At 59.9% G+C, this 57671-nt stretch carries 50 protein-coding genes and 1 tRNA gene (2 of these 51 running past the window's edge); 14 read left to right on the top strand and 37 right to left on the bottom strand.

Annotation, left to right across the window (positions count from 1 at the left end; genetic code table 11):
• Together AMK00_RS10165 and AMK00_RS10160 are read left to right on the top strand one after the other, a co-directional pair.
• Window positions 1–57, top strand: partial view of a hypothetical protein gene (locus AMK00_RS10165; RefSeq protein ID WP_064810298.1) — the 3' portion only. The gene continues 291 nt to the left of window position 1, outside the view; 57 of the gene's 348 nt are visible here — the last part of the coding sequence; the start codon falls outside the window, past its left edge; the stop codon is at window positions 55–57.
• Window positions 58–407: 350 nt separating this feature from the next.
• Complete coding sequence (locus tag AMK00_RS10160) at window positions 408–1280, top strand: ornithine carbamoyltransferase (RefSeq protein WP_064810297.1); 873 nt, start codon at window positions 408–410, stop codon at window positions 1278–1280.
• A 31-nt stretch (window positions 1281–1311) separates the two neighbouring features.
• On the opposite strand, the gene AMK00_RS10155 is transcribed toward AMK00_RS10160, so the two are convergent.
• Window positions 1312–2151, bottom strand: coding sequence for a thermonuclease family protein (locus tag AMK00_RS10155; protein ID WP_082930875.1), 840 nt, complete (start codon window positions 2149–2151; stop codon window positions 1312–1314).
• Window positions 2152–3088: 937 nt separating this feature from the next.
• Between AMK00_RS10155 and AMK00_RS10145 the strand changes: the two genes are divergently transcribed.
• Window positions 3089–3394 (top strand): DUF982 domain-containing protein, encoded by a 306-nt coding sequence (locus tag AMK00_RS10145; protein WP_064810295.1) that lies wholly within the window; start codon window positions 3089–3091, stop codon window positions 3392–3394.
• Between the two features lie 352 nt (window positions 3395–3746).
• The gene (locus AMK00_RS10140) at window positions 3747–4652 is read left to right on the top strand and encodes a hypothetical protein (protein ID WP_064810294.1); all 906 of its coding nucleotides are present in this window, start codon (window positions 3747–3749) and stop codon (window positions 4650–4652) included.
• Between the two features lie 71 nt (window positions 4653–4723).
• Here AMK00_RS10140 and AMK00_RS10135 read toward each other — a convergent pair whose 3' ends face one another.
• Window positions 4724–5482, bottom strand: coding sequence for an SOS response-associated peptidase (locus AMK00_RS10135; RefSeq protein ID WP_064810293.1), 759 nt, complete (start codon window positions 5480–5482; stop codon window positions 4724–4726).
• A gap of 118 nt (window positions 5483–5600) precedes the next feature.
• Window positions 5601–6662: a non-homologous end-joining DNA ligase gene (gene ligD, locus AMK00_RS10130; protein ID WP_064810292.1), complete on the bottom strand. Its 1062-nt coding sequence runs from the start codon at window positions 6660–6662 to the stop codon at window positions 5601–5603.
• Window positions 6663–6872: 210 nt separating this feature from the next.
• On the opposite strand from ligD, the gene AMK00_RS10125 reads away from it, so the two are divergent.
• Window positions 6873–7052: a DUF3606 domain-containing protein gene (locus AMK00_RS10125; protein WP_064810291.1), complete on the top strand. Its 180-nt coding sequence runs from the start codon at window positions 6873–6875 to the stop codon at window positions 7050–7052.
• 611 nt (window positions 7053–7663) lie between these two features.
• A complete protein-coding gene (locus AMK00_RS31880) occupies window positions 7664–8206 on the top strand; it encodes a hypothetical protein (RefSeq protein ID WP_145924200.1) in 543 nt (180 codons plus the stop codon).
• A 176-nt stretch (window positions 8207–8382) separates the two neighbouring features.
• Here the strand turns inward: AMK00_RS31880 and AMK00_RS10115 are convergent, their stop codons facing one another.
• From AMK00_RS10115 to AMK00_RS30680, 3 genes are read right to left on the bottom strand one after another with little or no spacing between them, the layout of a single operon-like run.
• Window positions 8383–11646, bottom strand: coding sequence for an error-prone DNA polymerase (locus AMK00_RS10115; protein WP_064810289.1), 3264 nt, complete (start codon window positions 11644–11646; stop codon window positions 8383–8385).
• Window positions 11643–13157: a Y-family DNA polymerase gene (locus tag AMK00_RS10110; protein ID WP_064810288.1), complete on the bottom strand. Its 1515-nt coding sequence runs from the start codon at window positions 13155–13157 to the stop codon at window positions 11643–11645. The genes AMK00_RS10115 and AMK00_RS10110 overlap by 4 nt, the downstream gene beginning before the upstream one ends.
• Entirely contained in the window at window positions 13078–13833 is a 756-nt protein-coding gene (locus tag AMK00_RS30680; RefSeq protein WP_082930878.1) for an ImuA family protein, read from the bottom strand. Before AMK00_RS30680 ends, AMK00_RS10110 begins: the two co-directional genes overlap by 80 nt.
• A 437-nt stretch (window positions 13834–14270) precedes the next feature.
• On the opposite strand from AMK00_RS30680, the gene AMK00_RS32960 reads away from it, so the two are divergent.
• The 3 genes from AMK00_RS32960 to AMK00_RS10090 all read left to right on the top strand — a co-directional run bounded on the left by AMK00_RS32960 (window position 14271) and on the right by AMK00_RS10090 (window position 17558).
• Window positions 14271–14510: a hypothetical protein gene (locus AMK00_RS32960; RefSeq protein ID WP_237352971.1), complete on the top strand. Its 240-nt coding sequence runs from the start codon at window positions 14271–14273 to the stop codon at window positions 14508–14510.
• A 121-nt stretch (window positions 14511–14631) separates the two neighbouring features.
• The gene (locus tag AMK00_RS10095; protein WP_064810286.1) at window positions 14632–16380 is read left to right on the top strand and encodes an ATP-dependent nuclease; all 1749 of its coding nucleotides are present in this window, start codon (window positions 14632–14634) and stop codon (window positions 16378–16380) included.
• Window positions 16381–16439: 59 nt separating this feature from the next.
• The gene (locus tag AMK00_RS10090; RefSeq protein ID WP_145924199.1) at window positions 16440–17558 is read left to right on the top strand and encodes an HNH endonuclease; all 1119 of its coding nucleotides are present in this window, start codon (window positions 16440–16442) and stop codon (window positions 17556–17558) included.
• 39 nt (window positions 17559–17597) lie between these two features.
• Here the strand turns inward: AMK00_RS10090 and AMK00_RS10085 are convergent, their stop codons facing one another.
• Both AMK00_RS10085 and AMK00_RS10075 read right to left on the bottom strand, forming a co-directional pair.
• The gene (locus AMK00_RS10085; protein ID WP_064810284.1) at window positions 17598–18740 is read right to left on the bottom strand and encodes a PAN domain-containing protein; all 1143 of its coding nucleotides are present in this window, start codon (window positions 18738–18740) and stop codon (window positions 17598–17600) included.
• A 999-nt stretch (window positions 18741–19739) separates the two neighbouring features.
• Window positions 19740–19815: transfer RNA gene (locus AMK00_RS10075), tRNA-Lys, on the bottom strand.
• Window positions 19816–20025: 210 nt separating this feature from the next.
• Between AMK00_RS10075 and AMK00_RS10070 the strand changes: the two genes are divergently transcribed.
• Together AMK00_RS10070 and AMK00_RS10065 are read left to right on the top strand one after the other, a co-directional pair.
• Window positions 20026–20775 (top strand): cytochrome c biogenesis CcdA family protein, encoded by a 750-nt coding sequence (locus AMK00_RS10070; RefSeq protein WP_064810282.1) that lies wholly within the window; start codon window positions 20026–20028, stop codon window positions 20773–20775.
• 46 nt (window positions 20776–20821) lie between these two features.
• Window positions 20822–21784, top strand: a complete 963-nt coding sequence (locus AMK00_RS10065; protein WP_064810281.1) for an AEC family transporter — start codon at window positions 20822–20824, stop codon at window positions 21782–21784.
• Here AMK00_RS10065 and AMK00_RS10060 read toward each other — a convergent pair.
• The 5 genes from AMK00_RS10060 to cysG are packed head-to-tail and all read right to left on the bottom strand — an operon-like array spanning window position 21752 to window position 26956.
• A complete protein-coding gene (locus AMK00_RS10060) occupies window positions 21752–22963 on the bottom strand; it encodes a UbiH/UbiF family hydroxylase (RefSeq protein WP_064810280.1) in 1212 nt (403 codons plus the stop codon). The genes AMK00_RS10065 and AMK00_RS10060 overlap by 33 nt on opposite strands.
• 37 nt (window positions 22964–23000) lie before the next feature.
• A complete protein-coding gene (locus tag AMK00_RS10055; RefSeq protein ID WP_011425236.1) occupies window positions 23001–23513 on the bottom strand; it encodes a DUF934 domain-containing protein in 513 nt (170 codons plus the stop codon).
• 10 nt (window positions 23514–23523) lie between these two features.
• Window positions 23524–25194 (bottom strand): nitrite/sulfite reductase, encoded by a 1671-nt coding sequence (locus tag AMK00_RS10050; protein ID WP_064810279.1) that lies wholly within the window; start codon window positions 25192–25194, stop codon window positions 23524–23526.
• 8 nt (window positions 25195–25202) lie between these two features.
• On the bottom strand, window positions 25203–25517 hold the full coding sequence (locus tag AMK00_RS10045; protein WP_010014500.1) for a DUF2849 domain-containing protein: 315 nt from the start codon (window positions 25515–25517) through the stop codon (window positions 25203–25205).
• Between the two features lie 2 nt (window positions 25518–25519).
• Window positions 25520–26956, bottom strand: coding sequence for a siroheme synthase CysG (gene cysG, locus AMK00_RS10040; RefSeq protein ID WP_064802398.1), 1437 nt, complete (start codon window positions 26954–26956; stop codon window positions 25520–25522).
• A gap of 268 nt (window positions 26957–27224) precedes the next feature.
• On the opposite strand from cysG, the gene AMK00_RS10035 reads away from it, so the two are divergent.
• Both AMK00_RS10035 and mazG read left to right on the top strand, forming a co-directional pair.
• Window positions 27225–27812 (top strand): deaminase, encoded by a 588-nt coding sequence (locus AMK00_RS10035; RefSeq protein ID WP_064810278.1) that lies wholly within the window; start codon window positions 27225–27227, stop codon window positions 27810–27812.
• A gap of 6 nt (window positions 27813–27818) precedes the next feature.
• Entirely contained in the window at window positions 27819–28658 is an 840-nt protein-coding gene (gene mazG, locus AMK00_RS10030) for a nucleoside triphosphate pyrophosphohydrolase (protein WP_064810277.1), read from the top strand.
• Between the two features lie 284 nt (window positions 28659–28942).
• On the opposite strand, the gene hflX is transcribed toward mazG, so the two are convergent.
• The 23 genes from hflX to AMK00_RS09915 form a co-directional block, all read right to left on the bottom strand.
• On the bottom strand, window positions 28943–30331 hold the full coding sequence (gene hflX, locus AMK00_RS10025; RefSeq protein WP_406869903.1) for a GTPase HflX: 1389 nt from the start codon (window positions 30329–30331) through the stop codon (window positions 28943–28945).
• Between the two features lie 14 nt (window positions 30332–30345).
• On the bottom strand, window positions 30346–30588 hold the full coding sequence (gene hfq / locus AMK00_RS10020; RefSeq protein WP_003539403.1) for an RNA chaperone Hfq: 243 nt from the start codon (window positions 30586–30588) through the stop codon (window positions 30346–30348).
• Between the two features lie 111 nt (window positions 30589–30699).
• A complete protein-coding gene (locus tag AMK00_RS10015; protein WP_064810276.1) occupies window positions 30700–31563 on the bottom strand; it encodes a D-amino-acid transaminase in 864 nt (287 codons plus the stop codon).
• A 62-nt stretch (window positions 31564–31625) separates the two neighbouring features.
• A complete protein-coding gene (gene ntrX, locus AMK00_RS10010; protein ID WP_011425228.1) occupies window positions 31626–32990 on the bottom strand; it encodes a nitrogen assimilation response regulator NtrX in 1365 nt (454 codons plus the stop codon).
• The gene (locus AMK00_RS10005; RefSeq protein ID WP_064810275.1) at window positions 32980–35250 is read right to left on the bottom strand and encodes a sensor histidine kinase NtrY-like; all 2271 of its coding nucleotides are present in this window, start codon (window positions 35248–35250) and stop codon (window positions 32980–32982) included. The genes ntrX and AMK00_RS10005 overlap by 11 nt, the downstream gene beginning before the upstream one ends.
• A gap of 278 nt (window positions 35251–35528) precedes the next feature.
• Complete coding sequence (locus AMK00_RS10000; RefSeq protein WP_064802387.1) at window positions 35529–36230, bottom strand: HpcH/HpaI aldolase family protein; 702 nt, start codon at window positions 36228–36230, stop codon at window positions 35529–35531.
• 16 nt (window positions 36231–36246) lie between these two features.
• Complete coding sequence (locus AMK00_RS09995) at window positions 36247–37050, bottom strand: SDR family oxidoreductase (protein ID WP_064810274.1); 804 nt, start codon at window positions 37048–37050, stop codon at window positions 36247–36249.
• 11 nt (window positions 37051–37061) lie between these two features.
• Complete coding sequence (locus AMK00_RS09990) at window positions 37062–38738, bottom strand: hydantoinase B/oxoprolinase family protein (RefSeq protein ID WP_064810273.1); 1677 nt, start codon at window positions 38736–38738, stop codon at window positions 37062–37064.
• Between the two features lie 10 nt (window positions 38739–38748).
• On the bottom strand, window positions 38749–40812 hold the full coding sequence (locus tag AMK00_RS09985; protein WP_064810272.1) for a hydantoinase/oxoprolinase family protein: 2064 nt from the start codon (window positions 40810–40812) through the stop codon (window positions 38749–38751).
• 230 nt (window positions 40813–41042) lie between these two features.
• Window positions 41043–41981 carry a nitrogen assimilation transcriptional regulator NAC gene (nac, locus tag AMK00_RS09980; protein WP_064802379.1) on the bottom strand — a complete coding sequence of 313 codons (939 nt, stop codon included), beginning with the start codon at window positions 41979–41981 and terminating at the stop codon, window positions 41043–41045.
• A gap of 177 nt (window positions 41982–42158) precedes the next feature.
• Window positions 42159–43367 carry an aspartate transaminase gene (locus AMK00_RS09975; protein WP_064810271.1) on the bottom strand — a complete coding sequence of 403 codons (1209 nt, stop codon included), beginning with the start codon at window positions 43365–43367 and terminating at the stop codon, window positions 42159–42161.
• 14 nt (window positions 43368–43381) lie between these two features.
• Window positions 43382–44125: a branched-chain amino acid ABC transporter ATP-binding protein gene (locus AMK00_RS09970; RefSeq protein WP_064810270.1), complete on the bottom strand. Its 744-nt coding sequence runs from the start codon at window positions 44123–44125 to the stop codon at window positions 43382–43384.
• The gene (locus AMK00_RS09965; RefSeq protein WP_064810269.1) at window positions 44115–44888 is read right to left on the bottom strand and encodes an ABC transporter ATP-binding protein; all 774 of its coding nucleotides are present in this window, start codon (window positions 44886–44888) and stop codon (window positions 44115–44117) included. Before AMK00_RS09965 ends, AMK00_RS09970 begins: the two co-directional genes overlap by 11 nt.
• Complete coding sequence (locus AMK00_RS09960; protein WP_064810268.1) at window positions 44885–45871, bottom strand: branched-chain amino acid ABC transporter permease; 987 nt, start codon at window positions 45869–45871, stop codon at window positions 44885–44887. The genes AMK00_RS09965 and AMK00_RS09960 overlap by 4 nt, the downstream gene beginning before the upstream one ends.
• 39 nt (window positions 45872–45910) lie before the next feature.
• A complete protein-coding gene (locus AMK00_RS09955; RefSeq protein WP_064810267.1) occupies window positions 45911–46783 on the bottom strand; it encodes a branched-chain amino acid ABC transporter permease in 873 nt (290 codons plus the stop codon).
• Between the two features lie 22 nt (window positions 46784–46805).
• Complete coding sequence (locus tag AMK00_RS09950; protein ID WP_064810266.1) at window positions 46806–47999, bottom strand: ABC transporter substrate-binding protein; 1194 nt, start codon at window positions 47997–47999, stop codon at window positions 46806–46808.
• A gap of 287 nt (window positions 48000–48286) precedes the next feature.
• On the bottom strand, window positions 48287–49276 hold the full coding sequence (locus AMK00_RS09945) for a potassium channel beta subunit family protein (RefSeq protein WP_064810265.1): 990 nt from the start codon (window positions 49274–49276) through the stop codon (window positions 48287–48289).
• Between the two features lie 205 nt (window positions 49277–49481).
• Window positions 49482–50102 carry a DsbA family protein gene (locus tag AMK00_RS09940; RefSeq protein WP_237350463.1) on the bottom strand — a complete coding sequence of 207 codons (621 nt, stop codon included), beginning with the start codon at window positions 50100–50102 and terminating at the stop codon, window positions 49482–49484.
• A 48-nt stretch (window positions 50103–50150) separates the two neighbouring features.
• Entirely contained in the window at window positions 50151–50918 is a 768-nt protein-coding gene (locus tag AMK00_RS09935) for an amino acid ABC transporter ATP-binding protein (RefSeq protein WP_064810263.1), read from the bottom strand.
• 21 nt (window positions 50919–50939) lie between these two features.
• Window positions 50940–52229, bottom strand: coding sequence for an amino acid ABC transporter permease (locus AMK00_RS09930; protein WP_082240291.1), 1290 nt, complete (start codon window positions 52227–52229; stop codon window positions 50940–50942).
• A 1-nt stretch (window position 52230) separates the two neighbouring features.
• Window positions 52231–53484: an amino acid ABC transporter permease gene (locus AMK00_RS09925; RefSeq protein WP_123876195.1), complete on the bottom strand. Its 1254-nt coding sequence runs from the start codon at window positions 53482–53484 to the stop codon at window positions 52231–52233.
• A 91-nt stretch (window positions 53485–53575) separates the two neighbouring features.
• Window positions 53576–54592: an amino acid ABC transporter substrate-binding protein gene (locus AMK00_RS09920; RefSeq protein WP_064802357.1), complete on the bottom strand. Its 1017-nt coding sequence runs from the start codon at window positions 54590–54592 to the stop codon at window positions 53576–53578.
• Window positions 54593–54795: 203 nt separating this feature from the next.
• Entirely contained in the window at window positions 54796–56034 is a 1239-nt protein-coding gene (locus AMK00_RS09915) for a MalY/PatB family protein (RefSeq protein WP_237352970.1), read from the bottom strand.
• Between the two features lie 118 nt (window positions 56035–56152).
• Here AMK00_RS09915 and AMK00_RS09910 point away from each other — a divergent pair, with 118 nt between their 5' ends.
• Window positions 56153–57046, top strand: a complete 894-nt coding sequence (locus tag AMK00_RS09910) for a LysR substrate-binding domain-containing protein (protein ID WP_064802353.1) — start codon at window positions 56153–56155, stop codon at window positions 57044–57046.
• Between the two features lie 74 nt (window positions 57047–57120).
• Here the strand turns inward: AMK00_RS09910 and AMK00_RS09905 are convergent, their stop codons facing one another.
• Window positions 57121–57671 carry the final stretch of an MFS transporter gene (locus tag AMK00_RS09905; protein WP_064810260.1) on the bottom strand. 637 nt of this gene lie beyond the right edge of the window, so 551 of the gene's 1188 nt are visible here — the last part of the coding sequence; its start codon lies beyond the right edge, outside the window — the gene reads right to left on this strand; its stop codon occupies window positions 57121–57123.

The raw sequence follows: 57671 nt of genomic DNA, 5'->3' as shown, positions 1-57671 counted from the left end.
GGCCATCGAGCGGAGCGCACAGTTGCCAAATCTGTAGCCTTCAGGGGTGCCTTGTAAACCGCGCACCCAATCGTTTCGCCACGCCAACTCGGCCTTCGACAGACTAAGTGTCCATTTAAAAGCTCTCAACCGGGCCGTGCTTGTGGCCGTTGACGACAGCGGTGAGTGTGAGGGCAGGCCAGCGGATCGATGGGTTCGGCGTGCCGGTCTCAATGAGCGACGTTCTTGAGGACTATTGATGCCAAGTTTTTTTGCCGCATTCGTGTTCCTTGTAACCCTTTGGGGTATCTCCGCCGAGAGATCATCCGCAGCTATGTGGCCATGTTGCAGAGGCACGAAATTTCCCTCACGTATCCCTGAACGTGACCCCCACCCTTGAAATGCCGTACGTCGTCTCGGGAGAAGTTATGAATTCAAATCCAAATAAGGACTTCCTCGAATTCCATTCGCTCCCGCCGGATACGATCATTCAGCTCATCGACCGCTCTGCTCAACTCGCGAAGCGTTGGAACAGTCGCACCATGCCCCAATCACTGTCTGGCAAGCGGATCGGCATCATCGTCGATGACACCGGCTGGCGGAATACGACAGCTTTTGATCTGGGTGTGAAGGCTATGGGCGGCATATCTGCGGAGCCGCCGATCAGCTTCAATATTCGCGAAAGCACAACCGATCTTGCAGGCTATCTCGACAACTGGTTCGACCTACTTGTCATCCGGACGAAGGAGATTGCCACCCTGCGAGAGCTTGCCTCTGTCGCCGACGCGCCCATCATCAATGCTCGGACGAAATCCAATCATCCCTGCGAGACACTTGGCGATCTTGCCTATATCAACAGCGTCAGGGGTGCGGTGGATGGCATGAAGGTTGTCGGGATCGCGCCAGATGCAAATATCTTCCGGTCGTGGGTCGAGGCATCCAAGACCCTGCCGATCCACGTTGTCCAAGTCTATCCCGAGCGCTGGCACGTCACTGACCCGAACCTATTAAACCCAAATTTCGAAACCAGTTTCGACATCCGCCACGTCTTCGATGCTGACGTGATTGTCACGGACTCATGGCCCGGTGACGCAGAAGAAGGCGAATTAGCCGCTTATCGGGTGTCGGCATCGCTCCTCGACCAAGGGCGGCAAAACACGATCTTCCTGCCTTGTCCACCAGTGGCGAGAGGGCAGGAAGTGACCGCCGACGCGATGTCTCACCCCACATGTCGTAGCCGCTCCGGGAAGGCATTCCTGCTGCATGCCCAGAATGCCTTGATGGAATGGGCGATCTCCTGAGCTTTTCTCCTGCCTATGTCATAGGACTGGGCTATGCCTTGCACCACGGCCGAGGCGTCGGCGGGCAACTGGTCTCTCCGCAAATGAACGGCACGGCAAGGCCCTCGCCGATTAGAATGCTCCCGACGTCCTTCCCATTAACCAGCAAGGTTCCGCAGTAGCGGCCATGATTGCACTTCTTCGTGCCTTCGGTGCCTGGCGGGCATGCGCACGCCACTTTGGTGAGCCGCGCACTGCCATGGGCGACCAGTTCTCGAAGCCGTGCTGATGCCCGTTCACCCAGTTGGCGTTCGTATTCGCATTGGGGCGAGAACTTCTCCGGCGTGTTGAAGCCAACAAGGCGTGTCCCAGCCCCCTCTCCCGAGACGTGGACCGTATCGCCATCTGTGATCGTGAATGATTGGTTGGCCGGGACCGACGCAATGGGTGACGGTTGGGCAGCCCCTTGGAATGCGGTGTTGCCCATCTCAAATAATCCATAGAGGAGGCCACCCAACGCAATGACAGCCACGATCATCATGTCGCGGATAATTCTCCTGCGCCACCATGCAGCCTCTCGTGACAGGAAGGCCCGTGCGTAACGTTGGAAGCGCCGCCGTCTGTTTAGGGTCGTTCGCTGGTTCTGCGCCGCTCCTCGACTACCAGCACCTTCACTGCCGAGAATTTGTTGTAGTTTGGAAAGCTGTTTGTCGCTCAAGCGCGTCTTGCTGCCATACCTCTCCAACCTGGCAAGCACGTCCGACAGGAAGTTCCGCTGCCAAGGCGTCAGGGTCGGCTGTGCGAGCGCAGATCGAATGCTGCTTTTGAGGTGTTCCGTCTCGAACAGAACGACGACCCCGGCACCTGGCTTCGAGTTCGAGGTGTCCCGCATTTTAGTGAGACGGTTCCGCGCGCCGGGTCGATCTCTTATAGTGGGCCCAAACGGCTGCGATGAAGCCCAGCATGACGATGCCATACCAGCTGAGCAAAAGAGCAAGCATCCATGGATACTGGCCGCCAAAAGCGAATAGCGCTGCGGCAAGGGCAACGTGGGCGACGAGAAGTCCAATCGAAATGAAGAGCACCGAGCGCAACCCTTGTTAGTTTTTGAAATCTAAACAAAACAACCACAAATTCCAAGATGCGCCCAGGTTCAGCATCAAAGCTGGTAAACGCGCGATTACGAAAACGTGTGTTTCGTAGATGATCTATGCTGGCGAAAAACTGCCAAGCCGGGTTGCAATACTATAAGAATCTCGTCATCTCGGCGATGCTGCTGTCGGCCATCGCAACAACGGTCGACGAAGCTTGGGGCGCTCCGGCCCTAGGTCGTCGAGCGCCCTCTCCTTTCCGAGCAGCCCGGACCGGGCTTCGCCCTGCGCCGATTTCATTGCCAGCGTTCCTGCCCCGTCCTCCATTCCTCCGAAATCGGCGCTGAGGACGTGGGGACGGAACGTCGATTACATTGGACGGTCCTCTGGACGCTATTTTCTCCGATCGCGAGTCCGCGTGCGAACACCCCGTCTACGCCATTTAGCACCAGAGGCAAGGTAACACGGCCGTCCGCAGTGTTCTGTCGGGGAGACCTCAAACTACGCGGTCAGCAATAGCGGTTCAAGGGTAGCCATCGGGCAGTTAAAACCGCAATTCGCGCCACTTGAGCGCTCGCTGACCTTTGTGTCGACGCCTAATCGCCCCACAAGGTCGCAGCGGGTCATTTGGATCGCGTTGAAGCAGTGTCGCTCATATATTTTTCAATTCTAAATTTTAGAATACGCGCGTATATTGCAGTGGGGATTACAGTATCAGTGCCTTGATGGGTTGGGGACATGTGCTGGAATACGTCATCGGCATTCACGCCGGTCGCGCTTGCTTTGCGCGGCCCGGCAACGCGCAAGATCGTTCGGACGCTGGGCGATGCCGCGCATCTCCTGCTCAAAGACTGGCCTTCCGACGACGGGGAGGAATATGTCGCTGCCGTCAAAGCCTGCGTCGACGCAATTACCGGGAAAATTGCCCCGGAGCAATTCCGGGAGGCGCTTTTGCGTGCGGCTGATGAGGCGGGTATCACAGCTCTGATCGTCGTCCAGCAGGCCGTGCCGGAGCGGCGACGGAGCGTGTCCTCCGGAGCATGAGGTAAGACCTCTGTCGAACAGCCACTCGCCTCGTTGCCATGGACAGACACTGAGTCAGAAGACCTCGCTGTTCCCTTAGTATGGGTCGGACTGCCTGCCCTCGGGCCCCTCGGCGAGGTGCAGCTGATTACAAGAGCCTCGCTTGCAGTTGTTGCTTTGTCAGCCCAAATCCATCTAACCAAAAGCAAGACGAGCTTCCGGCGAAAGACCACGCAGCGGGTCTTCGATGCGGTCCGCCTCAGCTACATTGGCAACCGGGTCGAGCCAGTGCGGTTGATCTCGACCAACTTGCCGCTGTATTGAACCCGGTATCGTAATAATTTACATCTCCATCGATTAGGTGGGGAAATTCATGTATCAAAATTGGTTTTATGTCGGAACTCTCATTGTTGCTGCTTCGATTGTCTGGTTGGTGGCCGAATACATAGGTAACAGGCAGGCAAAGAAGTCAGGGATACAAAAAACAAGCCTCCCAGTACGCGCGGCTTTCGTTGCTATTCTCATCGCGACCGGCGGTGCGACGTACTGCTACCTGAACATCTATCAGGACTACGGCCTGTCATCACGCGCTGAACTTCCGGCCGCTATCAAGGCGATAGCCGACGCAAAAGCTGCCAAAATTGCCGCCGATGCCAAGGCGAAGAGGGACGCCGAGGAAAAGGAGGCAGCCGAAAGGGCTCGCCTTCTCGCGGAAGCGGACCGGCAGCAAAAACTCGCCGAAGCGCAAAAGGAAGCTGAGGACAAGCGTTGCAGCATGGGCACTGTTTTTTCAGCAAATTACCGCTATGAGCTGCGCAAGGAGCCCAGGGACGATGCTGAAAAGTTTCTGAACGCCACGGCAACCGAGGTGCTTAAAAGGCCGCAGTATCAGAACATCGACGCGTCGACGATGGTGAGGGTGGTCGGTTGTTCGGGCGACTGGCGCGAAGTCAAAATAACCGAACCGTCTTGGCTGACCGACAACATGGGGTGGGTGCCCGCAAGCATTTTGCGGAGTGTCGAAAACAGCTCCGACGGGAAGCGGGTTTTCACGGAGGCGGACTTCTATTGGGAATCTGATACAGGTCCCTACAAGACCCAACTCGTCGCCGCTGTTAATAAGATCGTCCGTGAGACGCCCGGTTGCGACAAGATCGACACCGCATCGCTTGCTCTGTCACCGACACACGGAAGCCCGGGTGATCCGGTCTTCTTCGTGACTTGCAATCCAGAGGGACCAGCGGCGAATAACGTCTGGTTCAGGCCAACCGATAGATAGTGCCGCCAATCCGCGCTCTTACTGCTGAATCGAAACTTCGATGGCTCTGCATGGCATCAAAGCTCGTTTGCCTACGACACCGGCTCTCCCGACGAGGAGACAATGGTCGAACCATAGGGCTCCCGCGACGTCACCATGATCTGGTCGTTCGCCAGCGGCCGGGCCAGCGCCTTGGCTTCCTCCCATGGTGCACGCATCCAAACGTCCGTCTCTTCCTTCGTCAACAGCAGGACAGGCATTGCCTTTTGATGGATTGGCTTGACGACATCGTTGGGATCGGTCGTCAAGAAGGCATAGAGATCGTCTGTTGTCAGGCCGTCTTTCACCTTCCGAACGCTTTGCCATTGCGGGACGTGAATGCCCGCAAAGAACATCAGGGGCCTGCTCTCGTCACGCGCAAACCACGCGTTCGGAGTGCTGCCACCCTCTTCCTTGCTGGCGGGGTCCGGCTCCGCGAAGCTTGTCACCGGCACAAGGCAACGGCTCTGGACGCCGAACCATTTTTTCCAATGTGGGAGATTGAGATTTCGAATGTTGGTGGTGCCCTTGTCCGGTTCCATCCGGATGAGCATGTCCATATTGACCGGCTTGCCCTTCTGCCGCAATTTCTCGGCCCGGGCTTCAGCTGCCTGCTTGATCGCGAAGAACGGCGATGGCAATCCCCACCGGGCGTGCACAAGCTGCTTGCGGCCGTCGGCGGTGTTGCGGACGATTGGCCCCATCTGGTCGGGGTTCATCTGATAGGCGGGCATCAGGTTGATCAGGCTCTCGGCGTCCTGAGCCCATTTGCTGACCCAGTCCTTGTCCTCCATGCGGTAGAGATTGCACATCCGGCGGCCTCCGTTTCGCGATTGCGGACAGCCTATGCGTTTCCGCTCGGAGGTCAAATTGGTAGGCAGGAGCCCGTGTGATTTTGCGGCCGGTTTTCTTGTTGGTAGCGTAATGTCATTACAGCCGGAAAACGTCCGCGTTGTCCTGGCGCTCCCGCAAGCCCTTATAAGAGGCGTGCCGCAGCTTGTTGTCTGGCGTCCATTGCCGAAACTCGACTTCGGCAATCAACGTAGGCTGCACCCAGACAGCCCGCCGTTTCCCGTTATAGGTAACTGGCGGCGCTTTCCGCCGCCACGGTAGCCTGTCCATGGTGGCCCGCAGATCGAGCACCGCTCGCTCCTTGAATCCGGTCCCTACGCTACCAACGTAGCGCAATTCGTCGCCGTGATACGCCGCCAGGAGCAATGACGCGAAGCCGCCGGGAGCGGACGTCGACGGTTCATAGCCGACGATCAGGAACGGTTCCGACTGGACGCACTTGAGCTTGACCCAGTCGCCGGTTTTCCCGGGCCGATAGCGGCTATCGCGCCGCTTGCCAACGATACCCTCAAGTCCGAGCCTGCAGGCATGATCGAGGAGGGCGGCCGGATTAGCATCGATTTCCTCAGACAGCCGGATTGCGCCATCGAAACCGTCTAGTGTCTCTTCAAGCAAATGCCTTCGTTCTCGATATTCCAACTTCCGCAGATCGCGGCCGTCGAGATACAAGAGATCGAATGCCATAAAGATGGCATTCCCGGCCGTCAGGTTACCAGAACGGCGGCCAACCGCGCCGAGCGCGTTCTGCAGTGCGTTGAAGTCCGACCGCCCTTGCTCGTCGAGAACGACCCCCTCGCCGTCCAAGATCATAGTTGCGGGACCGAGCACTCGCGCGGCCGCCGCGATACCGGGAAATCGGTCTGCCCAATCATAGCCGCCGCGCGTGATAATCCGCACGCCGGAAGATTCGACGTGGACGGCCAGGCGGTATCCGTCCCATTTTATTTCCCATTGCCATTGATCGCCGGGAGGCGGCTTTTGCTTAAGGAGCGCCAGCGCAGGTTCCACCCGTCTGGGCATGGGATCAAAGGGCAATGCAGGTTGCGCTCTGTCCCGCTTTTTGATCCGCCGACTTTGTAGTGCGGCGCTTTCATCGCGGAGCAGCGGCTTAGGACGAGGTGGGCGCGGCGCTTTCGGCATACTGACATCGCAGCACGAAATCCTTAGAAAGCAACCAATCGCCACGGTATCTGCCCAAGTAAAGCAACCGCAGGATAGAGCCATCGGTAAAGATGTATCACGCCCGCAAAATGAAGAGCATGCCTGTACTAGAGGCATGGCTCGACACTGGGCCTCGGAACTTCGTGAATCTGCGGGGGTTATGTAGACATCGAAACAGGAGGTTTCCCTATGTCGCAGACCAACAAGGGCCGTGCCCAGGATCGCGCTCGCGTCGCAGGCGGGCAGGATCACGAGGTGAAATATGAGGCGAAGAAGGAGGGTGTTTCCAGGCGCGAGGTCAAGGATGCCGTCAAAGAAGTTGGAACCAGCCGCAAAAAGGTTGAGGCGAAACTGGATCGCAAGCACTGAAGCGTCTCGTTTTCCGCACCATGGCTACGTTGAAATATTCAGATTGTCCCTTTGCGCAGACGGGGTGGCAAAGCCAGCCTGAATTGTTATCAGTGGAGAACTGCCCTCGCGTCTTCCCAAGTTCTCTCGGCGATGTCGATGTGCCACCGCAGCGGTTCCGGCGGCTAGGAAGACCAGATGCTCCATTAAAATTTAGGGGCGACCGCAATTGCCCGAAGATCATCCGACCCCGCCCTTTCTCTCACTGAAAGTTCCGGCTCTTCACCCTGAGCTGATCGATATGAAGGTCCGGAATTGATCCCGAGCGGGAGACTATGCCGAGCCCGTTCCCTAAGCCCCGCGATTTCCGGTAAGGCCCCGTGGCAAGCTCGGCATATTTTCAAAGCACTGGAAGGCGGATTTCGGCGCTAAGCGAACAAAGACAAGGCTATCTGAAATTAATGCTGAGAGGGCAAGAGAAACGCCGGTCTTCTCTCGAAGCCCGCTGATACTGGGAGGCAGTCGTCATGGCAGCGCTGGGCATAAAACCCAGACTGTTGACAACAACCAGAAGGCTATAAGAGATAAACTGTCTGCGCTCCCAAAAAAGAAGATTATTTCACGAGGCATTCATGAAAGGTTCGACTAAGCTCAAAAAATCGCGGGTATTCATAGCGATTTTTGTTTGCTCCTGGTTTTTGCTTGGCTTTGTTTCGTCGGCTGTGGTGATCGGTTCCAATTTCATTCCGTCTGCTGAGTGGTTGGCATGGACAAATCCTCTGCGTGTCATTGTGGGCTCCCTATCCGCCGCGCTTTATGTCTGGATTATTTGGAAAGGCGCTGGAATGAGCAAACTGAAGCGCGTCCTCGGTGTCATAGTCGGCCCGTTTTTGGGTTATTTTATGGGAGGCAGTATCCTGTTCATTTGGCCGTTGCTGCTCCCAGTGATCGCAGGCGATGTAGTTGCGCTTCCGTTCACGGTACATGGACTAGCCGATCGCTTGGGAAAGAACTGCTACTCTGCAGTGATGTTGGAGGACACGCCTTTTCTTGTCGGCCGAGTGTGCAACGTCCCAGATGATATCAGATCACGCCTGTCACCGGGCATCGGCGTCTTCGTACGCGGCTGGGGAACGCGTCTCGGGGTGTACGCGCATGACTTGAGCCTGACCTGAAGCCGCAGAGCCTGACGCACGGCATCCATACGCGAAACCCCGCATGGAATTCTTATGAACACCATTGTTTCCTGCCTCCTGGAGACAGGTATTTATCGTTGCTGATGACCGCAATTGGCGCAAAGCTACCATTCAAGGTGCTCAACCACGCGATAGACGTCGTGTCGACGTTCCTTCTAATGAAAATTCCGACTTTTGACCTTCAGCTGATCGATATGAAGGTCTGGAATGAAGATGTCCCGAGACTTCATTCCTTGCCAGGCTGGCTCTCGGGAATCCGGCCTGGCTGGCGTCCCACGGCCGAACTCAGCACCCCTTCCCGTAGGCAGCCTGAAATCCAGATCGCGATCCGCCAGCCCTGATAGGCTTCCCGACAGATCAAACAGCTGCTGCGCGACGAGATGCACGACATCGCCTTCTCGCTGGATACGGCCGTTGATCGCCATCATGGAGGCACCGAGCGCAATGCGCCTTGATCGCTCAAACAGCTTCGGCCAGATGACCACGTTGGCGACGCCGGTCTCGTCTTCGATGGTCATGAAGATTACGCCCTTTGCCGAGCCGGGCCGCTGTCGGACCAAAACTAAACCCGCTGCCATCAGCCACCGGCCATCGCGGGCCGACATCGCTTCCGCGCAGGTGACGGTGCGCCGTTCAGCAAGCTCCCGACGAAGGAAGCTGACGGGATGCTCCCGCAGCGTCAGACCGGTGTGCCCGTAATCGAGGACGACGTTGTGTCCCTGCGTCATCTGCCGCAGCTCGACCGTCGGCTCCTGCTGCTCGGCAATCGTTCTCGCCTCGCGTTCGGCCGCCGCTGCAAAGAGTGGCAGAGGCTCGTCCCGTAAAGCCTTGATCGCCCAGAGCGCGTCACGCCGTTCGAGCCCGAGCGATGGCAGAAAGGCATCTGCTTCGGCAAGCTCCACCAGTGAGGCTGCAGGCACACCGGACCGTCGCCAGATGTCGTCGACGCTGTCGAAGGGCTGATCGGCCCCGGCGGCAACGATCCGGGCAGCATCTGCCGTGGCCAAGCCGCGAACCATTCGCATACCGAGCCGGACGGCGTGACGGTCTGAGCCGTCGATAGCTTCGAGCGTGCAGTCCCATCGCGATTGGTTGACGCAAACCGGCCGAACGTCGACGCCGTGCTCCCGGCCATCCCGCACGATTTGGGCCGGTGCGTAAAAGCCCATCGGCTGTGAGTTCAGAAGCGCCGCACAGAAGACATCCGGGAAATGGCATTTGATGTAGCTGCTGGCATAAGCGATCAGCGCAAAACTAGCGGCGTGGCTCTCGGGAAAACCATAGGAGCCGAAGCCTTCCAGCTGCCCAAAGGTCCGTTTGGCGAATTCCGGTGAATACCCGTTGCGGATCATGCCGGAGACCAGCTTGTCCTCAAACTTGCTGACGCCGCCGGTGAACTTGAAGGTCGCCATTGCCCGACGCAGCTGATCGGCTTCGCCGCCGGTGAACCCCGCGCAGACCATCGCCACCTTCATCGCCGATTCCTGAAACAGCGGCACGCCGAGTGTCTTGTGGAGAACCGCTTCCAATTCGGGCGTCGGGTATTCGACTTTCTCCTTGCCCTCCCGACGGCGGAGATAAGGATGAACCATGTCACCCTGGATGGGGCCTGGGCGAACGATGGCCACCTGGATCACCAAATCGTAGAAGGTCTGCGGCTTCATGCGCGGCAGCATCGACATCTGCGCCCTGCTTTCGATCTGAAAGGTACCGAGCGTGTCGGCCTTGCGGATCATCGCATAGGTGGCCGGGTCCTCCTGCGGGATGGTCGCAAGATCGAGATTGATTTCCTTTTCCTGGGCGAGGAAGGCAAAGCTCTTTGCCATGCAGGTCAGCATACCCAAGGCTAAGACATCGACCTTCATAAATTTCAGCGCCTCGACATCGTCCTTGTCCCACTCGATGACCTGACGATCCACCATCGACGCCGGTTCGATAGGGACCAATTCATCCAGACGATCATGGGTCAGGACAAAGCCTCCAGGATGCTGCCCGAGATGGCGAGGGGCTCCCATCAGTTGCTGGGCAAGTCTAAGCGTCAGGGCAAGACGCCGGTCCTTAGGATTGAGGTTGAGTTCCCTGACCTGCTTCTCCCCGACCTGCTCGGTCCACGCCCATACCCCAGATGACAATGCTTTGATTAGGTCCTCCGGCAGACCGAGCGCCTTGCCGACATCACGGATCGCACCCTTTGTGCGATAGCGCGTGACCGTCGCACAAAGCGCTGCCTTGTGATGCCCATAGGTGTTGTAAATCCATTGGATGACCTCCTCCCGCCGCTCGTGCTCGAAGTCGACATCGATGTCGGGCGGCTCGTCGCGTTCCTGGCTGACAAAGCGCTCGAACAGGAGGTCGTTGGTGTCGGGATCGATGGAGGTGATGCCGAGGACAAAACAGACGGCCGAGTTCGCAGCCGAACCGCGCCCCTGGCAAAGGATGCCCTGGGATCGGGCATATCGAACGATGGAAAAGACTGTCAAAAAGTAGGGGGCATAGCGCATCGTCTCGATCAGGGCGAGTTCATGCCGAATGGTCTTCGCAACATGAGTTGGCAGCCCTTCTGGATAACGGTTTGGCACGCACTCCCAGACAAACTGCTCAAGCGACTGCTGGGCCGTCCTGCCTGGAACAATGGCCTCCTCCGGGTACTGGTAGGTCAACTCTTCCATGCTGAAGCCACAGCGCTCGACGATTTCCATCGTCCGGCCCAGCGCTTCGGGATATTGGGAGAAAAGCCGTTCCATCTCCTCCGGCGGCTTCAAAAACCGATCCGCATGCCGCTCGCGTTCGAAGCCAACATCGTCAATGGTCGTGCGCGTTCTTATGCATGTCACGACGTCCTGCAGCTGGCGGCGGCCGGGCTCATGGAACAAAACGTCATTGGTGACCACTGTCTTTACACGATGCAGGACTGCCATATTGGAAATTTCATGCAGCCTCATCTGGTCGTTTGGCCGTCGGCGCAGGCAAAGCGAAACATAGGCCCGGTCACCGAAGATTTCGGCCATCTTTCGAAGCTGGATCGCGCAGGTCTCATCCGGCAGATCGGGCACGAGGATACCGATCAGCCCCTCCGCATAGAGAACGACGTCATCGAGCGTCAGAATGCAGTTGGCTTTGCCGCCTCTGCCTTTTCCGAGCGTCAGCAACCGGGTCAGCCGTGAGTAGGCCGCCCGGTCCGTTGGATAGACCAGGATCGACATGCCATCCTGCAGATCGAGGCGACAGCCGACGACCAGCCGCAGACCTGTCGCACGAGATGCTTCCAGTGCCCGCACGATACCGGCGAGCGAATTGCGATCGACAATCCCGAGAGCCTCGATGCCAAGTTCCTTTGCAGTCGCAAACAGCTCTTCCGCCGAGGATGCGCCGCGCAAGAAGCTTAAATGGGTTGTCACCTGGAGTTCCGCGTATCTCATGCGAAGATTCCGTGAATGAACCAACGATGGGAGCCGGTATCGAGATCGACGCCGTCGCCGGAGCGGTAAATCCAGTAGCGCTCGCCGCTCTCATCCTCGACGGTGAAATAGTCCCGGACAGCCGCCCACTCGGAAGTTCGTTGCCACCATTCGCCGAAGATGCGCTCGGGGCCGTCAGCCCGTTTGACGCCCCGCCGTTTACCGCGCCAGCTAAACCAGACCGGCGGGTGGTCGGGAAGAAGAGCCATGACTTCGATGAGTTCGGGTCGATCCATTAACCGCACAGGGCGGGGCCAGACCGTTGGCCAGGTTTGTCCAACCTCAGCTTCGACGGCTGATATGCGTTGGACTGATCGCTCCGGAACATCGCTCGCGACAGGAGCAAAGCGATAGATGCGATAGGTTCCACGGTTGCCCAGGACATCAACGAAGGCCCCTAAGTCAACCGTGGTTTCCTCGACCAGACTGGATGCGATTTGCTTGTCATCCAGTGGTTCGACCATCGTGGCCGCGAGACTGAGCTTCTCGATGCCGAAGCCGGGATCGATCCGTTCGATGCGGTCGCGCAACAGCTTCGTCAACCACCCGACATCGCGCACCGGCTTGGCGGTACCCGCCCTAAGTGCCTGGATCGTGTTGTCGGTGCGGTGGACGATCAGATCGGTGCGCCGGACACCCAGCCCTTTTGCCTGCAGTTCAAGGCAGAGCTTCTGCACGAGCCGCCCGATGTATTTGCCGATGGTTTCTGCTGCTCCGATTGGCTCGGCGAAAGCACGATGAACTTCGATGACGTCTGGAGATCGGATCGGATCGATGGGCTCGGCGACCCGGCCGAACATCTGGTCAACACGACGACCGATTTCGGGACCAAAGCGAAGGGCCAATGGCGCACGCGGTGTGGCAGCCAGCTCGCCAACAGTTTGGAAGCCAAGCGTTCGCAGGCTGATCACCGTCTCGGAACTGATCCGCAGCGATGAAAGAGGAAGTCGTGCAACCGCGTCAGCCGTTTTCCCTGTCGGGACTACCTTAGTCTCGGCCGTCATGGCTCGTGCCAATCCGTATGCAGCTCCCCAGGTGTCGGCGACGACAGCGCGGGCCATCAAACCTAGGGCGCGAAACCGGTTCACGAGACCGGACAGCATCAGCTCTTCGCCGCCCTGAAGATGATCGGCCCCCTCGGTGTCCATGACGATACCATCCGGTGGATCGATTGCCACAACCGGAGAGAATTGCGACAACGCCCAGATCGTCAGACGTTCCAGCGCTGCCAGATCGGCGGCAGGATCGGCGTCGACCATGTGAAGGCCCTGAACGAGTGCCTGCGCCTTTGCAGCTGCCATGCCAACGTGCAGCCCGAGTTTTGCTGCGTTCAAGTCGACGGCCGACAGCCATCGTTTCGAACCGCTCCTGGCGACTACGACGAGCGGAACCTCAGCCGGTATGAACGGATCGCCACGTCTGACCCGATCCGTCGCCAGCGTCGGAAAGAAGACTGATACGACCCTGGGCATCGCACGCACCTATTTCAAAATCTGCACTTTCACCTGCCTTCACCCTGATCAGCTCGGCCAGCCATCGCGCTCGACCGATACCAGGCACCGGCAGCGGCTCCGACGGCAGGACGGAAATTCGCCATCGTGTTGCCGCCGCTGTAGGGTGTCCGAAATCACCGGCCTCGGTCTGCCGTCGCCACCGTCGAATGATCAACCCGATTGTCCCTGAGCTTTCGGATGCGAGCTGCAGACGACGCGATGCGACCATTGGCAAACGCACGAGTTCGGCAACGACGGCTGCTAGCCCGCCGAACCGCAAGGCTTCCTCGAAGGCTTCGAGAACATATTCCTCGCGGATCGCTTCAATATAGACAACGCGATCAGGGTGAAGGCCGACCTGAGCCAATGCCGGGGCAAAGAGGTCGGGACGGGCCAGGCACCAAACGACCTTGCCTTTGGTTCGCGCCGCGACACCGGCAACAAAGAGCGCCGCTGCGGCCCCATCAACCGCCCCTGCTCCACCTCCGGCAAACTCGTGCACTGCTCCATAGGTCAGACCGCCGCCTGGAAGGTGTTCGTCGATCTCGGCCACCCCAAATGGCAGGACGGCTTTCGGTCGCGCAATCGCCCCTTCGAGATGCTGAATACGGTCTCGAAGATCGGAAATGATCGCGTTCGCGGCTTTCTGCGCCATTCGGAGCCTCAAAATCATGTTTTCATCTCACCCGAAAGCGAGTATGTTCCCTGTTTGTTCCTTATCGTCATATGAGTCAATGCGCATGAATGGGCGAGTGATCAGTGAACTGCAACCTGACTACATGCCGCCGAGGCCGAACTGTGAACGGATTCAATCGTGTAACAAGGAGCCGTCCACAGGCTCGAAAAATGTCATCGATGAGAAAATATACCTATGATGAAAAGACCGCCTCCATGTCTATGGAGACTCGCAATTACTGTCCATTGCAAGACAGCTGACATTTAGGGAGAATATCGCATGACAGAGCATGTGGTCTCATTCGAGAAAAAACGCCTGGAACGTTTGGACGGCACACTGTTTGGATCGACAGCTGAGGATTCCAAGATGCAGCTATCGGCTCGCAGATCGAGTTTGCCAAACGCGAGCTTGAGACTGTGCAAGGCTATATCGACCTCGCCTACGTGGGAACAATCACAGTCACGATGAATGATTGCGGTGAACCGCCTCCACAGCAGCCGTTCGCACACCGTGGCAGCATCTTGTCAAACTACGAACAGGTCCTGTTCGACCGGATTGCCGCGCTTGAATACGAGCAGGAGATGCTCAGCTCACTGCCGACGATCAATAATCAGCGGCCCGCCCAAATGGAACAGTTGTTGTCGGTTCTTGAGTGATGACCAATCAGCTCCGGAATTTGGGTCTGGAATTTAGCGTTACTTGAAATCGCTATCCTCGACTCTCGATAAAGTTGTTATCTTGCTTGCGCGATTCTACGTTGGGCGATTAGGAGCAGCAATGGTTGAGGTCCAGAGCGAGTTGGAACGAGGGAAGCTGCGCTCCCTTTCGGTGAGGAATTTTAGGTGCATCGGACCGCAAGCCGTTCGTGTCGATCTCGATGACATTGTTGTTCTCGTTGGACCAAACAATTCCGGCAAAAGCTCCATACTGAGGGCGTATGAAATAGCGATGAGCGAAGGGTCTAACGCTGGGAAACTCAAACCCGAAGACTTTCCAAACGGCGAAGTAAATCCTGAGGAGCCGGTCGAAATCGAATTGGTCACCGAGGTGATCACCGGAGACCCCGGTAAACAGTGGATCGGAGACTTCGATGGCAAGCCGATAGCTGATGTTGGAAAGAAATACGTCAAGGAAAAGTGGGTCTGGAATGACCAAGGAAAGGGGAAGAGGTTCGGCTGGAACGTGGAAAAGCAGGAGTGGGACGATAAGAAACCTTGGGGTTATGCCAACGTTGCTAACGCGCGGAGGCCAGCCGTCCATCCGGTTAGGGCGTTTGATCCGCCTGAAGCACAAGCAAAGCAGATACACGATCTTTTGCGCACCGCGATTGTAGATTCTGCAAAGCTAATCTCAAAGGACGGAGTGAACCTCTATGAGAAGCTCCTTGCAGATGTGTCGGAATTCCAGAAGCTGACTCTGGACCACAACAAAGAAAAAATCGAAGATGTCGAAACAAAACTGAACGAGATTGTTTCCTCGATATTCCTTGATCACGCAGTCCGGTTCATCCAATCCACGGACGCATCGGATTCGACCATTAAACTGTTTCCGGAAGGTGGCCGCCTGACTATGGGGCACAAGGAGGGGCATATGTCCGACCTTGAGTCTCAAGGAAGTGGCGCTCGGCGTACCATGTTGTGGGCCACGTTGAAATTCTTGAAGGATTCGGCGAGTGATCAGAAAAAGGCAAACGTCCTTTTGATCGATGAACCGGAATTGTGCTTGCACCCAAACGCCATACGCGATGCATGCAGGGTATTGTATGACCTGGCCTCGAAAGAAGGTTGGCAGATCATGATTACCACGCACTCGCCTGTATTCATCGACCTCTCGCGCGACAATACGTCGATTGTCAGAGTCGAGAGGAAAGCAAAAGGCCACGTTGTTGGAACAACGTTGTTCCGACCGGAAACCGCGAAGTTAAACACCGACGACAAGGCCAACCTCAAATTACTGAACCTTTTCGATCCCTACGTGGCTGAATTCTTCTTCGGCGGTCGAGTGGTGATAGTTGAAGGAGATACTGAATATTCGGCATTTCGAATGATTATAGAGGAAGACAAGTCCTTCTCGGACGTTCACGTCATTCGCGCCCGAGGAAAGGCCACTATCGCGTCATTGGCAAAGATATTGAATGAGTTTGGGGCTAATTACGCAATTCTTCACGACACCGACAGACCTAAGACAATGAGCAAAGACAGAAAGACTGGCGAGAACAAGGAGATTGTGAATCCGGCGTGGACAACAAACAGCAATATCTTGGTGGCAGTTGAGAAACAGCTGGCAACTAAAGCGGTTCGCCTTGTCGCATCAAAAGTCCATTTTGAAGCGGCTTTCTTTGATACGGCCTTAACCGGGGAAAAACCTTACTCCGCAGTGCGGGCTCTGCAGACTGAACCTGATCGAAAGAAAGTCATAGCACAATTGCTGCGTGGCCTTATCGACCGCGAAGCTCACCTACCAAAAGGATGCGTAGAGTGGTCAAAGATCACTGATTTAGAAGCTGCGCTTATCGATGGTGAATGAAGAGTGTTATCCATCGCGATGGCCCACGCGTTCGTGATTGATAGATCAGGAGTATGAAAATGGACAATTGGACGTCGCCGCCAGACGAACAGCTCACCTGTTACATTTGTGGCGAAAGCCTCACACCCAGCACAAGTAGCATTCACCACCTCCGTCCTGCCTATGCTCGTGGAAACGCACGTCGTGAGCGATCCAATCTCTTGACCATATGCGCAGCTTGCAATTCGACCTCGGAACATCAGTTCGTGGCATACCTTGGAGCCTTACTCACGAAACACCCTGATTTTTCTGAAATTGCTCTTGACGAGGTTATCACAGGCTCTCGCTATCGCGCTGACCTCTTGGCCTCACGTAAAGTGAAACGCAGGCAAAAGAGGCTCATTATTGAATGCAAGGGATTTTCCGAATTTACACCTCAACGCGTGAGGGCAACACTTGATCAGCTGAGGCGCTATGCGGCTATATCCGAAGATGCACAACTGGTCTTGGCGTATCCCGGAGTGATGGATGAGGCTACGCTCGAACAATTCAGTAAGCTTCAAGTGGAGGTTTGGGACGCGCTCAGCATCTTCGATTCTTTTGAAGAACAAATCGTCAACACCCCCGATACGTTCTTTCAGCAGCGTCTTTTAGAAGTACGTGACCGCACTTCCCGAGAGCAGCGCCTCGTCAATCGACTGCGAAATTGCCCTGAGGGCCTGGAGCATTGGGCGGATTATCAAAAAATAGTCGGGACTGTTCTCACTCATCTCTTTTGCGGACCGCTTGCTGATCCGCAAGTCGAGCACTCTGATGCTACAAAAACCAACAGACGGGATTTCATATTCCCGAACTATGCGGAGGGGGGCTTTTGGCGCTACCTTCGAGATCGATATGCCGCAGACTATATCGTAGTCGACGCCAAGAACCATGCCACACAAATCAAAAAAGAAAGCGTCAACCAGATAGGCAACTATCTGAAGGAAGCTGGCGTTGGGAAGCTCGGAATAATCGTCTGCCGATACGGACCGAGCAAAGGTGCGAATGTCACAGTTCGGGAGAAATGGCTTCTGGATGGAAAGTTGATCATCTTCGTAACAAACGAGGACCTTGAACAGATGCTCCTAGCCAAAGCTGCTCAGGGCGATCCAACCAGGATATTGACCGACATCATCCAACGGTTTCGATTGTCGATCTAGGCCTCTTCTCCGGGCTGCCTCGCCACGGGCTCAGCCGCATTAATTCGACCGGGCCCCGGCCACCGACAACAAGTTGTTGCGAGTTGGCTTTCGGACATTGAGCATGACGCACATGCCGTTCCTGTAATAGTTGAAGCCTTGGCAGCTCTGCGTGATGACACATTGATCCTGACACGCCGCGAGCGACGAACCGGAAAACTTAGCAAATGGCTTGCCCATGATTTCCACATTCTTGCTCGTGCGGAAATCGAGCGAAGGACCGAAGTCTTGCCCCACGCGCATAATGTCACCAGCGCCGCCCTTATAGCCAGACACCGCCCCGCTGAACTGAAGCGCCTCTGTCGCCATGCCCTTCAAGAAGCAAACGTTGTGCGTTTCATTAAACGTGAACGCACGGCACCGCTCATTGCCGTCGCACTCTATTTTGCAGTCTTCGACCGTGAATAGCTTCAGTGGCATGTCTGGCAGGTCATAGCCCGGCAGATCGGTATGCTCGAATATCCGCCACAGCGGCGCTTGCGACTGAACTGGAGGCGTGACGGTGACAGTCGTGGGAGCGTAGCTCGCAGTCGTATCCCCTCCAAAGGGCACAGGTGCTGAAGGTTGTGCAGGTGCATCGCCCGCCAAAAGATCAATATCTAATCCGATCTGTTTCGCGTCAGCGGCAGTCAGCCACTGCATGGAGGCTGGCGCGGCGTCGGTAACATAGACAATGACGTTTGCGCTAAGGCCAAGTTGCTGAAGATACGATCCGACGAGGGCATTCCCTGCGCTGCTGACGGTTTGCTGCCCTGACGTGTCACTGAAGACGGCGTGGAAACCGACCTTGGAGGTCGGCGTAATGAACCGGTGCTTCCCCGCCAGCCAAACCAGCCCGCAAGATGAGGCGCATATCGTGTTTTCGGCTACGGCGGTCGAGAAGCCCTTGATCGAAATTGTGCGGCCGATTTCCATTCCGACCCCTGCCAATCCACCGGGGCTGTCCAAGAAGACGACTGCCTTGTTGGTCGAAATGGCGAGGTTCTTAAAGCGATTGTCATCGCCCTCCTTGAACTCGCCGACCACAGAAATGATGTAGATATCGTCCTTCAGCTGGTCGATCTGGACATCTGCGGCTCTGGCTTCAAACGCACAGATCAGAACCACAATAGCAGAAAGAAACACGCGCACACTCACAACCATACCCCTTTCCACCTCACGGCGAGTAAGCGACTTCGTATGAAGAAAGTCAAAGTGTAAATGTGACGGAGGTACGCTTCTTGCAAGCAAAGGTTCAATTTGTTTATGTCTCCCGCAACGACGGGGATTTATGTACCAAGCTTGGTTTTTTGTCGGCCTATCTGCAGTGGCGGCCTCAATCCTCTGGTCGGTATCAGAGCTGTTGTCCGCAAAACGTAAATCGCGGATATCCAGAACAGTCCGATCACTTGGCACGATGGTCTATCTTTCGCTGGCTGCCGTGCTTCTTTCCGCCGGGGCAAGTGCCTTTTGTTATCTCAACATCTACCGTGATTATGGCGCGGCGTCACATGCGGACCTGCCGAGAGTGATGAAGGCGCTGGCGGATGCTGAGCAAGCGCGGAAGAGGCAACTGAAAGGGCTCGCCTGCTTGCCGAAGCGGGCCGCCAGCGCGAATTGCGTATTGCGGAAGAGAAGCGCTGTGGCATGGGGATGATCAGGGTGGCAAACGCCATTTAAGAGGTCAGGGCGGAGCCAAACGAGGCCGCTGAGAAGTTCATAAATGAGAAGGCGAGCAACTCACGAAAGACCTACTATCGCAGCATCGACACTTCAACCATGGTCCGAATAATAGGATGCAAGGATGACTGCAGAGAAGTACAGATCACTGAGCCGTCCTGGCTGACCGAGACAATGGGATGGGTTCCAGCGTCGGTCATCCGTGAAATACAATATACGGCCGACGGCAAACGTATTTACGTTGAAGCAGACTTCGCCTGGGAATCAGACACGAGAGGATGCAGGGACAAACTGCTCTCGGCGGTGAACAAAATCAGCCGGGAAAGTGTCAACACCTGGCAGCATCTGAGGCGCTGGAATGGTTCGGGATTTTTTCGGGACACCGCGCTCCATCCCAGGACAATTGCAGCATTTTGGCTCCCGTTATCAAAAACGGGAACCATTGATGATTGCGCCAAAGCGCCTAGTTATCAATAGGATAAGTGGTGAGAGCGTCGGGGTTCGAACCCGAGACCTACTGATTAAAAGTCAGTTGCTCTACCGGCTGAGCTACGCTCTCCCTCTCCGCGGGTGTGAGGCACCCCGGCTGGAAGTGGGCGGAACATAGGCAGGTGACCCATTGCGGTCAACCGAAAAATTCGGCTTTTGCGAAGCTAGGGCATATTTCTCTCGCACGCAAAGGCAGATTTCTCGCCCACGCAAAAAGGTGATTGGCAATCCCGAGCCTGCGACGCTAGGAACAGGGCGCAGATGCAGCCGGAGAGAATGCGTGTCGATTGCCGATATTTCCCTGTGGAGCGCCTTGATAGCAGGGGCGCTTTCTTTCCTTTCACCCTGCGTACTCCCCCTCGTCCCGCCCTATCTCTGCTATATGGCCGGCATATCGGTAGAGCAGTTCCGTGGAGGCTCCGCGGTGGCGGTGGCGCCCGACGTCAGGCGCGGCGTGCTGTTCTCGGCGCTATTCTTCACGCTCGGCTTTGCCACCGTTTTCGTGGCGCTCGGCGCCGGAGCTTCCAGCATAGGCATGGCGCTTCGCCAGCATCTCGACCTGCTCTCCAAGATCGGCGGGCTGATCATCATCGTCATGGGGCTGAATTTCCTCGGCCTCTTCCGAATCGGATTTCTGGGCCGCGAGGCGCGCTTCCAGGGCGGCGGCAAACCGGCGACACTGACCGGCGCCTACGTCATGGGCCTTGCCTTCGCCTTCGGCTGGACGCCCTGCATCGGGCCGGTGCTCGGCGCGATTCTCGGTGTCGCTGCCTCGCGCGAGACGGTCGGCTCCGGCGCCGGGCTGCTTGCGATCTATTCGCTGGGTCTTGCGATTCCCTTCTGGATCGCCGCCGGCTTTTCCGGCGCCTTCATGCGCTTCCTGTCGCGCTTCCGCCGCCATCTCGGCACGGTGGAAAAGGTGATGGGCGTCTTCCTCATCCTCACCGGCCTCGCCTTCCTGTTCGGCTGGGTCAGCGATGTGGCGATCTGGTTCCAGCAGACCTTTCCGATCCTGATGCAAATCGGCTAGAAGAGATTCTTCCCCGCCGACCATCCCGCGAAAACCGGACTTTCCCTTGGCCGATATCGTCAGCCTGCTCCTGCCGTTCTTCGGCCTGATCCTGATCGGTTACGTCGCCGCAAAGGTGACGAAGCAGCCGGCCGAGGCGCTCGGCTGGCTGAACACCTTCATCATCTACGCCGCCCTGCCCGCTTTGTTCTTCAAGCTCGTCTCGCGCACGCCGATCGAAGAGCTGACGCGGGTCGATTTCATTGTCACCGACATCGCCGCGACCTATGCGGTCTTCGTCCTGCTCTTTGTCATCGGCCGTTTCGTGCGCCGCAATCCGCTTGATGAATGCACCATCCAGTCCTTTGCCGGCGCCTATGGCAATATCGGCTACATGGGGCCTGGGCTGGCGCTGCTGGCGCTCGGCGAAGGCGCTGCCGTGCCGGTGGCGCTGATCATCTGCTTCGAAAACGCGCTGCATTTCATCGTGGCGCCAGCGCTTATGGCGGCAGCCGGCGACGACAAGCGCTCGCCCGGCCGGCTCGCCGCCGATATCGCCCGCAAGGTGGCGCTGCATCCGTTCATCCTGTCGACGACGGCAGGCTTTGCCGTCGCCGCCTTTCACATCGACCAGCCCCTGGCCTTTCAGCGGCTTGTCGACTACCTCGCTCAGGCAGCTGCTCCCTGCGCCCTCTTCGCCATGGGCGTCACGCTGGCGCTGAGGCCGCTGAAGCGGATTCCGGCGGAGATTTCCTATATCGTGCCGGCGAAGCTGATCCTGCATCCGATCGCGGTTTTCATCGCGCTGACCGCTGTCGGCGGTTTCGAGCCGGTCTGGATCCAGGCGGCCGTGCTGCTCGCCTCATTGCCGACGGCGACCAATGTCTTCGTCATCGGCCAGCAATATGGGGTGTGGCAGGAGCGCGCCTCGGCGACGATCCTGATCACGACAGTGCTTTCGGTGGCCACCGTTTCGCTCTGGCTGATTACGATCCGCTCAGGCCTTTTTTCGCTTCAGCTTTTCCCGTAGAGCATCGGGAATATCGCGAAAACCACGGCCGGGCTCGATGCCTTCGCGCATGACGAGGTTGCGCAGCGGCGGAATGGCCGAGAGGATGTGCAGGCCTGCGGCGCGCAGCACCTGCACGGGGAGGAAATCGGAAAGCAGCGAACGGTTGAGCAGATCGACGCTCGCCGTGCGCGTCATGATGTCGGCGCGGCGGCGGCGGTCGAAGCTTTCGCCGGCATCGGCCGGCACCGGCAGTTCCGCCCGGTCGCAGAGAATGTCGGTGAGCGCCAGGATATCGCGCAGGCTGAGGTTCAGCCCCTGCGCCCCGATCGGCGGGAACACATGGGCGGCCTCGCCGATCAGCGCGATGCGGCCTTTGCCGAAACGATGGGCCATCATGCCCGACAGCGGCCAGACCTGGACGCCTTCCTCGATGCTCACCTTGCCGAGCATCGACTGCATCTGCGTCTCGACGAGAGAGCCCAGCTCGGCCAGCGGCAGCTCCAGGCGGGCGGCCGCTTCGGCGGGATCCTGCACCCAGACAAGGCTGGAGCGGCTTCCTGGCAGTGGCACCTGGGTGAAAGGGCCGTGTTTGGTATGGAATTCGCTCGAAATGTTCTGGTGCGGCAGCGAATGGGCGAAATTCAACACCATGGCCGATTGCGGGTAGGACCAGTTGCGCACGCCGATACTTGCCGCCTCGCGCAGCTTCGAGCCGCGGCCGTCGGCGCCAACGGCGAAATCTGCCGTCAGCGTCTCGCCGCCGGCAAGCGTGATCGACACTCTCTCGGTTGATATCTCAATCGATTCGGCCATATCGGTGAAGCGGGTGATATTGCCCTCGCCGGCCGTGGCCGCTTCGAGAATCTCGGTTAGCGCCTTGTTGGGGAAATTGTAGCCGAAGGCATCGAGGCCGACCTCGGCCGCGCGGAACGTGGTGGTCGGCGCGCGCAGCAGCCGGTCGGTGCCGTCGATGATGCGCATGCTGGTGAGAGGCGCCGCCGCCGAGCGCAGCTTTTCCCAGAGCGTCAGGCGGTCGAGGAAGCGGATCGACTGATCCATCAGCGCCGTCGTGCGCCGGTCCTCCTTTGCAGCAACGGGAGCCACCAGCGCCACGCTGCGGCCGCCGCGGCCAAGCGCAATAGCGGCGATCATGCCGGCGAGGCCGCCACCGATCACCGCGATTTCGAATGTCTTCATGCTATATTCCGCCATCGTAAAGAGGCGGACCCGTCGCTTATGCGGCCGGCTTCGCCTGACGGCGCCAACTATAGCCCTTGCCGGCTTCGGCGTCACGCACCGCCGGCTGATAATGATGGGGAATGGCGGGCAGACGGTTTTCGGCAAGCCGCTTCAGCGCCGTGGCGTTGGTCACGGCAAAGCTGTCGATGCCGACACGCAGCATCAGCGGCACCTGGTCGATCAGCACGTCGCCGACGGCGCGCAGCTCGCTGGTGTAGCCGAGGCGCTGGCGCAGCAGCGAGGCATGGCTGAAGGCGCGGCCGTCGTTGAAGGCGGGAAAGGCGACCGCCACGATTGCGAGGCGATCGAGATAAGGCTCCAGCCGGCGCACGTCGTCGGCCGGCTTGATCAGCACGCCGAGGCCGGCATCGTTGCTTCCATCGGCCTTTGCGATCAGTTCATCGAGGCTGAGCAGCGGCTTCTGCTCGCCTGTTGCCTTCACCTCGTCGGTTTCGATCAGCCAGGGATCGTTGTCGACAAAACCGGTTTCTCTCCAGATCTTCGTCATCATCCCCTCCTTAAGCCGCTTCGGCGGCCGAGCCGTAGAGCGCATCCTTGAAAGGCTGCGGCCCGACGCGGCGATAGGCCGCGAGGAAGGTTTCGGATTGATCAAGACGCAGGCCGAGATAGGTGTCGACGATCGTCTCGATCGCGTCGGTCACCCGGTCCGGCTCGAAGCCGCGGCCGATGATCTCGCCGATCGAGGTATGTTCGTCGCCGGAACCGCCGAGCGTGATCTGGTAGAGCTCGGCGCCCTTCTTCTCCACCCCGAGCAGGCCGATATGGCCGACATGGTGATGGCCGCAGGCATTGATGCAGCCGGAGATCTTGATCTTCAGTTCGCCGATCTCGGCCTGGCGTTCGGGATTGCCGAAGCGGCGGGAGATTTCCTGCGCGACCGGAATGGAGCGCGCATTGGCGAGCGCGCAGTAGTCCAGCCCCGGACAGGCAATGATATCGGTGATCAGGCCTGCATTGGCTTCGGCGAGATTGATGGCGACGAGGCCGCGATAGACGGCTTCGAGATCGGCCAGCGCCACATGCGGCAGGATCAGGTTCTGCTCATGGCTGACGCGGATTTCGTCGAAGGCATATTTCTCGGCGAGATCGGCGACCGCATCCATCTGCGCGTCGGTGGCGTCGCCCGGAATGCCGCCGATCGGCTTCAGCGAGATCGTCACCATGCCGTAATCGGGGTTCTTGTGCGGCTGCACATTCTGTTGGACCCAGCGGGCGAAAGCCGGATCGGCCTTCTTCCAGCGGGCGAGGTTTTCCCAGCCCTCGGCGCGCTCGGGAAGATCAGGCAGCGCGAAATAAGCGGCGATCGCCTCGACATCCTGCTCCGGCAGCCTCAGTTCGCTATCCTTCAGCGCGGCAAATTCGGCCTCCACCTGGCGCGTCAGCTCCTCGGTGCCGGTTTCGTGCACGAGGATCTTGATGCGGGCCTTGTACTTGTTGTCGCGGCGGCCGTGCAGATTGTACACGCGCACGATCGCCGTGGTGTAGGAGAGCAGATCTTCCTCGGGCAGGAAGTCGCGGATCAGCTTGGCGATCATCGGCGTGCGGCCCTGGCCACCGCCGACATAGACGGCAAAGCCGATCTCGCCCTTGTCGTTCTTCTTCAGGTGCAGGCCGATATCATGGACCTGGATGGCGGCGCGGTCGCGCTCGGCACCTGTCACGGCGATCTTGAACTTGCGCGGCAGGAAAGAGAATTCCGGATGGACGGACGACCACTGGCGCAGGATTTCGGCATAGGGCCTGGGATCAGCGATCTCGTCGGCGGCAGCACCGGCGAAGTGGTCGGCGGTGACGTTTCTGATGCAGTTGCCGGAGGTCTGCAACGCATGCATCTCGACGCTCGCAAGATCGGCCAGCGCATCGGGAATGTCAGACAGCTTCGGCCAGTTGAACTGGAGGTTCTGGCGCGTGGTGAAGTGGCCATAGCCGCGGTCATAGGTGCGGGCGATATGGGCGAGCATGCGCAGCTGACGTGCGCTCAGTGTGCCGTAGGGAATGGCGATGCGCAGCATGTAGGCATGAAGCTGCAGGTAGACGCCGTTCATCAGGCGCAGCGGCTTGAACGCATCCTCGGCAAGCTCGCCGGAAAGGCGGCGCTGAACCTGGTCGCGGAACTGCTCGACGCGCTCGCTGACAAAGGCATGATCAAATTCGTCGTAACGGTACATCGTCTTCCTCAGACTGCAATGAATTCGGGATCGGCAGGAGCGTAGCCCGGCGCATATTCCATGGTCGGCCCTTGCGCGCGGATGCGCTCGCGCAGGCGAAGTGGCCAGAGAATGCCGTTGGTTTCCTGAACGTCGACGACGGCCACGTCAACGACCTCATTGTCGGCATAGGACTTTTTGCCAATGGCTTCCAATGCTTCGACGGCTTCGTTGTGACGGGCGACAAGCGCCTCCTGCAGCGAGGTCGACCATTTGCCGTTGGCATCCAGCCAGACGGCAATGCCGTCCGTCAGCCGGTTGGCGGTCAGGACCTTGTCACCCATATTCAGCTCCTTGCAAGTTCCTCGAGCGGGGCGTTCGCACGCACTAGCGGCTCGGACAGTTCGAAATTGGCGCCGGCGACCGCATCGCCGATAATGACCATCACAGGGCCAGTCAGCTCGTCGCGGTGCTGCAAATCGGGCAGATCGGCGAGCGTGCCATGCAGCAGCCGCCGCTCGGTGCGGCTGGCATTCTCGATGACGGCGACTGTTGTTTCGGCGGGAATGCCGGCCTGCATCAGCCGCTCGGCGACCGAGGCGGCAACCGTGCGGCCCATATAGACGGCGATCGTCGCGCCCGAGACGGCAAGGCTTGCCCAGTCGGGCAGCACGTCGCCGGTGAGATCGTGGCCTGTCGTGAAGACGAGCGAGGAGGCGACGCCTCGCAGCGTCAGCGGCAGCTCGAAATCGGCAGCGGCTGCGAAGGCCGAGGTGATGCCGGGCACGACCTCATAGGTAACGCCGGCGGCGCGCAAGGCGGCCATCTCCTCCCCTGCCCGGCCATAGACCAGCGGATCGCCTGACTTGAGCCGGACGACGCGTTTGCCCTGGCGGCCGAGATCGACGAGCAGCTCGTTGATCTCTTCCTGCGACTTGGAATGACAGCCCTTGCGCTTGCCGACTGAAAGGCGTTCGGCATCGCGGCGGCCCATATCGACGATCGCCTGCGGCACGAGCGCATCGTAGACGATGACATCGGCTTCCATCATCACGCGCTGGGCGCGCAGCGTCAGCAGATCCTCAGCCCCCGGACCGGCGCCGACAAGCCAGACATGGCCGGCGACCTTATCCATCGAAGAGAGCAGCCGGTCGGCGGCATGGCGGGCCTGCGGCAGGTTGCCATTGGCGACTGCGTCGGCAACGGGGCCGGAAAAGAATCGGCGCCAGAAGACTCGGCGGGAAACACCACGGGGAACCAGCTGATCGACCGATTTGCGATAGCTCGTCGCCAGCGCGGCCAGACGCCCGAGCGAAGGGGAAAGAAGCTGGTCGATCTGGGCGCGGATCATCTGCGCTAGAACCGGTCCCGCGCCTTCGGTGCCGATCGCAACGGCGACCGGGGCGCGATTGACCAGCGCCGGCGTGAAGAAATCGCAGTAATCGGGCTGATCGACGGCATTGGCCGGGATCTTCGCGGCGCGGGCGGCATCGACGATCCGGCGATCTTCGGCCTCATCGCCGGTGGCGGCAAAGACGAGGGCCGCACCCTCGACCTGGCCGGCGGCAAAGCCGGCGCGCACCGTCTCGATGCGGTTGGCGATCAGGAAGGCATGATAATCGGCTTCCGGCCGCTCGGCATAGGCGACGATCCGTGCCCTCGTGTTCAAGAGCAGCCGCACCTTGGCGAAAGCCTCATCGCCATTGCCGAAGACAGCCGTCTTCTGGGCTTCCACGCGAAAGAAAGCTGGAAATACCGAAAGCTGCTCAGTCTTGGGAGACATTACCAATCCACTTCGAAGTTGCCAGAATATGCCCGTGATCGACAAGCGATTGAAGGAACAGAAATTCGAAAGCCCCGGCAAGCGCGTATTCTTTTGCTCGCCTCATCGGCGATTTGAGAAAAGTCAACCGTGCCGACGACAACCACCTGTTCCCACTCTCTTTGTTGCGGTGCAGTGTAAAGCCTGTGACAAACGTCGTCCACCGGCGTTTGCCGCATTTCGCTCGTGCCGCCAAGGCGATAGACTGGGGCAAAACCGGAGACCATCAATGCCCGACAAGACCATTGCCGCCCGCCTGCTTTCGGTCATCGAAGAGGATATCCTGCCGCTGACCGAACGCGGCGTCTCCTTGGGCAACAAGGTGTTCGGCGCGGCAATCCTGCGCAAATCCGATCTGTCGCTCGTCGTCGCCGAGACCAATAACGAGCTCGACAATCCGCTCTGGCACGGCGAGGTGCATACGCTGAAGCGCTTCTACGAGCTCGGCGACAGGCCGGCGACCAAGGAGCTGATCTTCCTGTCGACCCACGAACCCTGCACCATGTGCATGTCGGCGATCACCTGGGCGGGCTTCGACAATTTCTACTATTTCTTCAGCCATGAGGATTCCCGCGATGCTTTCGCCATTCCGCACGACCTGAAGATCCTGAAGGAGGTCTTCGGGCTTGAACCCGGCGGCTATCGCAGGCAGAACGCCTTCTGGAACAGCTTTGCCATCGCCGATCTGGTCGAAACCGAGGAGGCTTCCCGGAAGACGGCGCTGAAGGCGCAGACCGCCCACATCAAGGTGCGCTACGATGCGCTGTCTTCCACCTACCAGTCGTCGAAGAGCGCCAACGACATTCCCCTGAACTGAGGCACCATGGAACCTTCCAAAGACATTTCGCGGCTGATCGAGATCATGGCGGCGCTGCGCCATCCCGAAACCGGCTGCCCTTGGGATATCGAGCAGAATTTCCAGACGATCAAGCCCTACACGATCGAAGAAGCCTATGAGGTCTCCGACGCGATCGAGCGCGGCGATATGGACGATCTCTGTGATGAACTCGGTGACCTGCTTCTACAGGTCGTCTTTCACGCCCGCATGGCCGAGGAGGCCGGCGAATTCTCCTTCGGCGACGTGGTCAACGCCATCACCACCAAGATGATCCGCCGCCATCCGCATGTCTTTGCCCGCTCGGCAGCCGATACGCCCGATGCAGTCAAGATCCAGTGGGACGAAATCAAGCAGGCGGAAAAACGCGAGCGCGCCGAGCGCCGGGCCAGGCGCGGCATCACCGAGGATTTCAAGGGCGGCTTCTTAGGCTCGGTGCAGCGTAGCTTTCCGGCGCTGACCGAGGCGCTGAAGCTGCAGGAACGCGCCGCCAAGGTCGGCTTCGACTGGTCGGCGCCCGAGCCGATCCTCGACAAGATCGAGGAGGAGATCGGCGAATTGCGGGTGGCGCTTCGGGAAGGTGACCGGGCGAAGGTCAGCGACGAACTCGGCGATTTGATTTTCGCGGTCGTCAACATCGGCCGGCACGTGAAGGCTGATCCGGAAGATGCACTGCGTGGCACGAATACGAAATTCCGGCGTCGCTTCAAGCACATCGAGAACGTTCTTGAAGCGGAAGGCGAGACGCTGGAGGCGGCCAGCCTTAAGCGGATGGAAGAGATATGGCAGGCTGCAAAGGCGATCGAAAGAGCGCTCGTGGCTGGGTAGGTCAGGCTGAGTTTGGCGAGGAACCAACTCCACTCTCCGTCGTCCTCGGCCTTGAGCCGAGGACCCATGCCACGACTGCTGGCGGATGCCGCGTGCTCGGCTCAAGGCCGAGCATGACGGAGGGTGGGTTAAAGTCGCCGGAGATAGCTCACCCTCAGCGCGAGCGAAGAAGAGCATGAAGGGCGTGCCGTGTGCCCCTCATCCGACCCTTCGGGCCACCGACCGGGGTCGAGCCACAGGTCTCGACCCGTCCTTCGGACCCCCGCTGGGGAGAAGGGAGTGCCTCACCGCTCCCAATCCTCACGCGGCGGCTTCGGGCCGTTGCCAATGCGGCGTTCGAGTTCGGCGGCCTCGGTTTCGGAGAGGCGCAGGTCGAGCGTAATCGAGCCGTCCTCATTGTCCTCGCGGCCGTCGACGATGGCGTGGTCGTAGAGCCAGGGCAGCAGCGCCAGCTTGTCGACGGGAAGGCGGATGGTCGTTTCGGTCATCACGCCGGAAAGCCTGCGGCTGATCTCATCCATCAGCGTGTCGACGCCCTCGCCGCTGACGGCCGAGACGGCGACGACATTGCTGGCGCCCGTCGCCCTCTGCACCATGGTGTCGTGGACCTCTGGCTCCAGCCGGTCGATCTTGTTCCACACCTCGATCAGCCGCTTCTCCGCTTCGGCCTCGTCGATGCCGAGATCGCCGAGAATGCGCATCACATCGGAGCTCTGCGCCTGGTTGTCGGGATCGGACATGTCGCGGACATGCAGGATGAGGTCGGCTTCCAGCACCTCTTCCAGGGTGGCGCGGAAGGCGGCGACGAGATGGGTCGGCAGGTCGGAGATGAAACCGACCGTGTCGGACAGGATGACGGTGCGGCCGTGCGGCAGTTTCATGCGGCGCAGCGTCGGGTCGAGCGTCGCAAAGAGCATGTCTTCGGCCAGTACGCCGGCGCCGGTAATGCGGTTGAACAGGGTCGATTTGCCGGCATTGGTGTAGCCGACGAGCGCGACGATCGGGTGCGGCACCTTGCGGCGCTTGGCGCGGTGGAGCTGGCGGGTGCGCACGACCTGCTCCAGTTCGCGTTCGAGCTTGATGATGCGGTCCTGCAAGAGCCTTCGGTCGGCTTCGATCTGGGTTTCGCCCGGGCCGCCCATGAAGCCGCCGCCGCCGCGCTGGCGTTCGAGGTGGGTCCAGCTGCGGACCAGCCGGCCCTTCTGATAGTTCAGATGGGCGAGATCGACCTGCAGCGTGCCCTCCTTGGTAGAGGCGCGGCGGCCGAAGATCTCGAGGATCAGGCCCGTCCGGTCGATGACCTTGGCGTTCCATTCCTTTTCGAGATTGCGCTGCTGCACCGGGGTCAGCGGATGATCGACGATGACGAGACCGGAATCGCGCTCGTCGAGAAGCGCCTTGATCTCCTCGATCTTACCGGTGCCGAGCAGCGTCGCCGGCCTGGGATCATTGACCGGCACGATCGAACCGTTGACGACGTCGAGGTCGATCGCCTGGGCAAGGCCCGTCGCCTCTTCAAGCCGGCTTTCCGGGGTGCGGGTCGAGGCCGATTCGGTCTGGCCGCCGCGGTTGCGCGATTTCAGAACCGGCACGACGACGGTCGCGCGCATATCGTCCCTGTGCTTGGCGGCCTCAGGGATGATCGAATCGCTCTTGGTATCGCGTGTCGAAATGACGGCTGATCCTGTTAGGACGCGGCTTCTTCACTCTCGAACATCTGCATGGGCTGACCCGGCATGATCGTCGAGATCGCATGCTTATACACGAGCTGCGAGTGGCCGTCACGGCGAAGCAGAACACAGAAATTGTCGAAGGAGGTAACAACACCCGTGAGTTTCACGCCGTTGATCAAAAAGATTGTCAGGGAAATCTTTTGTTTGCGAACAGTATTGAGAAATAAGTCCTGCAAATTCTGAGAACGTTCCGCCATCGCGCCGCTTCTTTCTTTATTGCCGACCCGTGTTGGCCGGTAGAATATCAATCAACCTCTCCATGCGAGACCGGCAACACCCTCATTCCACCGGTCCAGCAAATCTTGGTATCAAATCGCAATCTTTTCCGCAACGTCGAAAAAGGCTTCGCGGATTTTCTGCGAGACGCTGCCGGGATGGCCGTTGGCGATAGGCAGACCATCGACGGAAACGACCGGAAAACAGATACTTGTGGCTGCCGTCAGGAAGACCTCGCGGGCCGCGAGCATTTCGGAAACAGAGAAATTCCGCTCGGCGATCTTCAAGCCCAGCTTGGCTGCCACATCCATCAATGTGGTGCGGGTAATGCCGCGCAGGATGCCGTGTTCGGCCGGACGGGTCACCAGCGTTCCATCCGAATCGACCATCCAGACATTGGTCGCCGCCCCTTCCTTCACCATGCCGTCGCCATCGACATAGATCGCCTCCTGGGCACCGGCTTCCTTAGCCTGCTGGCGGGCCATGGCATTCGGCAGCAGGCCGACGGATTTGATGTCGACGCGGTCCCAGCGGTTGTCGGTGACGGTGATCGCCTTGATACCGTTGGCATTCTTGGCGGCGATGATCTTCGGATCGGTGCTCTTTGCGGTGATGACGAGCGAGGGCGGCGTGCCCTCGGCCGGGAAGACATGGTCGCGGCGGGCGACGCCGCGCGTCACCTGCAGGTAGAAAAGCCCGTTGCGCACATGATTGCGGCGCAGCGTCTCGCGAATGACTTGCGTCAGTGCGGCCCGGCTCATCGGCCAGGCGATGCTGAGTTCCCCGAGTGAACGGCCGAGCCGGTTCAGATGGCGGGTGAGATCGACGATATAGCCGTGGCGGATCTCGCAGACCTCGTAGACCCCGTCGGCGAACTGGTAGCCGCGGTCCTCGATATGCACGCTGGCATCGGAATGCTTGACGTAGCGGCCATTGACATAGGCAATTCTCGGCATGGGAAACTTGATCTTCGGGATGTGGGAGGGACGCAGCGCGGCGGCGGGCCGCGCCGACAGGATCAGACGCCGAGCGACTTCAGCTTGCGGTGCAGCGCCGAGCGCTCCATGCCGACGAATTCGGCGGTGCGCGATATATTGCCGCCGAAGCGATTGATCTGGGCAATCAGATAATCCTTTTCGAACATCTCGCGGGCTTCGCGCAGCGGCAGCGTCATGATGTGATAATCGTTCTTGGCCGAAACCTTGGGCAGCATGTCGCCGAGGTCGGTCGGCAGCATGTCGGCGGTGATCGGCGTATCCGGGCCGTCGGTGCGGGCAAGGATCATCAGCCGCTCGATGTTGTTGCGCAGCTGGCGGATATTGCCCGGCCAGTCATGCGCCTGCAGCACCGCCATGGCGTCGTCGCCGATGCGGCGCGGACGAATGCCGGCCTGTTCTGATATCTGGCGCATCAGCTGGTCGACGAGGAAGGGAATATCCTCGCGGCGCTCGGCAAGCTGCGGCACGCGCACCGGCACGACGGCCAGGCGATGATAGAGATCCTCGCGGAACCAGCCTTCGGCGATGCGGCTTTCGAGATTATAGGCGGTCGAGGAAATGATACGGACGTCGACCTTGACGCGCTTGGACCCGCCGACACGCTCGAACTGCTGATCGACAAGCACACGCAGGATCTTGTTCTGCGTCTCGCGCGGCATCTCGCCGACCTCGTCGAGATAAAGAATGCCGCGATGGGCTTCCTCGAGTGCGCCGATCTTGCGCGCCTGGCCGGGCGTGCCTTCGGTGCCGAAGAGCGCCACTTCCATGCGATCGGGCGTGATGTTGGCAGCGTTGAGCGCGACAAACGGGCCGTTGGCGCGGGCCGACTTCTTGTGGATCATCCGCGCCACCAGCTCCTTGCCGGAACCGGATGCACCGAGAATCATGATGCGGCTGTTGGTCGGCGACACCTTCTCGATCGTCTGGCGCAGCTGCGAGACGGCGACCGAAGTGCCGATCAGCTCCAGGGCGTCGCCCGTGCGCCGCTTCAGCTCGGAAACCTCGCGCTTGAGCTTGGAGTTTTCCAGAGCGCGTTCGGCGATCAGGATCAGCCGGTCGGCCTTGAAGGGCTTTTCGATGAAATCGAAAGCGCCGCGCTTGATCGCCGAGACCGCGGTTTCGATGTTGCCGTGGCCTGATATCATCACGACCGGGAGATCGGGATGACGAGTCTTGATCTCGTCGAGCAGCGACAGTCCGTCGAGCTTGCTGCCCTGCATCCAGATATCGAGGAAGATCAGCCGCGGCACGCGATCGGATATCGCCGCCAGTGCGCTGTCGCTGTCATGGGCCGTGCGGGTCTCATGGCCTTCGTCGGAGAGAATGCCGGAAACGATCTCGCGAATATCGTGCTCGTCATCGACGACGAGAATATCAGAGGCCATAAGCGCTTTCCTTGTCATTGGCTGCGGGAGCGGCGGGCGCTGGCTCCAGGCGTGGCAGATGCACGCGGATCATGGCCCCTCTTCCCCGGTCAAAATCAGCGGGCGCATCATGCAGCTCGAGCTGCCCGCCATGTTCCTCGATGATCTTCTTGACGATGGCGAGGCCGAGGCCGGTGCCCTTCTCGCGCATCGTCATATAGGGTTCCAGAATACTGTGGCGGTTTTCCACGGGCAGGCCGCGACCATTGTCAATCACGTCGACGGTGAAACGGTCGCGGGCCACATCGAGCGCGGCGCGCACGAGAACCTTGCGCTCGTCGCGCTCATCACTCGGAACGGCTTCCAGCGATTCCACGGCATTCTTGATCAGATTGCCGAAAGCCTGGCCAAGCATGCGACTGTCGAACAGGCCCTCCAGCGGCTTATCGCCAAACTCCGAGAGGAAGGTGACGTGATGATTGCCCATCTCGCGCAAGAAGATCGCGTCGCGCAGGATGTCGCGCAGGTCGCTCGGCTCCTTGGTCGGCTTCGGCATGCGGGCGAAAGCGGAGAATTCGTCGACCATGCGGCCGATATCGCCGACCTGGCGGATGATCGTATCGGTACATTGGTCGAAGACGGTGCGGTCGTCCTGGTTGATCTGCTTGCCGTAGCGGCGCTGGATGCGCTCGGCGGACAGCTGGATCGGCGTCAGCGGATTCTTGATCTCGTGGGCTATGCGCCTTGCCACGTCGCCCCATGCGGTCGAGCGCTGGGCGATGACGAGATCGGTGATATCGTCGAGCGTGATCACGTAGGATTCGCTCATGTCGCGCACTTCCTCGCGGGTGACCTGCACGCTCAGCGTCCTCACCGTACCGCCGCGCACCAGCGCGATCTGCTTGCGGAAATCGCCGCGATGACGCACCGCCGCCTCGGTCAGCACCTGATCGACCTCGGGCGCGATGTCGGCCAGCTGCTTGCCGAGCATCTCGTCGGCCGACAGCGACATCAGCGTCTCGGCAGAACTGTTGACGATGGCGATGCGGCGATCCTGTTCGACGCCGATAACGGCGGCGGTAACGCCAGACAAAACCGCTTCGATGAAGCGCCGGCGGTCGTCGACCTCGTCCTTGGCCTCGAGGATCTCGTCGCGCTGGGTGCGGATTTCCGAGATCATCTTGTTGAAGGTGCGCGACAGGTTGGCGACGTCGCCATCGACGGCATGCACCGGCACGACGATATCCATATTGCCCGATGCAACGCTGTCGGCCGCCGTGATCAGCAGCCGGATCGGCCGCACGATGCGGTCGGCGACGGCAATCGCTGTCCAGATCGCCGCAAGCAGCACGATCAGCGCGAAGCCGATGTAGAGTACGGCGAAGGCGATCTGCAGCGAGAAGCGGTTGGCCTCCATCGAGCGGTATTCGGTGGCGTTTTCCTCCATCATGCGCATGGCGCCCATGACCTTGGGATCGACGGCCCGCACCGTATAGAGAAACGTGCCCTGAATGGCATCGAGCTTGATGATGGCGCCGACGAGGTTGGTGACGCCGGGCGGAATGAGCGTCGGCTGGCCGGCCGCGGCCTTTTCCAGCGCATCCTGCGGAATGGCCGGCAACGGTTTTTCCGTGGTGATATCGGCCTGGACGACCACCGAACCGTCGCTTTCGACGAGGAAGGCGCCGAGCAGGCCGCGGCCCCTTGCCTGGCGCGTCATCAGTTCGGCAAAGCCCGTCCTGTCGAGGCTGTAGAGGGCACGGTTGCGCTCCAGGTCGTTGGCCATGGAGACCGTCTGCCCCTGCAGGTAGCTGGCGTTCTCCATCATGTAGGCCTGGCCGATATTGCGCGACGAGCTGACGATCGACTGGGTGCGCAGCGCAAACCAGCGATCGAGGCCGGCATTCAGTGTGATGCTGGCGAAGATGGCAACGAGGATCGCCGGCGTGATCGCGACGATCGAGAAGAGCACGACGATACGAATGTGCAGGCGCGCGGCCGCCCTGCCCCGTGTGCGCGCCTTGAGCAGCCTTGACACCTCGCGGGCGATCAGCGCCAGCAATGTCAGGACGAAGAAGGAATTGACGATCACCGAGGTGATGACGACATGCGAGGTCGGCGCGATCGGCGTCAGGCCAAGCAGGATGAAGAGTGTGATCGTGGCGCAGAGAAGCGCGCCGCCGGCGAGCACCAGGCCGGGCACGGCGAAAAGGGCGCGGCGATCGGTCACCGTCGTCACCGTCTCGCCCGCCGCCGCCGGCGCTACCCCATCCTGCGTCATTCGGCCTCTCTCCAGACGGCACCCCGCCGTCCCGCCATCCGACCGAAACCAAAGAACGCCGGCTCAGGAGAGCCAGCGTCGGAACGACTCGATCGGGAGCGAAATGTCCAAAACCCTTGCGTGACCTTTAAGCAACGCATTGTGGCGAAAATGCAACGCGCTCCATTACATTGTCAAGCTGCGCGCGGCCGTCTGACGATGTTGATCACAAGTGCCTTCAGCGCGGTCGGACCGCAGAAGGCGGAGAGAGGCGGAATGATCGGCTTGATGACAGGTTCTTACCGGGTCAGTGCCTGCTTGATGCCGGCGAGGCCGCGGCGCAGGAACGGGTCCGAATGGATGTAGAAGAACCGGACACCGATTTCGAGCCAGCCGGGAAGTTCGTCGGCCGTCACCAGCGTTCCCGCGACCTTGCCGGCAGCGAGGATCTTGCGTACCGCTTCGCCAACCTTCTCCCGGACCTCAATCGGACGCGGCTCACCGAAAGGCGGCGCCGGCGGAAAACCCATGTTCTGCGAGAGGTCGCCGGGACCGATGAAGAAGACGTCGATGCCGTCGACCTTCAACATTTCGTCGAGATTGTCGACGGCATCGACGGTCTCGATCATCGCGACGACCAAGCGCTTGCCGAAATCCGACGGAAGGGCGTAGCGGACAGCCTCGACAATGGCGCGTGCCTGGTCGGCATTGTCGACCATCGGCACCATGATCCCATCCGCGCCGGCATTGAGATATCGAATGAGGACGGGACGTTCATGGGAATGCGGCCGCACGATCGCGGCGCCGCCGACCGAGCGGACGATCTGCGCCGTCTCGCGGACATCCTCGAAGCTCCAGGTGCCGTGCTCGCAGTCGACGAAAACCGAGTCGGCGCCGAGCTCCACCAGCCGGGCGGCGAGGCCTGATGACGCGTGGTGCGGCGTGAACATGGTTATGGGTTCGCCGGCTTGAAGCCGGGCGCGCAGCTTTGCACCATTCATGATGTGCTCCTCCTGATTATGTCTTTGGCAGGTCCGGCGTGTCGGCGGGTGCGCCTACCCAGCGCGCGACTTCGATGTCGGCCGACGTGTCGCGCATGAAGGTCGGGCAGATATGCAGCTCCGGAATCATCGCGCCCCTTTGCAGGCTCGCGCAGAGCGCAATCGCCCTTGCGACGTCATGGGGATCGAGCATGACGTCACGCTCGCTCTCCAGCGGCGGCCGGGCACGGTTGTTCATGATCGGCGTATTGGTTTCGCCGGGCAGAATGGTTGTCGCCCGGATGCCCTGATTGCGATAGGTATTGTGCAGGAAGGTCATGAAGTTCTTGACGCCCGCCTTGGCAGCGCCGTAAGCGGCGCCGCCGAGCAGGTTCGGGTTGAGCGCAGCAAGCGACGACACCGTGATGACGGTTCCCTCGCCGGCGGCAAGCATGTCCGGAAGCACCGCCTGGGTGAGATTGAAAACCGCCGTCAGGTTTACGTTGACGGTGGCATTCCATTCCTCTTCGCTCAGAAATCTCGCATTCAGTACCTTGCTGGCGCTCCCGGCATTGTTGACGAGGATGCCGACCGGACCAATTTCCTGTTTCACCCATTTCACGGCTGCGAAAATGTCATCGCGCGAGGCGACGTCGAGCGCCCTTGCGAATGCCGCGCCGTCCTCGGCGGCGATCAGCTCGGCGACCTCGCGCAGCGGCTCGATGCGGCGGCCGGTCAGCACGACTCTGGCGCCCTCCCTGGCAAGAAGCCGTGCCGCTTCCTTGCCGATGCCCGTTCCGGCTCCCGTTACGAGAGCGACCTTTCCATCAAGCAAACCCATTCCAACGCCTCCTATTCTGCGGCCACGGCACTTCTGCCCTTGTAGCCGTAGATGGTTCTCGCTGCCCGCGGCGTAATCAAGCCCTCGGCCAGATCCTGCTCGATAAAGGCGACGGCGCGCTCGCTTGCGCGTCCCCAGCCGCCGCCGCCGGGCGTCTCCACTTTCAGCCGCTCGCCTGTCTTCAGAACGACCTTGCCCTTCGGAAATTGCGGCCTGCCATCCTTCATGACCTTGCCGGCGGATCCGCTCTGTCCGTCAACCACGCCGAAGCATGGGTGGCGGACACGCTCGGAGGCCAGATAGATATTCATCGGCGAGGTGCCGCGATTGCGCAGGACGACGCGCTGGCCGAGGCCGCCGCGGTATTTGCCGGCGCCGCCGGAATCGGCGATCAATTCCTTGCGTTCCGTCAGCGCTGGAACGGCAATCTCGAACATCTCGATCGCGGTGACCTTGCAGTTGGAGGGGAAGCTCAGCGTGTCGAGGCCGTCGAACTCGGCTCGGGCGCCCTGCCCACCATGGAAATTCTGGACAGAGCCGTATTGGGAGCCATCGTCACGCCGGCCGACGCAATTGGCCGCCCAGATCGGCGCGCCGCCGCTATCACCCATGACCTTGTCGGGAACCACGCCTTCCAGAGCCTTGAAGATCAGCGAGGGAATCGCGTGGCCGATCAGGTTGCGGGAATTGCCGGCCGTCCACTGTTCGGGGTTGAGGATCGAGCCGACCGGCGCATCGTCGGTAATCGGCGTGATGCAGCCTTCATTGTTGGGCGTGTCGGGATCGAGCAGGCATTTCAGCGCATAGACCGAATGGGCGTAGCGATAATTCGTGCGGCAGTTGATGGAATGCAGGACCTGGGGTGACGTGCCGGTGTAGTCGACATGGATGGCGTCGTCCTTCACGATCACCGTCGCCTTGAGCTTGATGTCGACGTCGTAGCCGTCGAGAAGCATCTCGGCCGTGTAGCTGCCGTTCGGCCATTCGCGGATCGCCTTGCGGGTCTGGGCTTCCGAGCGCGTGTGAATCGCGTTTGCCAGACCATCGACGTCGTCGAGACCATATTCATCGAGGAACCTTACCAGCTCGCGGCCCATGACGTTGTTGGCGGCGATCATCGATTCGAGGTCGCCGCGCACCTCGGTGGGCAGTCGCACCGAGGCTTCGATGATGTCGAACACATCCTTGTTCGGTACGCCGGCCTTGAGCAGCTTGACGATCGGGAAGCGGATGCCCTCCTCAAAAATGTCGCTGGCTTCGGAATGGAGCGGCGCTCCGCCGATATCGGGCAGATGCGCGATGGATCCGGCATAGGCCACGACCTTCCCATTCTTGAAGATCGGCGTGATCATCGTCACGTCGGGCAGGTGGCCGGTGCCGATCTCGGGGTCGTTAGTCGCAAGGACATCGCCCTCCTCGAGCATCTCGACCGGGAATTTGGGCAGGAAGAATTTCTGCGCGGCGGCCGGCAGCGAGGTAATGAAGACCGGGATCGACCAGGTGCATTGGGCAAGCGCCCGGCCCCTGCTGTCGAGTAGCACGGTGACATAGTCGTGGTTCTCGCGCACGATCGGCGAGAAGGCCGTCTTGCCGAGGACGTTGTCGGCCTGGTCCGCGATGAAGATCAGGCGGTTCCACATGACCTGGAGATTGATCGGATCGTTGAAATCGGTGACGGGCTTCGACATCGGATGTCCCCTAGAGAATGTTGATCACGAGATTGCCGCCGGCATCGACGTGGAAGACGCCGCTCGGGCCGACGACCGCGGTCGATTCACGCTGCTCGACGATGGCGGGTCCCTGGATCTCGTGGTTCACCGGAAGCTTGTAATGCTCGTAGACGGACGTTTCGGCATAGGCGCCGAGCTCCTGGAAATAGACCTGGCGGCTGCCTTTCCTGGCTTCTGCCACCTGGGTCTGATGCGGGCGGGTCACCTGATCCTTCTCTCCGCTCGCGCGAAGACGCCAGGTGATGACCTCGACGGAGGCTGCGACCGTGCGGCCGAAGAGTTCGCGGTAGAGCTTGAAGAAATTGTCGGTGAGCTGCTTCAGGAACTCTTCCTTCGGCAGGTTTCTGTCTGGCAATGCGACAGTGATTTCATGGCCTTGGCCGACGTGGCGCATGTCGACTGTGAAGCGATTGGCAATCGTTTCCTTCGCCACGCCGGCGGCCGAAACCACTTGGGCGCCCTCGGCGGCGAGGTCATCGAGAATCCGGTTCATCGCATCAGCGTCCCAGGCATTCACCGGCATCGGGTGGCTCATCGAGAGATCGACCGCGACGGGCGCGATCAGAAGCCCGATGGCCGAACTGACGCCGGCGCCCGTCGGGCAGATGATGCGCTTGATCCCGAGCTTGCGAGCAATGCCGTAGGCATGGACCGGACCGGCGCCGCCGAAGGCGACCATGGGCAGCGAGCGGGGATCGACGCCGAGATCGGTCGCGTGCATCGCGGCCGCCTTGCTCATGGATTCGTTGACGAGGTCATGGATGCCCCAGGCGCATCTCTCGACGGATACCTCAAGCGAGGCGGCAAGCTTTGCCATCGCCTCGTGAGCAGCGTCCTTCGACACCTTGAAGGAGCCGCCGACGAAGGAGCCGGTGCCCATGTACCCGAGCAGAATGTCCGCATCCGTAACGGTCGGCTGCGTGCCGCCGCGCTGATAGGCGGCCGGTCCCGGCATCGCGCCTGCGGAATGCGGGCCGACATCAAGCAGGCCGAGCGGATTCTTGGCGGCGATGGAGCCGCCGCCGGCACCGATCTCGATCATCTGGATCGACTGGATCTTCAGCGGGAAGCCCGATCCCTTGCGGAAGCGCTGGTAATGGGCGACCTCCAGATCGGTGCCGACATTCGGCTCGCCGTTCGGGATGAGGCAGAGCTTGGCCGTCGTCCCGCCCATGTCGAACGACAGGACGCTGGTCTCGCCCGCGACGCGGCCGAATTCGGCGGCAGCGACCGCACCCGCCGCAGGTCCGGATTCGATCAGGCGGACCGGCAACAAGGCGGCGCGCCGGCTGGGCACCAGACCGCCGGATGACGTCATCCACAGGACTTGTCGATCGATCCCTCTCTCGGCGAATTCCCGTTCGAGATGGGCGACGTGACCGGCCATCTGAGGACGGGTATAGGCATTGACGACGGTCGTCGATGCGCGGTCGAACTCGCGCATTTCCGGGCAGACCTCCGAGGAGATCGAAACGAATATGTCGGGATTCTCCTCCCGAAGGAGAGCGGCCACCCTCTTCTCGTGCTGGGGATATTTATAGGCATGGAGGAGGCAGACGGCGACAGAGCGGATGCCCTTCTCGCGCAGCCGTCTGGCGATCTCGCGCACGCTCTCGTCGCTGAGCTTCGTCATCACTTCGCCGTCGGCGGCGATCCGCTCTTCGGCGCCGTGGCAATTGGCGCGCGCCACCAGCGGATCGGGATATTTGATGTTCAGATCATAAAGGTCATAACGGCCTTCGTTGCGGATGCGGAGCATGTCCTGAAAGCCGTCGGTGGTGACGAACCCCGTTTCGACGCCCTTGCGCTCCAGCACCGCGTTGGTGACGACCGTCGTGGCTCCGAGAACCTGGAGCCGCTCCTTTTCGATCGATCCAGCGTGCATTTCCAGAAGCTCCGAAACGCCCTGGACCACGGCCTCGGCGGGGTTGTGCGGCGTGCTCAGGACCTTGTGAAGGTGCAGTTCACCGAGATCGTCGAGAAGCGCGAAATCGGTGAAGGTGCCGCCAGTGTCGAAAGCCAGTTTTGCCATGTTTCCCTCGAAGCAGAAGCTTGGCGCCGGATGCGCCGGTTGCCGCGGGCTCGACGGTCGAACCCTTTATCTTCCACAAGGTTAGGAGAGTTCCGCAGCGCTTGGCCAACACAACTACTGTCTGCCGCTATAGGGTTTGCTTATGGCGAATGCAGTAGCGGTTCCCGCAAAAAGAAGGACCGCGCTCGCAGGCGGCTGCGAGGCGTCTGCGCCCGAATCCAGATTTGATGTCAGACCGCGCGGATGCCCGGATGCTGGCTGCCCGTCATGTGGCCGACGATTTCGAGAAGGACCGCCCTAGCCGCAAGTGCCGGTTCCGACAACGGAAGATGATCCGATACGCATAAGGAAACGGTGGCGTCGATAACCGGTCGCGTGAGCGCCCTCACCTGCGCGCCGGCAAAAGACGGTGTTGCGGTGACCACCGACGCCGGAAGAATGGTCGAGCCCAGGCCATCGAGGACAGCGGCACTGAGGGCCGGCACTGATTCAATCTCCGAAACGACCGCGGGCGTCACCCGTGCGCGGGCGAGAGCATCGTCGATCAGGCGGCGAAGCAGATGGTTCTTGCTCGGAAGAAGCAACGGCGTATCCGCGAGGGAGCCCAAGGGAAGAGCTTCGCCGGCACCGCCCGAGAGCTTCGTATCCGGCGGCGAAACCAGAAACATCTCCTCCTTGAACAGCGGCTGCAGCGTGACGCCCTTGATCGGATCGGAGGCATAGATCAGCGCCATGTCCATCTTGCCGGTCATGATCAGCTCGCTGAGGATCTGGCCAAAGCTGTCGTTGATGTGCACGACGATCTGCGGGTGCCTGTTCTTCATTTCCCGCAGAAGCGGCAGCGAAAGCGAGCTGGAGGTGGAATAGGTCGCCAGACCGATCGACACGCGGCCAGCCAGCGAATGTGCCGCCTGGTTCATGTCGGTCTGGGCCTGATCGATCTGCTTCAACATCAGCTGTGCATGGCGATAGAGAATGAGACCCGCTTCGGTGGGCGTGATTCCGACATTGCTGCGGATCAGGAGCTTGTGCTTGAAGTGCGTTTCAAGCGACGCGATCTGCTGCGACAGGGCCGGCTGCGCGGTTCGAAGGATCGCCGCGGCGCGAGACACGCTGCCGGTATCGACGATTTTTACAAAGCTTCGCAGCTTGCGGAAGTCAACGCTCATGGTTCCACGCTCTTTTGGTGGACCCTACTGCATAATTCCTCAAATCGGAATCGGTTTAGGGACAAATGACGCAGCAATTCAAAGTGCTGCAGCAGCCTTGGCGCGTCTGAAGGAAGCGCGACATTGTCGTCTTTCGGGCAGGACGCACCGAGAGGCCCCTGCCCGAGTGAGCCGGCCTTATCGAAGCGCCCGCACGGCGCTCTCGATCCGGTCGCATGCTTGCCTGATCGCTTCCAGCGACGTCGCGATCGACAGCCGGAAATAAGGTGAGAGGCCGTAAGCGGCGCCTTGCAACGCTGCGACGCCCACGCCATCGAGCAGGTAGAGCACAAAATCCAGGTCGGTCTCGATCACCCGGCCTTCCGGCGTCGTCCTGCCCATCACACCGGCGCAGTTCGGGAAAAGATAGAAGGCGCCGTCGGGCACCTGGCAGGAAAGACCGGGAATGGCGTTGAGGCGTGCGCAGGCATAGTCGCGGCGGTCCTTATAAACCTTGACGCTGTCATGCACGAAAGTCTGGTCGGCGGAAAGCGCGTAGGCCGCCGCCGCCTGGCTGACTGACGAGGGACACGAGGACATTTGCGACTGCAGCTTGTTGATCGCCGCGATCAGCGGCGCCGGTCCGGCCGCATAGCCGATGCGCCAGCCGGTCATCGCATAGGACTTCGAAACGCCGTTCGTCAGCAGCACGCGGTCCTTCAGGGCCGGTACGGCCGCAACCAACGTGGTCATCGGCTCGTCCCGGAACCAGACCTGGTCGTAAATATCGTCCGAGAGGATAAAGACATGCGGATGCCGCAGGAGCACCTCGCCAAGGGCCTCCAGCTCCTGCCTCGTGTAGGCGGCGCCTGTCGGATTCGACGGGGCGTTCAGGATCAGCCACAGGGTTTTCGGCGTGATCGCTTTTTCAAGTGCCTCCGGCGTCAGCTTGAAGCCTTGCTCCTGCGGGCACTCGACGATGACGGGCTTGCCGTCATTGGCGATCACCATGTCCGGATAAGACACCCAGTAGGGAGCCGGCACGATCACTTCGGCGCCGTTTTCGACGCTTGCCATCAATGCCAGAAACAAAATCTGTTTGGCGCCGCCGCCGACGCAGATTTCATTGTCGGCATATTGCAGGGAAAGGCGCCGCTGAAAGTCGCCTATGATGGCCTTGCGCAGTGCCGGCGTCCCGTTCACTGCGGTATACTTCGTCTCTCCCCGGTCGATGGCCGCGTGTGCCGCGGCCTTGACGTTCTCGGGCGTGTCGAAATCCGGCTCGCCGACTGTCATGTCGACGATGTCCTTGCCCGCCGCCTTCAGCTCGCGAGCCCTTGCGGCCGCAGCAGTACTCGGCGAGATCTTGATGCGCGCCACACGCGACGCGGCAACGAAATTGGTCATGATTGTTCCTTGGTCTAGTGCGTGGTTTCGAGCTCGCCGCGCATCTTGCCGGTCAGGAATAGCTCGCCCAGTTCCTCGTGGGTGATGTCCTTGGGCTTGCCGTCCCAGATCACCTTGCCGAGACGGAGGATCACGGCCCGTTCGGCCACCTCCATCGCCTTCTTGGTGTTCTGCTCGACGAGCAGGATCGTCTGCCCGGCAGCGTGGAGGCGAAGCAGTTCGTCGAACACGATGCCGATCGCCGCAGGAGAAAGCCCTACCGACGGCTCGTCGACGAGAAGCACTTTCGGACGCTGCAGCACGGCCATCGCCACCTCCAGCAGCTGCTGCTCGCCGCCGGACATATTGCCGGCCAAGGTCGATCGGCGGGTCTTCAGGATCGGAAAGAGATCGTAGACATAGTCCCGATCCGCCTTCACCTTGGCATCGCGGATGGTGTAGGCGGCCATCTGCAGGTTCTCGTCGACCGTCATCAGCGGAAAGTTGCATCGGCCCTGGGGAACGAAGGAGATTCCCTCCCCGAGAATGGCGCGCGATTTGAAACCCGCGATGTTCTTGCCCTGCCAGCCGATGCTGCCGTCCTTGATCGTGGTCATGCCGTAGAGCGTCTTGAGCAGAGTCGACTTGCCGGCGCCGTTCGGGCCCATCAGAGCGATGAACTGGCCGGGCGGCACATCCAGATCGACGCCGTTGAGAATATCGAGGTTGCCGTAGCCGGCCCGCAGGCCCTCGATGCAAAGATTGGAATCAGCCTCCAAGATAGGCCTCCCTCACGCGCTGGTCCTGGATGATATCCTGAGGCAATCCCTCGACGAGCTTCGCCCCCTGGTCGAGGACGATCACACGCTGGCAGATGCTGGTCACGACGTCGATATTGTGCTCGATCACGAGAAAGCTCACGCCGAGATTCTTGTTCGCATAGAGAATGGTTTCAACCACCCGCTCGATGATTTTCGGATTGATGCCCGCCATCGGTTCGTCGAGGAGAATGAGCTTCGGCTCCGGCATCAGCATCGACGCGAACTGGATCAGCTTCTGCTGGCCGCCGGACAGGTTTCCGGCCGGCTGGTGGCGCACGTCCCACAGCCCCGCCATCTTGATCAGGTCGCGTGCCCGCTCCCTGAGCCCGGCCACCCTTCTGCGCGACGTCGAGCCGAGAGCGAAGGTCGACCAGAGCGACGGAAAGGTGAACATCTGGCCTGCGATGATCAGATTCTCCTCGACATCGAGCGATCTGAACGTGACTGTCTTCTGGAAGGAGCGCAGCATCCGCCCTTCGCGGGCAATCCTGTTGAGCGACCAGCCGGTGATGTCCTGGCCGTCGAGGATGACCGTGCCGGTGTCAGGCCGTGCGAGGCCTGTCGAGCAGTCGAAGAAGGTCGACTTGCCTGAACCGTTGGGGCCGATGAGCCCGGCGATCTCACCGCGTTCGATATGCATGCTGACGTCGTTGACCGCTCTGACGGCACCGTAGGACTTGCTGAGGTTCCTGATCTCGAGAATGGGAAGATGGGATGTCATTTCGCACCTCCGATCGCGCCCCAGAACCGGTTGATCAAAGGCGCGAAACCTTTCCTGAACCAGAAGACGAGCACCAGAAGGCAGAGCCCGTAGACGATCATTCTAAGCTCGGGAGCCACACGCAACGCTTCCGTCAGGCCGACGAAGAGCAGGCTTCCGATGATCGTGCCGGAGATCGTTCCGGCGCCGCCGCCGAGCACGATGATGAGCACGGTCGTGGAGTAGTACATCTGAAAGGTCAGAGGGCTGACCACTGTCAGATAATGGGCGTAGAGGCTGCCGCCGGCACCGGCGAAGGCGGCGCTGATCATGAAGACGATCAGCTTGTAGCGCCAGGTCGGAATTCCCACGGATTCGGCCAGCGTCTCGTTCTCGCGAATGGCGATCATGTTGCGGCCGGCGGGCGAGCGGACGACTGCCCAGACGGCCAGAGTGGCGAGCGCGGCGACCGCAAGGGTCAGATAGTAGAAGTTGGTGGTGCCGGACACGGTGAACGACCACGGACCAAGTGCGAAATGCGGCTTCGGGATACTGGAGAGACCCATGTCGCCGCGGGTCAGCGAAATCCAGTTTTTTGCAATCGCCTGCCCGATGATCACGAATCCGAGCGTACACATGACGAAGGAGGTCGCTCGCAGGCGAAGGGCGGGAATGCCGAGCGGGAGTGCCAGCGCGCCTGCAATCGCAGCGGCGGCAACCAGATTCACGTAGAAGGGCGTGCCGTAATGGACGGCGAGCAGACCCGAGGCATAGGCGCCGATGCCGAAAAAGGCCGCCTGAGCGAGAGACAGCAGCCCGGTATAGCCGACCAGCAGATTCAGTCCGTGCGCCGGCAGCATGAAAATCAGGGCGATGATCAGGGCGTGCGTGACATAGCGGCTGCCGATGAAGGGCGCTGCCACGGCGAGAACAATCAGCAGGGCTGCCAGCGGGATGCGCAGATCACGCCGCCGCGCCTGTGAAGTGGTTTCTGTGAGAGACATGTCGTGTCCTCGGAGTTCGAGAATGGACCGGCGCTGCGCTCAGAAGCGCGCCTGCGTCGAGAAAAGACCGTAGGGCCGCCACATCAGCATCAGGATCAAGGTCGCAAAGCCGACGGTGTCGCGGAACTGGAGACCGACATAGGTCGCCACCAGGCTTTCAGCGATGCCAAGGATCATTGCGGCGAAGAAGGTGCCGCGAACATTGCCGAGACCGCCCATGATGATGATCGGCAGCGTCTTGAAGGTGATGAGCTCCCCCATCCCACCATAGACGCTGACGTTGACGGGCGCCGTCAGAACGCCCGATAGAGCCGCCAGCGCCGCGCCCAGAATGAAAGTGCGCAACACCACCTGCGAAACGTCGATGCCGACGACTTCGCAGCATTCGACGTTCTGCGAGACGGCGCGCATGGCCTTGCCCATGCGGCTGTAGGCGACCATCAGTTCGAGGCCGATGAAGACGAGAAGCGTGACGACAAGGATCAGAATGCGCTGTTCGGCAAGGCTGAAGCCGAGGATCGACACCGGTTCGATATAGCCGCCGGAGAAGAACTTGTAACCGCCGCCGAAGACCAGGATGACCGTGTTCTGCAGAACCAGCGCGATGCCAAGCGTGGCGAGCACCCCGGCCTCGGCCGGGGCTCCGACCATGCGCTGCATGACGAAGCGCCCGACGACATAGGCGATGACGATCGTGGACAATACGCCGACCACGATCGATGCTTCGTAGGACAGACCGAGATAATCGATCGCAAACCACGCCCCGAAGGTTCCCAGCATATAATATTCGCCGTGGGCGAAGTTGATCGCCCGGAGGACGCCGAAGATCATCGTCATGCCGACGGCGACGATCGCATAGACGGAACCGGTGACGATCCCGTTGACGACCTGCTCGAGAATGGTCGAGAACATGGTGGTGCTCCTCGCGACCGGATTACTGGGTCGGGTACTTGATGTCTGCGGCGTAGGCGCCCTTGATGCTGGGTTTGCCGTTCTCGATCTGCAGCAGGATCATCGGCAGACGCGCCTGGTTGTGATCGTCGAAGGTGACCTCGCCGACCGGGCTCTTGTGCTTTATCTTCGACAGCGCGTCACGCACCTTCTCCTGATCCGTGCTGCCGGCCTCGTGGATCGCCTCGGCCAGAAGGTGGACGGTGTCCCAATGGACGTAAGCGTGGTTGTTCGGCGCCTCGTTATAGGCCTTCGTGAACTTCTCGACAAAAGCCTTGCTTTCCGGAGAATCCCAGGCCGGCAGCCAGGCTGCCGCCTCGACGGCGCCCTCGAGGGCCGTCGGCGCCGAGGCGATGGTCTTCGCAGTATTGAATTCGCCGTTGCCGATCAGCGTCACCTTGCCGGCCAGACCGAGCTCGACCATCTGTCGCGCGACGATCGGCGTCGTATCGGCAAGCCCGTACATGATGATCGCCTGCGCGCCATTGTCACGGATCTTCGACAATACGCTGCGGAAGTCGACCTCGCCTTCCTTGTAATAGTCCTCGCTGAGGATTTCGCCCTTGAACTGCGGCAGATACTTCTTGGTGAATTCGATCGCCGAGCGTCCGTAATCGGTATCGACCGAGAGGACGGCATATTTCGTGAAGCCGCGCTGCTCGGCGGCGTATTTGGCGACGACCAGAGCGCGGTTTTCATCCGTCGGATAGTTGCGGAAGGTCCACTTGTAGCCGCCGACGCCCGCGCCGTAGGTGATCTTCGGATTGGAGGACGCGGCGTTCAGCAGAAGCACGCCGGCGTCTTCGACGACCGGTTGCATCGCCAGCGTGACCGAGCTGGAAACGTCGCCGATAATGAAAGAGACCTCGTCTTCGTCGATCAGGCGGCGCGTCGCCGAGACGCCTTCGACGGGCGTTCCCTGGCTGTCGGCCGAGTAGATCTCAATCTTGTGGCCATCGACCCCGCCGGCCTGATTGATCTCGTCGACGGCGAGTTCGGCGCCATGCATGGAGAAGGCGCCATAACGGGCATTCGGGCCGCTCATCGGCGAAACGATGCCGAGTTTGATGGTTTCGTCGGCGGCGAATGCCGGGGCCGCGAGGTTCGGGACCATGGCAACGAGCGACAGGATTGCCGTAGAAATGCAAAGCGTTCTGCGAGATAGAGAATATGTCATGTTCCGCTCCGTGTGGTGATGACCCTGGCGCCGCTTATGCGGTTCTTCCAGGCCGGCTCCCAGCCGACAGCGTCACAGTACGTTCATGTCTCAGAGTTTGGCCAACACAACTCCATTCTGCCGCTATAGCGTTTCGCTATGGCGATGTCGACAACAGGCGCGGGCCGGACGGCAGGCCCGAACGTCGATAACAGTTGGCAAAGCAGATTAGCGAGCTGCCGGGGCAGACCCGACGCGTTTCCGGCCACGAGCCTTAGTCAGGCCCGTGGCAGCAGTTTTTGTATCGCTTAGAAGCGACGCGGTTCTTCCGGTTTGTTTCCGGCAATCGCGTCAATACGCTCCAACACATCAGCCGTCAGCTTGTGCCTGTGCGAAAGGGCCGCGAGATTATCCTGCAGCTGGCTGGCGCGCGAGGCGCCGAGAATGACGGTTGAGACGTTGCGATTGGCGAGGCACCACAAAAGCGCGAGATGGGTGATCGACAAGCCAATCTCGTCCGCGAGTTTTGCGAGTTCGCCGACTTGTCGGAGCTGAGCGCGGCCGGCATCGCTCGACCATCTTTCCTTCAGCCATTCGTAGCCGGGCAGGTTCATGCGGCTGTCGGCCGGCACGCCATTATTGTATTTGCCGGTCAGGACGCCGGAGGCGAGCGGCGACCAGATCGTGGTGCCAAGGCCGATCAGGTCATAGAGCGGGAGATAATCGGCTTCGACCTTCTGCCGTTCGAAGATATTGTATTGCGGCTGCTCCATGGTGGGCGGCGTGATGCGAAGGTCGCGGGCAACGGCGTAGGCTTCGGTCAACTGCTGTGCGGACCATTCGGAGGTCCCCCAATAGAGCACCTTGCCCTGGGCGACGAGATCATGCATCGCCCGCACCGTTTCCTCGATCGGCGTGTCGATATCCGGGCGGTGGCAGAAATAGAGGTCGAGGTAATCGACCTGAAGCCGCTTCAGCGCCGCGTGGCAGGCGTCGGTCACATGTTTGCGCGACAGACCGCGCTGCGTCGGCCTCTCACCTCCCCAGAAAACCTTGCTCGAGACGATGAAGGTGTCGCGGCTCCAGCCGAGCGACTTGAGCGCCTCGCCCATGACGATCTCCGACTTGCCGCTTTCATAACCTTCGGCATTGTCGAAGAAATTCACCCCATTGTCGTAGGCAAGCCGCATGAGATCGACGGCGTCGCCGCCGTTCACCTGCTTGCCGAAAGTGACCCATGAGCCGAAGGAGAACTCGCTCACCTTCAGACCCGACTTTCCCAAACGACGATATTCCATCACGCAGCTCCCGCAGGTTAGAACATGGGCCGATCATTAACCGGCCTCGACATCACACGATCGATCAGCGACCGACCGCTCTAATCTATGGCATGAACACCAATATGCGAGCCTGGTGCAACAGTTCCGCTACCGCAGGCGGAGAAATGTCGCCTTGATCAAGGCCAGCGCCTCAGTCAGGCCTAAGGCGGCCCCCGAAAAGCGCTCAATGCGGTTTTGATGCCTTCTCGATATTGGCTCTCATTTCCTCGGCCGATTGCGCGCCGGTAAATTTCTTGCCGTTAACGAAGAACGTCGGCGTACCCTCGACTTTGAAGTCGTCCCGCGCCTGAGACGTGAGCTTGCTCAATCCGTCGAGGATCGACTGATCGGAAACCAGCCGGTCGAATGTCGGCTTATCGATACCGGCTGATGCGGCAATATCGCGAAGTTCCTTCTCAATATCGCCGGTCTGAGCAATCTCATCATATTTGGAATAGAAAAGCTTCGTTAGCTCTTGATATTTCGAGCCTTCCTGCCACTCGCACAGCATGAATATCGCCATATCGACATTGTTGCGAACGAACGGCCTGAAGATCAAGCGCGCCTTTCCCCGCTCGATAAACTCCTTCTCGATCTCAGGCGCAACCTGCGTTCGGTAGTCGACGCAATGGGGACAGGTCGGAGACGAATACTCGATAATTGTAACCGGCGCTGAGGCCGAGCCGATCGGGTGATCCATACGGCCGATCGGTTCGAGAAGATCCGCCCCTCGCGAATTTATCGGGAAGAGCGCCATCGCAACAGCAATCGCGGCAATGCCGAAACCCATGCGCGCTGTCTTCATGGAGAGCACGGAATGTCCTTTCATCAAACGCGGCAGCGAATACGGTTCTCAGTGTTTGAGAACCTGGCCAAGGAACAACTTCGTCCGCTCGGATCGAGGGGCCGAGAAGAATGCCGCCGGTTCGTTTTGCTCGACGATCTGGCCTTGGTCCATGAAGATCACGCGATTGGCCACCGCTTGAGCAAACCCCATCTCATGGGTGACACAGACCATGGTCATACCGTCCTCGGCGAGCTGGATCATCGTATCGAGAACCTCCTTGATCATCTCCGGATCAAGCGCCGAGGTGGGTTCGTCGAAAAGCATGATCTTGGGATTCATGCACAGCGAACGCGCAATCGCGACGCGCTGCTGCTGTCCACCTGACAGCTGACCCGGATATTTGCGAGCCTGATCCGGAATTTTCACCCGCGTGAGAAAGTGCATGGCGACCTCCTCCGCTTGGCTCCTCGGCATCTTGCGAACCCATACCGGGGCGAGCATGCAGTTTTCAAGAATCGTGAGGTGCGGGAAAAGATTGAAATGCTGGAACACCATTCCGACTTCCCGACGCACATTGTCGATGTTCTTCAAATCGCTTGTCAGTTCGATACCATCGACGGCAATACGCCCCTGCTGGTGCTCTTCCAGGCGATTGATACACCGGATCATCGTCGATTTGCCGGAGCCGGACGGCCCGCAGACGACGATACGTTCGCCGCGCCGTACGGTCAGATCGATGTTTCGAAGAACATGAAATGATCCGTACCACTTGTTCAGACCGCTGATGTCGATTGCGACCGGATTGCGTTCGACACTATTTCGAGCTGCGTTCATCTTCACCGGCTCCCCTCTTTGTTAACGATGATCGGTCTTAAGCCGATGTTCCAGATAGACGGAGTAGCGGGACATCCCGAAGCAGCACACGAAGAACAGTGCACCGACAAAGATGAACAGCTCCCAATAGATTCCCTGCCAGTCGGTCGTCGCCCGGATGGAGTTCGTCAATGCAATCGGATCGAGAAGGCCGATGAAGACGACGAGAGTGGTGTCCTTGAACAGACCGATGAACGTATTGACGATGCTGGGAATCGAAATCTTGAGGGCCTGCGGCATGATGATGAGCCGCTGCGCTTGCCAGTAGTCGAGTCCGAGCGACTCGGCTGCCTCATACTGGCCACGCGGCAGCGCCGCCAATCCACCTCTGATAACTTCCGCAATGTATGCCGTTGCAAACAGCGACACCATGATGATCACGCGCAGGATCAGATCGAAGTTAGTCCCGGGTGGCAGGAAGTAGTTCAAGAGCAGGGAGGCCGTGAAGAGCAGAGTGATGAGCGGCACGCCACGGATGAACTCGATGAAGATTACGCTCACTGCTTTGATGAAGGGCATGCGCGATCGGCGGCCAAGCGCAAACAGGATGCCCATCGGGAGCGAAAGGGCGATACCGGTGACGCCGATCACGACGGAGAGCAGGAAGCCGCCCAATTCGTGTGACGGCACGGCAGAAAGCGAGAGCGGGATCGCGTTTTCGAGCAGCCTTTCCACAGGCGTCGCCGCAGCAAACCACCAGAATAGGCAACCCAGAAGGGCCAGTGCGGCCTGAACGCCGGTGTTCATGCCTTTTGCCGCGGTGCCGATAAGCACGGCAAAAAGGAAACCGGCGTAGACGGAGACCGGGAACCAGATGGAGCCGCCCCAGATCAGGAAGTAAGCCAGCCCGGGAAAAACGATGCTGAACCAGGCCAGCCTTCTGGGAGCACCTGAAAATAGGATCGGCAGAAGGGCAACGAAGAGGAGAAGGAACGCGAGAACCGGGCGCCAGTACATCTGTGCGGGATAGAATCCGAACAGGAGCTGAGGCCAGCGATCACGGATAACGCCCCAACAAGCGCCGCCGGAGTCACCGAGGATCTGGCGGCATTCGGTAAGAGAGGTAGCCGACCAGATCGAATTCCTGAGCCAGGGCCCGATCGCGCTGACAAGCCAGAAGATGCTGAATGCTGACAGGACGGTCAGGCTTGTATTGATCCAGCCGCTGAACAGGTTCTTTCGCGACCAGCGGATCACGCCCGCCTGGCGTGCCGGCGGCGCTGCGGCAGGAAGGATTTCCTGGCGAACAAACGCCATCTCTTGCCGAGCCATTTCATCGCTCCTTGAGTTTGACGCTGTTGTTGAAGACATTCATCACACCTGAGATGGACAGGCTGGCAAGCAGGTAGACGAGCATCATGAGGGTCATTCCCTCCAGCTCTCTTCCGGTCTGATTGATGGTGATGCCGCCGAGCGTCGAGCGAAGGTCCATATATCCCACGGCCAAACCGAGCGACGTATTCTTCGTGATGTCGAGATACATGGAGATCAGCGGAGGCATGATCACGCGCAGGGCCTGCGGCAGGATGACCAGCCGCATTGTTCGGCCAGGTCTGAGCCCCAAAGCGTGCGCTGCTTCGGACTGGCCCTTGGAGATGGCAAGGATACCGGCGCGGACGATCTCGGCGATGAATGCGCCGGTATAGATGCTGAGCCCGAGCCACATGGCGATCAGCGCGTTCCGCAGCTGAACGCCGCCTTGGAAATTCAGTCCCCGCAGCGCCGGGTATTCCCAGTGGAACCCGAGGGTCCAAAGCAGAATGAGCGGCGGCAGGAAAAGTACGACAATGCTTCTCCACCAGGTTTTCGGCCGTATTCCGGTCTCGCTTTGAACCCTTTGCGCACGGTTCACCAGCGCGCGGTTGAGGAAAAGACAGAGCACGACGACCGCAATAACGGCGAGCAAACCGACGCTGAGCTGAACAAACCCAAGATCGATGACGCCAAGATCAGCCGCCAGGGCCGGTGACGGGGCGTAAACCCCGCGGTTGGTGACGGCTATGGCACCGAAAATCATGCTTGCCGAGGGGTGATCTCCGCGAAACGCATTCGGCGCCGGCACCGCCTCGGTCATGATTGCGCCGAAGACCAAAATCCAGAGCAGTGCCGGGATGTTTCGGAACAGCTCGACATAAATGGTCATCAGCCGCGCAACGATCCAATTGTTGGAAAGCCTGAGAACGCCGGCAAAAATGCCGATGACAGTGGCCGTCACGCATGACATGGCCGCCAGAATGACCGTGTTCAGAAAACCGACCAAAGCCGCCCGGGCATGGCTCATCTGACTGGAATATTCGATCGGGCGTTGATTGATGTCGTAACCGGCAGGAGCCCAAAGGAAGGAAAACGAGTAGTCCTTTCCCATGGCGGCAAGGTTATGAGCAGTATTGTCGACCAGCCACGCCACCCCCAACATCAGGCACATCAGCGCAAAAATCTGGATAGTATAGGACCGGTATCGCACATCATCGAGCAGCATTCGCAGTCGAAACGGCTCGCTCGGAGCACCAAGATCGGTAGTCACCATTCATTCCTCCGGGGATGACCGCCGCGATCTGTGATCGCGCGCGCTTTATCGCGCAGAAAAGGCGCGGCCCCTGGTCCGCGCCCAAGGCGTCTCAACGGAATGGCTGGGCGTACTGAAGGCCGCCTTTGTTCCACAGTGCATTCGGGCCGCGATGCATGGCGATAGGCGTCTTCTCGCCAAGATTGGCCTCGAAGATCTCGCCGTAGTTGCCATCAACGGCGATCGCTCGCTTGGCCCATGCATTGTCGAGGCCAAACTGCTTGCCGAGATCGCCCTCGGCCCCCAATATGCGTTTCACTTCCGGGTTGTTGGACGACGTCGCCATCTCTTCGACATTCGCCTTGGTCACGCCGAATTCTTCGGCCGCGATCAGAGCGTTCAGCGTCCAATGGACGACATCCGCCCATTGCTCGTCACCTTGGCGAACGATTGGGCCGAGCGGCTCCTTCGAGATCATTTCCGGCAGGATGACATGATCGTCCGGGTTCTTGAAGCTCGAGCGTACGGAGGCCAGGTCGGATGCGTCGCTTGTGTAAACATCGCACGCGCCGGCGATGTACTTCTGTTGTCCCTCAGCGCTCGACTCCACCGGAACGGAATCGTAGGTGATCCCGTTGAGCTTGGCGTATTCCGCCAGATTCAACTCCGTCGTCGTGCCGGTCTGGATGCAGATCGTCGCCCCGTTCAAGTCTTTGGCCGAGTTGATGCCGGCAGACTTCGGGACCATGAATGCCTGGCCATCGTAAAAATTCGTCCCGGCAAATGTGAGCTTCAGATCGACGTCGCGCGAAAAGGTCCAGGTCGTGTTGCGGGAAAGAAGGTCGATTTCGCCGGATGCCAGCGCCGTCAGGCGGGTCTGACCGGTCGTGGGAACATACTTGACCTTGCTCGCGTCGCCGAGCACCGCCGCGGCGACCGCCTTGCAGATCGAAACGTCAAATCCGGTCCATTTCCCGGTGGCATCAGGGGCTGCAAAACCGACCAGACCGGTGTTGACGCCGCAGTTCAATAGCCCACGCGCCTTGACGTCCTCGAGGGTCGATGCCTTGGCCGCTGCCGAAGAGGCGACAACAGCGCAAAGCGCTCCGAGTATAAGTTTGTATTTCATTGACTTCTCCCAGTTGAGCCGTTCATCGACGGCGGTTTCCTTATGAGGAGCCCATGGCGGGCGCCTCGCATTCCCCGGATTTCTATTTTGGATTTGCTCGTGCGGTCAGCGGCTCAATTGGCGACTGACTTCGCCGGTTCGGGAAGCTCTATTTCAAGCTTCTCCAGGCGGCGCTCGACGGAGTTGATCATGGTCGAAGCTCCCTAGATTGCCGCGACGGCAGAGGTGATACGGCGGATCGCTTCGTCCACGGTGGAGCGAGGGCACCCCAGGTTGATGCGCATGAAGCCGTGTCCTTCGATGCCGAACTTCTGGCCCTTATCGAGCCAAACCCGTCCCCGGGTCAGCATGAATTTGTTCAACGCTTCCGCGTCCATGCCGAGACCACGGCAATCCATCCAGGCCAGATAGAGGGAGTCCGTCGGAAGGACTTTCAACCGAAGTTCGGCACCGTTGACGGCATCGGCAAAATGCTTGTGGTTGCCGCGCAGATATTCGAGCATATCCTCGACCCATTGCTCGCCATTGAGATAGGCAGCTTCGGCAGCGACCATTCCAAGCACGTTCACCAGGTGGAAAACATTTCGCTCGTATTGCCGCTGCAGTTCGGCGCGGAGTCTCCTGTTGGGCACGAAGACGTTGGCGCTCTGCAGGCCGGGCAGATTGAAGGTCTTGCTCGGCGCCGTGCAGGTAATGCTGTTCTGGGCAAATTCCTCACACAGAGAGGCGAAGGGAATATGCTTCTTCGCCTTGTTGAGGATGAGGTCTTCGTGAATCTCGTCTGATATCACCAGCACGTCGTGGCGGGCGCAGATTTCGCCCATCGACCGCAGCTCGGCCTCCGACCAGACATTGCCGGTCGGATTGTGCGGATGGCTCAGGATAAAGAGTTTCGTGTCGGGCCGGATCGCGGCTTCAAAGGTCTTTTCGTTGTAGGCGTAGTGCGTGCCATCGTAGTCGAGTGGTGCGAAAGCAAGGCGCCGCCCGTTTAAAAGCACGTCGTTGTGGAAATGGGCGTAAACGGGCGGCTGGATCAGAATAGAATCGCCGGGAGCGGAGAAGGCCTGGATGGCAGTCTTGAGCGTCGTGATGATGCCCGACGTCTGAAGGACCCATTCCTTGGCGACGTCCCAGCCAAACCGCTTCTGCTGCCATCCAACGACGGCATCGACGTATGAAGCGGTGGCTCCGCCCGGATATCCGAAGACGCCGTGCGACACCGCATCGTGGAGGGCGTCGATCACCGCCTGCGGCGCCTTGAAATCGGTGTCGGCAACCCACATCGGCAGGGGATCGGCGGCCGCTTCATCGGCGGCGAGCATCTTGCCGGCATAGGCCCATTTCATCGAATTGCTGTTCTTGCGATCAACGACCTCATCGAAGATCGATGGCGCGAGCGCCTCAGTCCGGTCGAGGTGTTTTGCTAGAGCCTGCTGGTTCACGAGCTTCCCTTCAATCATTCGCTCACGCGGTCCGCGGTGAGATTGACGAAGAGGTTAGCCGCGACGCATTATGAGCGGAAATGGTATGAATTCATCGATCAATGAACAGAGATCATAGATGATTGACAGGCATCACCTCTCCATCCTGCGGGAAGTAGACCGTTGCGGCAGCGTCACAGCGGCCGCAGACAAGCTCAACGTTACCCAATCAGCGCTCAGTCACACCATTGCGAAGTTCGAAGAACGCCACGGCATCAAGGTCTGGATGAAGAAAGGGCGCAGCCTGCGCCTGACGCAGGCTGGAGAATATCTCCTTGGTGTAGCGGAGCGTCTGCTTCCACAAATTGACCACGCCGAGCGGGTCCTACGAGATTTCGCCCTTGGCCGGCGTGGGGCAATCCGCGTCGGCATGGAGTGTCACCCGTGTCAGCGCTGGTTGACGAAGATTTCGACGCCCTATCTTGCGGCTTGGCCGGACGTTGATTTCGAGGTCTGCACGGCGTTCCGTTTCGATGGCGTCGCGGCGCTGATCGGGCATGAGATCGACGTTTTGATTACGCCCGATCCGGTTGATTTGCCGGATGTGATGTTCACCCCGGTTTTCGACTACGAACTGGTTCTCATGGTTCATGAAGACCATCCGTTGGCCGCCAAGACCATTGTCGACCCCCACGACCTTCTCGACGAGGAGCTTATTACCGTTCCGGTGAGTTTGGAGCGCCTGGATATCTATACGCGCTTTCTGGTTCCAGCGCTTTGCCGCCCCCGTCGGCACAGAACGGCGGAAACAGTCGATCTCATGCTCCAGCTGGTCGCCGCCAAGCGGTGCGTGACGGTGCTTCCTGATTGGCTGCTGCAAGACGAGGCGGCCAACCTGCCGATCAAAACGCTCCGCCTTGGCGATGCAGGAATCCGAAAAAGCATAAATCTCGGAATTCGTCGCGGAGAGGAGACCGTCTCCTATATCAGCGGCTTCATCGATGCCGCCCAGCGGCAGCAAAGCTCAATTTGAGAAAGTTTGATGTGCCGACGCCCAGCGCAACACCTCCCCGCTTTCAAAGATGAGCACCGGCCCGCAATCTCAGATCATGCAGTTCTTGGCAGTCGCGCCGATTGCCATACGAGCGGAACGAGCACCAAGGCGACGGCCGGAAACACGAACCAGTTCACGGTCTCCCAGCCGGAGCTGAACATCAGCGAGCCCGAAAAGAACGAAGCCAGCGCCACGGTGCCGAACACCAGAAAGTCGTTTGCCCCTTGGACTTTGCCGCGTTCCTCAGGGGTGTGGCAATCCGACACCATTGCCGTCGCTCCGATGAAACCAAAATTCCAGCCGATGCCCAGGAGGATAAGCGAGCCCCAGAAATGTCCGATATCGAGGCCGGCCAGCGCCGTCATCGCCGATCCGCCGATTAACACCAGCCCGATGGCGGTGACTCTCTCTTTGCCGAAATGCGCCATCAGACGACCCGTCAGGAAGCTCGGGCCATACATGGCAAGAATGTGCCACTGAATGCCGAGCGCCGCATTGTCCATCGAATGGCCATGGCCGACCATTGCTATCGGTGCGGCCGTCATGACGAAGGTCATGAGACCGTAGGAAACCACGCCCGCCGCGACGGCCAGGACATAGCGGG

The organism is Rhizobium sp. N621, from assembly GCF_001664325.1.
Lineage (GTDB): Bacteria > Pseudomonadota > Alphaproteobacteria > Rhizobiales > Rhizobiaceae > Rhizobium > Rhizobium esperanzae.
Note: the sequence above shows the minus strand (reverse complement) of the source record. Positions and strands in the feature narration are given on the sequence as shown.

Bases quoted from the DNA above. Each gene is read 5' to 3' on its own strand.
- AMK00_RS10160 (WP_064810297.1), top strand. From the start codon at position 408: ATGAATTCAAATCCAAATAAGGACTTCCTCGAATTCCATTCGCTCCCG.
- AMK00_RS10155 (WP_082930875.1), bottom strand. From the start codon at position 2,151: ATGCGGGACACCTCGAACTCGAAGCCAGGTGCCGGGGTCGTCGTTCTG.
- AMK00_RS10145 (WP_064810295.1), top strand. From the start codon at position 3,089: ATGTGCTGGAATACGTCATCGGCATTCACGCCGGTCGCGCTTGCTTTG.
- AMK00_RS10140 (WP_064810294.1), top strand. From the start codon at position 3,747: ATGTATCAAAATTGGTTTTATGTCGGAACTCTCATTGTTGCTGCTTCG.
- AMK00_RS10135 (WP_064810293.1), bottom strand. From the start codon at position 5,482: ATGTGCAATCTCTACCGCATGGAGGACAAGGACTGGGTCAGCAAATGG.
- ligD (WP_064810292.1), bottom strand. From the start codon at position 6,662: ATGCCGAAAGCGCCGCGCCCACCTCGTCCTAAGCCGCTGCTCCGCGAT.
- AMK00_RS10125 (WP_064810291.1), top strand. From the start codon at position 6,873: ATGTCGCAGACCAACAAGGGCCGTGCCCAGGATCGCGCTCGCGTCGCA.
- AMK00_RS31880 (WP_145924200.1), top strand. From the start codon at position 7,664: ATGAAAGGTTCGACTAAGCTCAAAAAATCGCGGGTATTCATAGCGATT.
- AMK00_RS10115 (WP_064810289.1), bottom strand. From the start codon at position 11,646: ATGAGATACGCGGAACTCCAGGTGACAACCCATTTAAGCTTCTTGCGC.
- AMK00_RS10110 (WP_064810288.1), bottom strand. From the start codon at position 13,157: ATGCCCAGGGTCGTATCAGTCTTCTTTCCGACGCTGGCGACGGATCGG.
- AMK00_RS30680 (WP_082930878.1), bottom strand. From the start codon at position 13,833: ATGGCGCAGAAAGCCGCGAACGCGATCATTTCCGATCTTCGAGACCGT.
- AMK00_RS10095 (WP_064810286.1), top strand. From the start codon at position 14,632: ATGGTTGAGGTCCAGAGCGAGTTGGAACGAGGGAAGCTGCGCTCCCTT.
- AMK00_RS10090 (WP_145924199.1), top strand. From the start codon at position 16,440: ATGGACAATTGGACGTCGCCGCCAGACGAACAGCTCACCTGTTACATT.
- AMK00_RS10085 (WP_064810284.1), bottom strand. From the start codon at position 18,740: ATGGTTGTGAGTGTGCGCGTGTTTCTTTCTGCTATTGTGGTTCTGATC.
- AMK00_RS10060 (WP_064810280.1), bottom strand. From the start codon at position 22,963: ATGAAGACATTCGAAATCGCGGTGATCGGTGGCGGCCTCGCCGGCATG.
- AMK00_RS10055 (WP_011425236.1), bottom strand. From the start codon at position 23,513: ATGACGAAGATCTGGAGAGAAACCGGTTTTGTCGACAACGATCCCTGG.
- AMK00_RS10050 (WP_064810279.1), bottom strand. From the start codon at position 25,194: ATGTACCGTTACGACGAATTTGATCATGCCTTTGTCAGCGAGCGCGTC.
- AMK00_RS10045 (WP_010014500.1), bottom strand. From the start codon at position 25,517: ATGGGTGACAAGGTCCTGACCGCCAACCGGCTGACGGACGGCATTGCC.
- cysG (WP_064802398.1), bottom strand. From the start codon at position 26,956: ATGTCTCCCAAGACTGAGCAGCTTTCGGTATTTCCAGCTTTCTTTCGC.
- AMK00_RS10035 (WP_064810278.1), top strand. From the start codon at position 27,225: ATGCCCGACAAGACCATTGCCGCCCGCCTGCTTTCGGTCATCGAAGAG.
- mazG (WP_064810277.1), top strand. From the start codon at position 27,819: ATGGAACCTTCCAAAGACATTTCGCGGCTGATCGAGATCATGGCGGCG.
- hfq (WP_003539403.1), bottom strand. From the start codon at position 30,588: ATGGCGGAACGTTCTCAGAATTTGCAGGACTTATTTCTCAATACTGTT.
- AMK00_RS10015 (WP_064810276.1), bottom strand. From the start codon at position 31,563: ATGCCGAGAATTGCCTATGTCAATGGCCGCTACGTCAAGCATTCCGAT.
- ntrX (WP_011425228.1), bottom strand. From the start codon at position 32,990: ATGGCCTCTGATATTCTCGTCGTCGATGACGAGCACGATATTCGCGAG.
- AMK00_RS10005 (WP_064810275.1), bottom strand. From the start codon at position 35,250: ATGACGCAGGATGGGGTAGCGCCGGCGGCGGCGGGCGAGACGGTGACG.
- AMK00_RS10000 (WP_064802387.1), bottom strand. From the start codon at position 36,230: ATGAATGGTGCAAAGCTGCGCGCCCGGCTTCAAGCCGGCGAACCCATA.
- AMK00_RS09995 (WP_064810274.1), bottom strand. From the start codon at position 37,050: ATGGGTTTGCTTGATGGAAAGGTCGCTCTCGTAACGGGAGCCGGAACG.
- AMK00_RS09990 (WP_064810273.1), bottom strand. From the start codon at position 38,738: ATGTCGAAGCCCGTCACCGATTTCAACGATCCGATCAATCTCCAGGTC.
- AMK00_RS09985 (WP_064810272.1), bottom strand. From the start codon at position 40,812: ATGGCAAAACTGGCTTTCGACACTGGCGGCACCTTCACCGATTTCGCG.
- nac (WP_064802379.1), bottom strand. From the start codon at position 41,981: ATGAGCGTTGACTTCCGCAAGCTGCGAAGCTTTGTAAAAATCGTCGAT.
- AMK00_RS09975 (WP_064810271.1), bottom strand. From the start codon at position 43,367: ATGACCAATTTCGTTGCCGCGTCGCGTGTGGCGCGCATCAAGATCTCG.
- AMK00_RS09965 (WP_064810269.1), bottom strand. From the start codon at position 44,888: ATGACATCCCATCTTCCCATTCTCGAGATCAGGAACCTCAGCAAGTCC.
- AMK00_RS09960 (WP_064810268.1), bottom strand. From the start codon at position 45,871: ATGTCTCTCACAGAAACCACTTCACAGGCGCGGCGGCGTGATCTGCGC.
- AMK00_RS09955 (WP_064810267.1), bottom strand. From the start codon at position 46,783: ATGTTCTCGACCATTCTCGAGCAGGTCGTCAACGGGATCGTCACCGGT.
- AMK00_RS09950 (WP_064810266.1), bottom strand. From the start codon at position 47,999: ATGACATATTCTCTATCTCGCAGAACGCTTTGCATTTCTACGGCAATC.
- AMK00_RS09945 (WP_064810265.1), bottom strand. From the start codon at position 49,276: ATGGAATATCGTCGTTTGGGAAAGTCGGGTCTGAAGGTGAGCGAGTTC.
- AMK00_RS09940 (WP_237350463.1), bottom strand. From the start codon at position 50,102: ATGAAGACAGCGCGCATGGGTTTCGGCATTGCCGCGATTGCTGTTGCG.
- AMK00_RS09935 (WP_064810263.1), bottom strand. From the start codon at position 50,918: ATGAACGCAGCTCGAAATAGTGTCGAACGCAATCCGGTCGCAATCGAC.
- AMK00_RS09930 (WP_082240291.1), bottom strand. From the start codon at position 52,229: ATGGCTCGGCAAGAGATGGCGTTTGTTCGCCAGGAAATCCTTCCTGCC.
- AMK00_RS09925 (WP_123876195.1), bottom strand. From the start codon at position 53,484: ATGGTGACTACCGATCTTGGTGCTCCGAGCGAGCCGTTTCGACTGCGA.
- AMK00_RS09920 (WP_064802357.1), bottom strand. From the start codon at position 54,592: ATGAAATACAAACTTATACTCGGAGCGCTTTGCGCTGTTGTCGCCTCT.
- AMK00_RS09910 (WP_064802353.1), top strand. From the start codon at position 56,153: ATGATTGACAGGCATCACCTCTCCATCCTGCGGGAAGTAGACCGTTGC.